General features: G+C 72.0%; 57 protein-coding genes (2 of these 57 cut by a window edge). 19 read left to right on the top strand and 38 right to left on the bottom strand.

Annotation, left to right across the window (positions count from 1 at the left end):
* The 5 genes in view from pcaC to pcaH are tightly spaced (each overlapping or abutting the next) and all read right to left on the bottom strand, a layout consistent with a single transcriptional unit that may run on beyond the window.
* On the bottom strand, positions 1-101 hold the start of the coding sequence (gene pcaC / locus QI633_RS16960; protein WP_141798130.1) for a 4-carboxymuconolactone decarboxylase. It extends 280 nt beyond the left edge of the window; the window shows 101 of its 381 coding nt (coding positions 1-101); its start codon is at positions 99-101; the stop codon falls past the left edge of the window.
* Positions 98-850: an alpha/beta hydrolase gene (locus tag QI633_RS16965; RefSeq protein WP_282426415.1), complete on the bottom strand. Its 753-nt coding sequence runs from the start codon at positions 848-850 to the stop codon at positions 98-100. Before QI633_RS16965 ends, pcaC begins: the two co-directional genes overlap by 4 nt.
* A complete protein-coding gene (locus QI633_RS16970) occupies positions 843-1,988 on the bottom strand; it encodes a lyase family protein (protein WP_282426416.1) in 1,146 nt (381 codons plus the stop codon). The genes QI633_RS16965 and QI633_RS16970 overlap by 8 nt, the downstream gene beginning before the upstream one ends.
* Positions 1,985-2,533 (bottom strand): protocatechuate 3,4-dioxygenase subunit alpha, encoded by a 549-nt coding sequence (pcaG, locus tag QI633_RS16975; protein WP_282426417.1) that lies wholly within the window; start codon positions 2,531-2,533, stop codon positions 1,985-1,987. Before pcaG ends, QI633_RS16970 begins: the two co-directional genes overlap by 4 nt.
* Positions 2,526-3,269, bottom strand: a complete 744-nt coding sequence (gene pcaH / locus QI633_RS16980; protein WP_141798126.1) for a protocatechuate 3,4-dioxygenase subunit beta — start codon at positions 3,267-3,269, stop codon at positions 2,526-2,528. The genes pcaG and pcaH overlap by 8 nt, the downstream gene beginning before the upstream one ends.
* A 68-nt stretch (positions 3,270-3,337) precedes the next feature.
* On the opposite strand from pcaH, the gene QI633_RS16985 reads away from it, so the two are divergent.
* Complete coding sequence (locus QI633_RS16985) at positions 3,338-4,084, top strand: IclR family transcriptional regulator (protein ID WP_282426418.1); 747 nt, start codon at positions 3,338-3,340, stop codon at positions 4,082-4,084.
* 12 nt (positions 4,085-4,096) lie between these two features.
* Here the strand turns inward: QI633_RS16985 and QI633_RS16990 are convergent, their stop codons facing one another.
* Both QI633_RS16990 and QI633_RS16995 read right to left on the bottom strand, forming a co-directional pair.
* Positions 4,097-4,561: an RDD family protein gene (locus QI633_RS16990; RefSeq protein WP_282426419.1), complete on the bottom strand. Its 465-nt coding sequence runs from the start codon at positions 4,559-4,561 to the stop codon at positions 4,097-4,099.
* 35 nt (positions 4,562-4,596) lie between these two features.
* The gene (locus QI633_RS16995) at positions 4,597-5,001 is read right to left on the bottom strand and encodes a hypothetical protein (protein WP_141798113.1); all 405 of its coding nucleotides are present in this window, start codon (positions 4,999-5,001) and stop codon (positions 4,597-4,599) included.
* 27 nt (positions 5,002-5,028) lie between these two features.
* On the opposite strand from QI633_RS16995, the gene cls reads away from it, so the two are divergent.
* The 3 genes from cls to QI633_RS17010 all read left to right on the top strand — a co-directional run bounded on the left by cls (position 5,029) and on the right by QI633_RS17010 (position 7,105).
* On the top strand, positions 5,029-6,501 hold the full coding sequence (gene cls / locus QI633_RS17000; protein ID WP_282426420.1) for a cardiolipin synthase: 1,473 nt from the start codon (positions 5,029-5,031) through the stop codon (positions 6,499-6,501).
* A gap of 144 nt (positions 6,502-6,645) precedes the next feature.
* The gene (locus QI633_RS17005) at positions 6,646-6,855 is read left to right on the top strand and encodes a hypothetical protein (RefSeq protein ID WP_282426421.1); all 210 of its coding nucleotides are present in this window, start codon (positions 6,646-6,648) and stop codon (positions 6,853-6,855) included.
* Between the two features lie 37 nt (positions 6,856-6,892).
* Positions 6,893-7,105 (top strand): DUF6458 family protein, encoded by a 213-nt coding sequence (locus QI633_RS17010; protein ID WP_282426422.1) that lies wholly within the window; start codon positions 6,893-6,895, stop codon positions 7,103-7,105.
* 11 nt (positions 7,106-7,116) lie between these two features.
* Here the strand turns inward: QI633_RS17010 and QI633_RS17015 are convergent, their stop codons facing one another.
* The 9 genes from QI633_RS17015 to QI633_RS17055 all read right to left on the bottom strand — a co-directional run bounded on the left by QI633_RS17015 (position 7,117) and on the right by QI633_RS17055 (position 17,857).
* Positions 7,117-8,358 (bottom strand): HNH endonuclease signature motif containing protein, encoded by a 1,242-nt coding sequence (locus tag QI633_RS17015; protein WP_282426423.1) that lies wholly within the window; start codon positions 8,356-8,358, stop codon positions 7,117-7,119.
* Positions 8,359-8,586: 228 nt separating this feature from the next.
* A complete protein-coding gene (locus QI633_RS17020; protein ID WP_282426424.1) occupies positions 8,587-9,372 on the bottom strand; it encodes an A24 family peptidase in 786 nt (261 codons plus the stop codon).
* 5 nt (positions 9,373-9,377) lie between these two features.
* Positions 9,378-12,167, bottom strand: coding sequence for a hypothetical protein (locus QI633_RS17025; RefSeq protein WP_282426425.1), 2,790 nt, complete (start codon positions 12,165-12,167; stop codon positions 9,378-9,380).
* Positions 12,164-12,880, bottom strand: a complete 717-nt coding sequence (locus QI633_RS17030) for a prepilin-type N-terminal cleavage/methylation domain-containing protein (protein WP_349016733.1) — start codon at positions 12,878-12,880, stop codon at positions 12,164-12,166. Before QI633_RS17030 ends, QI633_RS17025 begins: the two co-directional genes overlap by 4 nt.
* Positions 12,877-13,344 (bottom strand): type II secretion system protein, encoded by a 468-nt coding sequence (locus QI633_RS17035; RefSeq protein ID WP_282426426.1) that lies wholly within the window; start codon positions 13,342-13,344, stop codon positions 12,877-12,879. Before QI633_RS17035 ends, QI633_RS17030 begins: the two co-directional genes overlap by 4 nt.
* Positions 13,344-14,549 (bottom strand): type II secretion system F family protein, encoded by a 1,206-nt coding sequence (locus QI633_RS17040; RefSeq protein ID WP_282426427.1) that lies wholly within the window; start codon positions 14,547-14,549, stop codon positions 13,344-13,346. The genes QI633_RS17035 and QI633_RS17040 overlap by 1 nt, the downstream gene beginning before the upstream one ends.
* A gap of 2 nt (positions 14,550-14,551) precedes the next feature.
* Positions 14,552-16,285, bottom strand: coding sequence for a GspE/PulE family protein (locus QI633_RS17045; protein WP_282426428.1), 1,734 nt, complete (start codon positions 16,283-16,285; stop codon positions 14,552-14,554).
* A gap of 16 nt (positions 16,286-16,301) precedes the next feature.
* Positions 16,302-17,408, bottom strand: coding sequence for a type IV pilus twitching motility protein PilT (locus QI633_RS17050; protein ID WP_282426429.1), 1,107 nt, complete (start codon positions 17,406-17,408; stop codon positions 16,302-16,304).
* An 83-nt stretch (positions 17,409-17,491) separates the two neighbouring features.
* Entirely contained in the window at positions 17,492-17,857 is a 366-nt protein-coding gene (locus tag QI633_RS17055) for a prepilin-type N-terminal cleavage/methylation domain-containing protein (RefSeq protein ID WP_282426430.1), read from the bottom strand.
* 198 nt (positions 17,858-18,055) lie between these two features.
* Between QI633_RS17055 and QI633_RS17060 the strand changes: the two genes are divergently transcribed.
* Positions 18,056-19,129 (top strand): alpha/beta fold hydrolase, encoded by a 1,074-nt coding sequence (locus tag QI633_RS17060; protein ID WP_282426431.1) that lies wholly within the window; start codon positions 18,056-18,058, stop codon positions 19,127-19,129.
* Here QI633_RS17060 and QI633_RS17065 read toward each other — a convergent pair.
* Together QI633_RS17065 and QI633_RS17070 are read right to left on the bottom strand one after the other, a co-directional pair.
* Positions 19,121-19,903, bottom strand: a complete 783-nt coding sequence (locus QI633_RS17065) for an SDR family oxidoreductase (protein WP_282426432.1) — start codon at positions 19,901-19,903, stop codon at positions 19,121-19,123. The genes QI633_RS17060 and QI633_RS17065 overlap by 9 nt on opposite strands.
* Before the next feature lie 17 nt (positions 19,904-19,920).
* On the bottom strand, positions 19,921-20,349 hold the full coding sequence (locus tag QI633_RS17070) for an Lrp/AsnC family transcriptional regulator (RefSeq protein ID WP_282426433.1): 429 nt from the start codon (positions 20,347-20,349) through the stop codon (positions 19,921-19,923).
* A 90-nt stretch (positions 20,350-20,439) separates the two neighbouring features.
* Between QI633_RS17070 and QI633_RS17075 the strand changes: the two genes are divergently transcribed.
* Together QI633_RS17075 and QI633_RS17080 are read left to right on the top strand one after the other, a co-directional pair.
* Complete coding sequence (locus tag QI633_RS17075; RefSeq protein ID WP_282426434.1) at positions 20,440-21,336, top strand: phenylalanine 4-monooxygenase; 897 nt, start codon at positions 20,440-20,442, stop codon at positions 21,334-21,336.
* 140 nt (positions 21,337-21,476) lie between these two features.
* Positions 21,477-22,499 (top strand): hypothetical protein, encoded by a 1,023-nt coding sequence (locus QI633_RS17080; RefSeq protein ID WP_141798097.1) that lies wholly within the window; start codon positions 21,477-21,479, stop codon positions 22,497-22,499.
* 39 nt (positions 22,500-22,538) lie between these two features.
* On the opposite strand, the gene QI633_RS17085 is transcribed toward QI633_RS17080, so the two are convergent.
* Both QI633_RS17085 and QI633_RS17090 read right to left on the bottom strand, forming a co-directional pair.
* The gene (locus QI633_RS17085; RefSeq protein WP_141798096.1) at positions 22,539-23,465 is read right to left on the bottom strand and encodes a LysR family transcriptional regulator; all 927 of its coding nucleotides are present in this window, start codon (positions 23,463-23,465) and stop codon (positions 22,539-22,541) included.
* Positions 23,466-23,467: 2 nt separating this feature from the next.
* Positions 23,468-24,769: a HAMP domain-containing sensor histidine kinase gene (locus QI633_RS17090; RefSeq protein ID WP_282426435.1), complete on the bottom strand. Its 1,302-nt coding sequence runs from the start codon at positions 24,767-24,769 to the stop codon at positions 23,468-23,470.
* A gap of 26 nt (positions 24,770-24,795) precedes the next feature.
* Between QI633_RS17090 and QI633_RS17095 the strand changes: the two genes are divergently transcribed.
* The 4 genes from QI633_RS17095 (at position 24,796) to QI633_RS17110 (ending at position 29,386) form a co-directional block, all read left to right on the top strand.
* Positions 24,796-25,470, top strand: a complete 675-nt coding sequence (locus QI633_RS17095) for a response regulator transcription factor (protein WP_141798093.1) — start codon at positions 24,796-24,798, stop codon at positions 25,468-25,470.
* A 26-nt stretch (positions 25,471-25,496) separates the two neighbouring features.
* Positions 25,497-26,768, top strand: coding sequence for a hypothetical protein (locus tag QI633_RS17100; protein ID WP_282426436.1), 1,272 nt, complete (start codon positions 25,497-25,499; stop codon positions 26,766-26,768).
* Positions 26,769-26,868: 100 nt separating this feature from the next.
* Positions 26,869-28,203 (top strand): FAD-dependent oxidoreductase, encoded by a 1,335-nt coding sequence (locus tag QI633_RS17105; protein ID WP_141798091.1) that lies wholly within the window; start codon positions 26,869-26,871, stop codon positions 28,201-28,203.
* 70 nt (positions 28,204-28,273) lie between these two features.
* Positions 28,274-29,386, top strand: coding sequence for a trypsin-like peptidase domain-containing protein (locus QI633_RS17110; RefSeq protein WP_282426437.1), 1,113 nt, complete (start codon positions 28,274-28,276; stop codon positions 29,384-29,386).
* A 16-nt stretch (positions 29,387-29,402) separates the two neighbouring features.
* Here the strand turns inward: QI633_RS17110 and QI633_RS17115 are convergent, their stop codons facing one another.
* Genes QI633_RS17115 through QI633_RS17150 form a run of 8 tightly spaced genes read right to left on the bottom strand, consistent with a single transcriptional unit; the run spans position 29,403 to position 37,618 of the window.
* Positions 29,403-30,533, bottom strand: coding sequence for an FAD-dependent monooxygenase (locus tag QI633_RS17115; protein WP_282426438.1), 1,131 nt, complete (start codon positions 30,531-30,533; stop codon positions 29,403-29,405).
* A 17-nt stretch (positions 30,534-30,550) separates the two neighbouring features.
* Positions 30,551-32,053 carry an aldehyde dehydrogenase gene (locus QI633_RS17120; RefSeq protein WP_282426439.1) on the bottom strand — a complete coding sequence of 501 codons (1,503 nt, stop codon included), beginning with the start codon at positions 32,051-32,053 and terminating at the stop codon, positions 30,551-30,553.
* On the bottom strand, positions 32,050-33,705 hold the full coding sequence (locus QI633_RS17125; protein ID WP_282426440.1) for a thiamine pyrophosphate-binding protein: 1,656 nt from the start codon (positions 33,703-33,705) through the stop codon (positions 32,050-32,052). Before QI633_RS17125 ends, QI633_RS17120 begins: the two co-directional genes overlap by 4 nt.
* 38 nt (positions 33,706-33,743) lie before the next feature.
* Positions 33,744-34,550: an SDR family oxidoreductase gene (locus tag QI633_RS17130; RefSeq protein ID WP_282426441.1), complete on the bottom strand. Its 807-nt coding sequence runs from the start codon at positions 34,548-34,550 to the stop codon at positions 33,744-33,746.
* Between the two features lie 4 nt (positions 34,551-34,554).
* Entirely contained in the window at positions 34,555-35,064 is a 510-nt protein-coding gene (locus QI633_RS17135; RefSeq protein ID WP_141798085.1) for a cupin domain-containing protein, read from the bottom strand.
* Entirely contained in the window at positions 35,061-35,876 is an 816-nt protein-coding gene (locus QI633_RS17140) for an alpha/beta fold hydrolase (protein ID WP_222117788.1), read from the bottom strand. The genes QI633_RS17135 and QI633_RS17140 overlap by 4 nt, the downstream gene beginning before the upstream one ends.
* Positions 35,877-36,683 carry an aspartate dehydrogenase domain-containing protein gene (locus tag QI633_RS17145; protein ID WP_282426442.1) on the bottom strand — a complete coding sequence of 269 codons (807 nt, stop codon included), beginning with the start codon at positions 36,681-36,683 and terminating at the stop codon, positions 35,877-35,879.
* Positions 36,680-37,618: a VOC family protein gene (locus QI633_RS17150; RefSeq protein ID WP_282426443.1), complete on the bottom strand. Its 939-nt coding sequence runs from the start codon at positions 37,616-37,618 to the stop codon at positions 36,680-36,682. Before QI633_RS17150 ends, QI633_RS17145 begins: the two co-directional genes overlap by 4 nt.
* Before the next feature lie 101 nt (positions 37,619-37,719).
* Between QI633_RS17150 and QI633_RS17155 the strand changes: the two genes are divergently transcribed.
* Positions 37,720-38,247, top strand: a complete 528-nt coding sequence (locus tag QI633_RS17155; RefSeq protein ID WP_141798082.1) for a MarR family transcriptional regulator — start codon at positions 37,720-37,722, stop codon at positions 38,245-38,247.
* Between the two features lie 14 nt (positions 38,248-38,261).
* On the opposite strand, the gene QI633_RS17160 is transcribed toward QI633_RS17155, so the two are convergent.
* From QI633_RS17160 to QI633_RS17195, 8 genes are read right to left on the bottom strand one after another with little or no spacing between them, the layout of a single operon-like run.
* Positions 38,262-39,326: a TIM barrel protein gene (locus QI633_RS17160; protein ID WP_282426444.1), complete on the bottom strand. Its 1,065-nt coding sequence runs from the start codon at positions 39,324-39,326 to the stop codon at positions 38,262-38,264.
* The gene (locus QI633_RS17165; protein WP_282426445.1) at positions 39,316-40,779 is read right to left on the bottom strand and encodes an FAD-binding oxidoreductase; all 1,464 of its coding nucleotides are present in this window, start codon (positions 40,777-40,779) and stop codon (positions 39,316-39,318) included. The genes QI633_RS17160 and QI633_RS17165 overlap by 11 nt, the downstream gene beginning before the upstream one ends.
* Entirely contained in the window at positions 40,776-41,864 is a 1,089-nt protein-coding gene (locus tag QI633_RS17170) for a sugar phosphate isomerase/epimerase family protein (protein ID WP_282426446.1), read from the bottom strand. Before QI633_RS17170 ends, QI633_RS17165 begins: the two co-directional genes overlap by 4 nt.
* Positions 41,861-42,703, bottom strand: coding sequence for an ATP-binding cassette domain-containing protein (locus QI633_RS17175; protein ID WP_282426447.1), 843 nt, complete (start codon positions 42,701-42,703; stop codon positions 41,861-41,863). Before QI633_RS17175 ends, QI633_RS17170 begins: the two co-directional genes overlap by 4 nt.
* Positions 42,700-43,722 (bottom strand): ABC transporter ATP-binding protein, encoded by a 1,023-nt coding sequence (locus QI633_RS17180; protein ID WP_282426448.1) that lies wholly within the window; start codon positions 43,720-43,722, stop codon positions 42,700-42,702. Before QI633_RS17180 ends, QI633_RS17175 begins: the two co-directional genes overlap by 4 nt.
* Positions 43,723-43,736: 14 nt before the next feature.
* Positions 43,737-44,600, bottom strand: a complete 864-nt coding sequence (locus tag QI633_RS17185) for an ABC transporter permease (RefSeq protein ID WP_282426449.1) — start codon at positions 44,598-44,600, stop codon at positions 43,737-43,739.
* The gene (locus QI633_RS17190; RefSeq protein ID WP_141798075.1) at positions 44,597-45,637 is read right to left on the bottom strand and encodes an ABC transporter permease; all 1,041 of its coding nucleotides are present in this window, start codon (positions 45,635-45,637) and stop codon (positions 44,597-44,599) included. The genes QI633_RS17185 and QI633_RS17190 overlap by 4 nt, the downstream gene beginning before the upstream one ends.
* A gap of 8 nt (positions 45,638-45,645) precedes the next feature.
* The gene (locus QI633_RS17195) at positions 45,646-47,214 is read right to left on the bottom strand and encodes an ABC transporter substrate-binding protein (RefSeq protein WP_282426450.1); all 1,569 of its coding nucleotides are present in this window, start codon (positions 47,212-47,214) and stop codon (positions 45,646-45,648) included.
* Positions 47,215-47,437: 223 nt separating this feature from the next.
* Between QI633_RS17195 and QI633_RS17200 the strand changes: the two genes are divergently transcribed.
* From QI633_RS17200 to QI633_RS17215, 4 genes are read left to right on the top strand one after another with little or no spacing between them, the layout of a single operon-like run.
* Positions 47,438-48,655 carry an aminopeptidase P family protein gene (locus QI633_RS17200; RefSeq protein WP_141798073.1) on the top strand — a complete coding sequence of 406 codons (1,218 nt, stop codon included), beginning with the start codon at positions 47,438-47,440 and terminating at the stop codon, positions 48,653-48,655.
* 3 nt (positions 48,656-48,658) lie between these two features.
* Positions 48,659-49,342: a GntR family transcriptional regulator gene (locus QI633_RS17205; RefSeq protein ID WP_141798072.1), complete on the top strand. Its 684-nt coding sequence runs from the start codon at positions 48,659-48,661 to the stop codon at positions 49,340-49,342.
* A complete protein-coding gene (locus QI633_RS17210; protein ID WP_282426451.1) occupies positions 49,339-50,271 on the top strand; it encodes a 2-hydroxyacid dehydrogenase in 933 nt (310 codons plus the stop codon). Before QI633_RS17205 ends, QI633_RS17210 begins: the two co-directional genes overlap by 4 nt.
* On the top strand, positions 50,271-51,014 hold the full coding sequence (locus tag QI633_RS17215) for an SDR family oxidoreductase (RefSeq protein WP_282426452.1): 744 nt from the start codon (positions 50,271-50,273) through the stop codon (positions 51,012-51,014). Before QI633_RS17210 ends, QI633_RS17215 begins: the two co-directional genes overlap by 1 nt.
* A 12-nt stretch (positions 51,015-51,026) precedes the next feature.
* On the opposite strand, the gene QI633_RS17220 is transcribed toward QI633_RS17215, so the two are convergent.
* Both QI633_RS17220 and QI633_RS17225 read right to left on the bottom strand, forming a co-directional pair.
* Complete coding sequence (locus tag QI633_RS17220; protein WP_141798070.1) at positions 51,027-51,392, bottom strand: DsrE family protein; 366 nt, start codon at positions 51,390-51,392, stop codon at positions 51,027-51,029.
* A gap of 125 nt (positions 51,393-51,517) precedes the next feature.
* On the bottom strand, positions 51,518-52,576 hold the full coding sequence (locus tag QI633_RS17225; RefSeq protein WP_282426453.1) for an alpha/beta fold hydrolase: 1,059 nt from the start codon (positions 52,574-52,576) through the stop codon (positions 51,518-51,520).
* Positions 52,577-52,683: 107 nt separating this feature from the next.
* Here QI633_RS17225 and QI633_RS17230 point away from each other — a divergent pair, with 107 nt between their 5' ends.
* The 3 genes in view from QI633_RS17230 to menC are tightly spaced (each overlapping or abutting the next) and all read left to right on the top strand, a layout consistent with a single transcriptional unit that may run on beyond the window.
* Positions 52,684-53,814 (top strand): M20 family metallopeptidase, encoded by a 1,131-nt coding sequence (locus QI633_RS17230; protein ID WP_282426454.1) that lies wholly within the window; start codon positions 52,684-52,686, stop codon positions 53,812-53,814.
* The gene (locus QI633_RS17235) at positions 53,811-54,656 is read left to right on the top strand and encodes a GNAT family N-acetyltransferase (RefSeq protein WP_141798068.1); all 846 of its coding nucleotides are present in this window, start codon (positions 53,811-53,813) and stop codon (positions 54,654-54,656) included. The genes QI633_RS17230 and QI633_RS17235 overlap by 4 nt, the downstream gene beginning before the upstream one ends.
* On the top strand, positions 54,653-55,523 hold the 5' portion of the coding sequence (gene menC, locus QI633_RS17240; protein ID WP_282426455.1) for an o-succinylbenzoate synthase. It continues 233 nt past the right edge of the window; the window shows 871 of its 1,104 coding nt (coding positions 1-871); its start codon is at positions 54,653-54,655; its stop codon lies off the right edge, out of view. The genes QI633_RS17235 and menC overlap by 4 nt, the downstream gene beginning before the upstream one ends.

Consider the following 55,523-nt stretch of genomic DNA (forward strand, 5'->3'; position numbering starts at 1 on the left):
GTGAACGGGGTCTTCGCGGCCTCGGCGCGGTCGACGTGCGCGTCGCCGAGCACCTCGCGCCGGACGGTCATGCCTGCGTCGAACGGGTCGTCGTACGTCATCGGGTGGCCTCCAGGAACTCACGGATCAGGGCGGCGGTCGCGGCCGGGTCCTCGGCGGTGGGCTGGTGCGCGACGCCGGGGATCACCACCGCGACCTGGTCGGGCGTGACGACGACGTCGTGCTCGCCGCCGGCGGAGAGCAACGGCACGGGCGCGAACGAGACCCGGTCACGGACGTCGAAGGCCGCCAGCGCCTCGCAGGCCAGCGCGTACGACTCGTCGTCGACCGACTGCAGGGCCAGCAGCAGCGCGCTGCCGGTCGCGGGGTCTCGTTCGAGGAAGCCGGGTGCGAACCAACGGGCCGCGGAGCCCTCCACCATGGCGGCGGTGCCGGCCTTGCGGACGTACGCCGCCCGGTCGTGCCATCCCTCCGGCGTACCGATCCTCGGCGCCGCGGCCAGCGTGACGACCGCGTCGAACGGCCCCGGCTCGACGGCGATCGCGAAGCCGACGGCGCCGCCGAAGGACACGCCCGCGTAGGAGACGGGACGGCCGGCCGCGATCCCGGCCGCCCGGTCGCGTACGGCGGCCGCCAGCTCCTCCACGGTGAACACCGTCGTCGCGGGGGCTCCTGCCCCGTGACCGGGCAGGTCCCAGCCGACGACCTGCCAGGTCGCGGGCAGCAGCGCGGCGCAGCGGGACCAGAGGTCGGCGACGCCGGTGCCGAGGGACGGGCCGACGACGAGGACGCGCTCGGCGTCCGTGCGTGGCTGGTCCCCGGACAGCTGCGTGAAGGTCAGGTCAGGCACGGGTCTCCTCCCAGCGGGTGATCGCGAGGTCGACGAGGCGCCCGGCCTCGCCGGTCCCGCCCCGGGTGTCGAGGCTGCCGGTCGCGGTGGCCGCGTCGACCCGGGCGGCCATCGCGGAGGTGTCGACGTGCAGGCCGGCGACGAGCTCGGCGGCCTGGCTCGCCGCGGTGACGGCGAGCTCCAGGAGCCGCGTCAGGACAGGCCATTCGGCGTGCCAGGCACCGTCGGGCCGCTCGTCGACGGCGCCGGCCGCGGACAGGTGGAGCTGGGCGGCGAGGCCCGGCGCCTGCTGCGCAGCCGCGTGCACGAGGACGGACAGGACCGGGTTCTGCTTGTGCGGCATCGTCGAGGAGCCACCGCGCCCGGCGACGGCGCCCTCGCGCACCTCGGCGACCTCGGGGCGGCCGAGCAGCAGCACGTCGGCCGCGACGACACCGAGGACGTCGGTGGCGGTGGTGAGCGCGTCACCGATCGCCGTGACCGTCGCGCGCCGGGTGTGCCACGGCAGCGCGGCCGCGTCGAGACCGAGGGCGGCGGCGAACGCGGGCAGCGCCTCGGGCTCGGCCAGCAGTGCGCGGGTGCCCGCCGCGCCGCCGTACTGGACCGGGAAGGCGAGCCCGTCGAGCCGCCTGACGGCGTCGTCGACGCCGGCCAGCCACTGGGCCGCGCGCAGGCCGAAGGTGGTCGGCACCGCCCACTGGGTGAGGGTCCTGGCGACGGCGGCGTCGTCACGGTGGGCGCGCGCCAGCACGGCGACGGCGTCGCCGGTGGTCACCAGGTCGGCCCGGACCCGGGCGACCGCGTCGCGGGCGAGCAGGACCAGCGCGGTGTCGACCACGTCCTGGCTGGTGAGGCCCCGGTGCACGGCGCCGGACGCGTCGCCGGCGGCGGTGCGGAGCAGCTCGACCAGCGGTACGACGGGATTGCCGGCCGCCTCCGCCGCGACCACCAGCGCAGGCAGGTCGACGTCGAGCCCGGCCGCCGCCTCGGCGACCGCTGCCGCATCGGCGTCGGTCGCGCTCCCGGCGGCGACCAGGGCCCGCGCCCAGGCCACCTCCACGCGCAGCATGGCCGCGAGGACCGCCGTGTCGTCGGCGGTCCCGGCGGCCCGGTGCGCGCCGGGACGAAGGATGCTCATGACCGGTGCCGCGGGTAGCTGAGGAAGACCGTCTCGCGGTCGCCCTGCAGGTGGACGTCGAACCGGAGGCTGCCGTCGGCCTCGGGCTCGACCCGTAGTGTCTGCGCCTCGTCCGCGGGGAGTCCGGCGAGGAAGTCGTCGGACTCACCCGGCAGGTAGGCACGGGTGAAGAGCCGGTCGAGCAGGCCGCGCGCGAACACGACGACCGAGAAGAAGGCCGCTCCCCCCTCGACACCGCCCGGGAGGACGGTCGTGAAGGCGTAGCGCCCGGACGCGTCGGTGGCCGCCCGCCCCCAGCCGGTGAACCGGCCGTCGCGGTGCAGCGAGCCCTCGACCCGCGGCGCCGCGCCGGCCGGGTCGGCCTGCCGGATCTCGAGGAGCGCGTCGGGGACGGGAGCGCCGCTGCCGTCGTAGACGGTGCCGTGCAGGCGGACCGCGCCGGCCGAGCCCGCGGGGACCAGGAATGCGCCGCCGTCGTACGGCAGGACGTCGTGGAAGAACGGCCCGATCGTCTGCCCGGGGGTGGGCGCGAGGGTCTCACTCATGGTCGTCACGCTCCAGGGGCGTCGCGTGGGTGCCGGTCAGCACGATGTCCCAGCGGTAGCCGGTCGCCCACTCGTGGGTGGTCAGGTCGTGGTCGTAGGTCGCCACGAGGCGCTCGCGCACGGCCTGGTCGGTGATCGACTGGTAGATCGGGTCGAGCGCGAACAGCGGGTCGCCCGGGAAGTACATCTGGGTGATCAGCCGCTGGGTGAACTCGGTGCCGAACAGCGAGAAGTGGATGTGCGCGGGGCGCCAGGCGTTGAGGTGGTTGCGCCAGGGGTACGGGCCCGGCTTGATCGTGGTGAAGCGGTACGTCCCGTCGCCGTCGGTCAGGCAGCGCCCGACGCCGGTGAAGTTGGGGTCGATCGGCGCCGGGTGCTGGTCGCGCTTGTGGATGTAGCGCCCGCCCGCGTTGGCCTGCCAGATCTCGACCAGCTGGTGACGGACCGGGCGCCCGTCGCCGTCGAGGACGCGGCCGGTGAGCAGCATCCGCTCCCCGATCGGCTCGCCGCCGTGCTGGATGGTCAAGTCAGCCTCGACCGGGTCGATGTCGGAGTGCCCGAACACCGGTGCCACCAGCTCGATCCCCTCGGGGTCGGCGTGGCGCAGGTCCTTGGTGGGGTGGCGCAGCGCGGAGCTGCGGTACGGCGGGAAGTCGATCCGCGGCTGCGCGGCGCCCGGTGGGGTCGCGGCGTGCGCCTCGGCGATCTCGGCGGTGATCCGCGCTTGCGAGTCCATGCCCCCACGCTAGGGGCCACGGGTCGTGCGGCGCGATAGCATTCTTCCACTCAGCGAAAGGGTGGGCGATGGCCGGCAACACCTCCGTCCCAGGCGCGACCGTGGTCTCGCGCAGCCTCGCGCTGCTCTTCGCCTTCGACGAGTCGCACCGTCGGCTGACCCTGTCCGAGCTGGCCCGCCGCGCCGACCTGCCGCTGCCCACGGCCCACCGACTGGTCGGTGAGCTGGCCGCCGGCGGCGCGCTGGTGCGCCGCGCCAACGGCGAGTACGTCGTCGCCAGGCGGCTGTGGCAGGTCGGGCTGCTCGCACCGGTCGAGACCGGCCTGCGCGAGGTCGCCCGCCCGTTCATGAACGACCTGCACGCCACCACCCGCGCCACCGTGCACCTCGCCGTGCGCGAGGGAACCGAGGTGCTCTACCTCGAGCGCCTCTCCGGGCGTGCGTCCGTCCCGGTCGTCAGCACCGTCGGCTCCCGGCTCCCCCTGCACGCGACCGGCGTCGGCAAGGTGCTCCTCGCCCACGCGCCCGACGACGTGGTGGCCGATGCGCTCGCGCGGCCGGCCCGGGTCACGCCGTACACGATCACCCAGCCGGCCCGCATGCGCGAACAGCTCGAGCAGGTCCGTCGCGACGGCTACGCGACCACCGTCGAGGAGATGACGCTCGGCGCCTGCTCGGTCGCCGTACCGATCACCGCCGGTGAGCGGGTGGTCGCCGCGCTCGGCGTCGTCGTACCGTCGCTCAAGCGCGACCGGGCCCGCCTCGTCGCGGCGCTCCAGGTCGCCGCGCAGGGCATCGGGCGGACGGTGGGCTGACTTCCGGCTCACTCACGCGACGTCGCGGGCGCGCAGGTACGCGGTCAGCGGACCCGGGAGCTGCGCCTGGCGGTCGCCCCAGTCGTAGACCACCGCGGTCCGCGCGATCAGGTCGTGCAGCGCACGGTGGTCGCGCCGCAGCACGACGAGCAGCAGCCCCAGCCCGAACAGCGACGTGCTCAGCGGGAAGGCGACGACCCGGACCACCGCGGCCGCCGGCCCGACCGGGCGGCCGTCACGGGTCACGACCTTGAGGCCGACGATCGCCTTGCCGACGGTGCGGCCCGCGATCGCGGTGCCGACGGCGACGTACAGCGCCGCCCAGCCGAGCAGGACGACCGACGCGATCGTCCCGGTGCCCTCCTCCAGCGAGGCATCGAAGATCGCGTCCAGCAGGAAGCCGGTCAGCGCCACACCGACGGAGTACGACGCCAGCACCACCCCGACGTCGATGGCGACCGCTCCCGCGCGACTCACCGGGCCGGCGTACCGACCCGTGACGCTGGCGCGGCTCACCGCTCCACCAGCAGCGCCGGCCCGAGCGGTGCGGGCCCGCGGCGCCGCAGGATCCGGTCGACGATGCCGGTGACCACGGTGTCCAGGCCGGCGACCTGGCTGCGCGCGACGTCGAGGGTCCGCCCGGCCAGGTGGCCCGTGGTCTCGGCCACGATGTCGGGGATCCCGGCGCGCTGCACGAGTGCCTCCACGTCCGCGCGGGCCAGGAGCCGGTCGACGTCGACCCGGTCGAGGAGCCGGTTGACGTCGACCCGCTCGAGCAGGTGGTTGACGTCGATCTGGTCGAGCACGGCGTCGAGGTCGACGTGCTCGAGGATCTCCTCGACCGGCACCGCGTCGACGACCTTGCCGGTGACCGCGCCGGCGACACGGCTGAACAGGCTGTCGTCTGGCGGTGTCATGGACCGAGGATTCCATAGGCTGCGCCCATGAATCTGCTGGTTCCGACGTCGACACTCGGGTGGATCGTCTTCGGTCTCGACATGGTGCTGCGCCTCGTCGCCCTCGGGATCATTCCCGGCAACCGGAAGCCGTCGACCGGCATGGCCTGGCTGCTGCTCATCCTGATCGAGCCGATCGTCGGGTTCTCGGTCTTCCTGCTGCTCGGCCGCACCCGGCTCGGCAACCGCCGGATCACCCGCCAGCGCACGGCGATCGCCGCCATCCGGGAGCGCAGCGCCGAGCTGCCGCTGTCGTTCGACGCGGGCCGGCTGCCCGCCGCGATGGCCGGCGTGGCGAGGCTCAACCAGAACCTCGGCGCGCTGCCGATCACCGGCGGCAACGAGGTCGAGCTGTGGTCCGACTACCGGGCGCTGATGGCCGAGATGGCCCGCGAGATCGACCGGGCACGCAGCCACGTGCACGTGCAGTTCTACATCACCGCCTGGGACGACGTGACCGACCCGGTGTTCCAGGCGATGATCCGCGCGAGCGGGCGCGGCGTCGACGTACGCCTGCTGTTCGACCACATCGGCTCCCGCCGGATCCCGGGCTACCGGAGGATGGTCAAGCGGCTGCGCGGCACCGAGATCGCCTGGCACCCGATGCTGCCGATCAAGCCGCTGCGGGGCCGGTTCCGCCGCCCCGACCTGCGCAACCACCGCAAGATCCTGGTCGTCGACGGCAGCGTCGGCTTCACCGGCTCGCTCAACCTCACCGAGCCCTGTTACAACAAGCCCGCCAACCAGAAGCTCGGCCGCGAGTGGGTCGAGCTGATGGTGCGGTTGGAGGGGCCGGTCGTCGGCGCGCTCAACGCGGTCTTCGCCTCCGACTGGTACGTCGAGACCGGTCGCGTCGTCGACCTGGTCGCGGTCCACGGCGAGCAGGACCGCCGGCCCGAGGAGGTCTTCGACGTCCCCTGCCAAGTGGTGCCGAGCGGCCCCGGCATCGTCGCGGAGAACAACCTGCGCATGTTCACCACGCTGATCTACGCGGCCACGGAGCGGATCTCGCTCACCTCGCCGTACTTCGTCCCCGACGAGTCGCTCCTGTACGCCGTCACGACCGCTGCCGAGCGCGGCATCGACGTCGAGCTGTTCGTCAGTGAGGTGTCCGACCAGTTCCTCGTGGGGCACGCGCAGGCGTCGTACTACAAGGCACTGCTCGAGGCGGGCGTGCGGATCTACCAGTACCCCGCGCCGTACATCCTCCACTCGAAGCACTTCACGATCGACGACCAGGTCGCCGTGGTGGGGTCGAGCAACATGGACCTGCGCTCGTTCGCGCTCAACTACGAGGTGTCGCTGATGATGCCGGACCCCGCCGTGGTGGCGAAGATGCGCCGCGTCGAGGACACCTACCGCGCGCTGTCCAAGGAGCTCACCCTCGAGGCGTGGGAGGAGCGCTCCCCCGGCGCGAAGTACGTCGACAACGTGGCCCGGCTGACCGCCGCCCTGCAGTAGGGGACCCCCGGTCCCGGTCCGCTGGCCCCATCGGGCCACCCGTGGAACGCGACCGTCCTGACCTTCCCTCGAACCATTGCCCTTCCCGGCCGAACTGCCGATCCTCGACATGAGGGTCTCGGTCATCAATTTTGGGGAGGGACCATGAGCGCACTCGAGGCGACCTATGCCGAGCCGGACGTCCGGACCGCGGAGCCCGGTCCGCGCCTGTCCCCCGAGCTCGAGGAGACGATCCTCGAGATCGCCGCGTCCGAGCGCGCCCTGGACGACCTGCTCCTGCGGGCCTCGCGGCTGCACGAGAGCCACCTGCAGCACGACCCGCGCTCCTGCCTGGTCTGCTTCACCGACCGCTGAGAGGTCTGCCCCGGCCGTTTCCGGGCACTGCTGGTCCATGTACATCGGACTCGGCATCGTCCTGCTCGTCGCGGGCCTCGTGCTCGCGCTCGACGTGATCACCGTCGACATCAGCTACGTGAACGACGACGCGCTCGGCACGATCCTGATCGTCGCCGGCGCCCTGGCGATCGTGCTGTCCCTGGTCGTCGCGCCGCCGTGGCGCCGCGACCGCGACCGCGTGGTGCACCACTACGACGACCGGGCCTGATCGACCCACGGCTACGTCCGCCGCGAGAACCGGACGTCCCCGTTGGTCAGCAACTCGGGACGGTAGGTGCGGTCGTGGATGCGATGGTGGTGGTGCGAGCACAGGCTGACGGCGTTCGCCAGGTCGGTGGGCCCGCCTGCTGACCACGGCTTCCAGTGATGCGCCTCGGTCCAGGCTGCCGGGATCGTGCACCCCTCCGCCCGACACCGCCTGTCCCGCAGACGCAACGCACGCCGCTGCGCCTTCGAGAACAACCTCATCCGCCGTCCGAGGTCGAGCACCTCCCCCTTCCCGCCCAGCACGGCCGGGATGATCTGCGCCTGGCACGCCAGCCGCCGCGCCTCGGTCCCCGAGATCGCCTCCTCCCCGTCCCCCGCGATCACTCCTGCGGCCCCCAGATCACTGCACAGCTGGGCAACTCCGATCGTCACGATCACCGTGGTCGCATCCCCACCGTGCTCCGGCAGCCGCGCGGGATCAAGCAGCTCCAGCAACGCCGCGAACGCCTCCGCGTACGCCCGATGCTGCGGCACTCGTTCGCCGCGGACCGCGTCGCCCCCGCGCTGTCGCGGCGAGGTGAAGGCCTGCAGGTAGTGCTTCCACCGCTCCGCCACCGAGGTCGGCAACACACCCGTGATCCGGGTCCGCCCCTCCCCCAGGTCGCGGAACCGCAACGACGCCTTCTCCCGCGCCCGCCCCTCCTCCTCCAGCCGCCGCCCCTCCTCGGCCTGCGCGACCTCCGGCGCCACGACCTCCAAGATCCGGCGCCCCAGCCGCTTCAGCTCCCGGGGCGGGTGCTGGGCGGCGTAGCCGACCAGCGTCTGCTCGGCCTGAGCAGCCAGCCCCGCCCCGAGCTCGGCCGGCAGCCCCTCGACCGCCTCCACGATCACCCGCGCCTGGACCGACGACACCGCCCCGGACCGCATCCCTCCCGCCACCACCGCGCGCCGCTCCAACGCCATCGCGAGATGCAGCTCCGCCCGCGCAGCACGAGGATCGGCCTGCGTCGCATGCGCCAGCCACGCCACGTCCCGCGCACCATGCTCGACCGCGACATCGTCGGACACCGCCAGCACACGCGCCTTCAGCTCGGCAAGCTGCGCCTCCGCCCGCGTGAGCTCGACCAGCGCGACCTCCTTCTCCGCGACCGACATGAACACCGGCTGCACGTCCGCGACGTCCTGCAACACCGCACGAAGCGCGTCCGCACAGCCCGCGATCGGGTGCGGCCGGGCGAGGAGGGCGGTGGACATCCGGGGCTTCCTTCCTGAGGGCGCGACAACTCGGTCTCGCCTTCCAGGAGGAGCCTCCGCGGCTCAGCGGTCGTGACGCACCTGGTGGGTGCGCGCCCTGTCCTGCAACGCTGGGCCTCAGGTCCCCGGGACCACTAGGAGCATCCCGCCGTACGGCCTGCGGCCACCCTACACCTGTTCGAACACATGTTCTACCCCTTGTTCGAACAGGCTCGCCCCGCGGGTCGTTCAGAACCCGATCGAGCGCAGGTAGCTGTCCCCCAGGTTCCCCGCTCCGAGGATGGCGCTCCACGCCCCGAGCACCATGAACGGCCCGAAGGGCACCGCCGTCTTGCGGCCTGCTCTACCACCCGCCATGAGCAGCACCCCGGCCACCGCCCCGAGCAGGAACCCGAGGAACGCACCCACCAGGAAGGTGCCCCACGTCAGGTACGCCGTCATCGCACCCACCAGCCCGGACAGCTTCACGTCCCCGAACCCCATCCCGCCGGGTGCGACGTACCAGACCACGAAGAAGAACGCCCCGAGGATCGCGCCACCCTCGAGCGCCCGCAGCAGCGCGTGCCCGTCCCCGCCGATCACCAGCAGCACTGCCAGCACCGGGTACGACGGCAGCACGATCGCGTCCGGCAGCCGGTGCACGTCGAGGTCGATCAGCGCCAGCACGATCGCCACCGCCGCGAACGTCAGGTACGCCGGCAGCAGCCGCAGCCCGTCCCCGTCGGTGCCGAACCTCAACGCCACCAGCGCGAACACCAGCCCCGTTCCGGCCTCCACCAGCGGGTACCGCGCACTGATCGGCTCCCCGCAGTCGAAGCACCGCCCCCTCAGCACGACCCAGCCCAGCACCGGGACGTTGTGCCGGTTCCGGATCTGGTGCCCGCACCGCGGGCACGCCGACGGCGGGCTCACCACCGACTCCCCCGCCGGCACCCGGTGGGCCACGACGTTGAGGAAGGACCCGATCGCCAGCCCGAGGAGGCCGGCGACGGTGACGACGGCGACCGTGTCCAAGGTGGTCAGCTGCTCCGACTCCAGCTCAGGATCCTCATCTCGCGGTCGGCGATGACGGGTTGCCCTGACTCGTCCCAGATCTGGACCCGCGACCGCAGCACCGGATTGCTTGCCTTGCACGCCGCAGTCACGGTGGTCTCGCCCATGCACACCCGGACGATGAGCTCGACGACGTTGTTCTGGAACCCGAGGACGTAGGTGTTGTCCGGGATCTCGAAGACCGGTCCGGTGTAGCGCGGGTTGCCGTTGTTGATGTCGAACTCGACCTGGCGGGCGATCAGGCCGAACCTCATCACCTGAGCGCCGAAGTTGCTGAGGGTCAGGTTGATGTCCGCCTTGGGGGCATATGTCGTCCCCTGGAGGTACATCCAGACCTTGTTGTTGCCGTGGTCGGGATCGGTCGACAGGAACGAGCAGCCACCGCTGGCGATGGGCGTGGTGACGCAGCCGCTCTGGGCGCGCAGCACCGGCACCCAATAGGTCAGGTCGAGCGTGATCGGCCCGACTGTCGTGGTGACGGCCGAGCCCTTGGCGGTCGCCGTGTAGGCGGCGGTCATGCCGGTGTACCCACCGGCGTGGACGGCCTTCTGCAGGGCGTTGAGCTGAGCAGCGGGGATGGGAATGTTCGCAGTCTGCGACGACGTGCTCGGCGTCTGCGCCGCGCCACTCGGTCCGACGACAGCGAGACTGGAGGACCAGCTCCCGACATTCAGCGTCAGCGAACCGGTCGAGTTGGCAGTCGTGTCCGGCTCCTTGTGGGTGACGTGGACGGTCGCCCCGGTCAGGATCGCACCGGACGGCACGGATGCCGTCGGCGAGAAGCCGTTGATCCTCAGTGTCGACGACTCCTGGGTAGTGCCACCCGTCGGCGGGATGCCGGTGTCGAGGAGAACTTGGATCGGCCCGACCCCGAAGACCTGGTTCTTGTCGTTCGGGGTTCCCGTCCAGGCGATCTTGGCCCCGGTGTACCCGTTGCTCAGCACGTAGGCCTTGAGCGAGGCCAGCTCGGCGGGAGTGAGGCTGAGGGTGTCGGTCGTGAACACCGTCGACCGGGTCAGCGTCCAGGTCTTCGACCAAGCGTTGGCGCCCAGCGTCAGGGTGACGGTGACGTTGTTGGAGAGGGTCGGCTCCTTGTGCCGCACCTTGACCTGCAGGTTGTTCAAGGCGGTTCCCGCCGGGACCGCCGTGGTCGGCACGAAACCGGTCGCGGTGAGCGTCCCCTGCTGACCGCCCTGGTTGTTGGCGGAGGTCCACGTTGCGCCGCTGCCCCCGGTGCTGATGTTGGCTGCCGTGGCGGTGGTCCCCCACGATCCCGATCCGGAGGTCTGGACCGAGTTCGGGCCGTTGCCGACGTCGAGTGGGGTGGCACAGCAACTGGTTCCGGCGGTGCCGCCGGTGGTCCATGTCGCCCCGCTCCCACCGGCCTTCAGGTTCGCCACCGTGGCACCCGTGAACCCACCCGCGTCGACCACGCTTCCGCCGTTGCTGATGTCGACGGTCTCGCTCTTCGCAGTCGGGGTCGACCCGGTGTCGAGTCCGTACAGGTCGATGGGCGGCCGGTTGCTGTGGTAGCTGCCGCAGATCTCGAACATCGCCGTCTTCTGCAGGTAGAGCCGGCTGTCACCGCCGAAGACGAACTGCACGCCGACCGCGTTCGGGTTGTCGATCGGACTGACACAGCTCGACGTTCTAGGGGTCGCGGGATTGTCGATCCCGGGCGGGTTCGGCAGCGTGCAAGACCCGCCCGGCGCGGCAGCCGCCGCTGAATAGGCACCACAACTGGGCGGCCAGCCGCCCACGACCGAGCCTTTGTCGATCGACCACCTGTTCGTGGCGTTCGAGCCATAGACGTTTGCCGGACAGTAGGCAGCCGACCCGACGCACCCGTTGTGGAAATCGAAATAGTACGTGCCTGGCTTGAACCAGGTCGCCGCGCACATGTTCGTCGCTGCGTTCAGTGCTGTGACGTCGTCGTAGTAGCCCGGCTCGAACTCGGCGACACCGCCCGGCGTACAGCTGGTCGGCGGCTTCTGCAGCGCTGGCACCGACGTGAGGTCCGGGTCGTACGCCTGACAGCTCGTCGTCTGCCCAGGAGCGGAGCAGTCGTGCGGGTCGGCGATCTTCTTGGCGCTGTTGCAGTCCTTCACGAACGGGGGAACGACGGTCGTAGCCGTGCAGGAGCCGAAGGCGTGCGCATCGCCCATGGAGAGGTCGACCGGTCCGTTCACCGAGCTGTTGGAGTAGATGCCGCCGTGCACGTTGAGCGGCTCCGTCGTCGTGATCGAGCCGTCCAGAGTGATGATGGCGTAGGCCGCCTTGTTGTCCTTGTTGATCACGACCACCGCGCCCTCCTGGCCGGTGCCACTGTTGGGTGAGCACTCGACGTATGCGGAGCTCGTCCCGACTGATCCGAGTGCCGGGTAGAAGCCATTCAGGCTCAGGCTCGCGGTGTCTCCGGTGAGGTTGCCGTTGTCCTCGCCGTTGTGCCCGAAGCAGCCGAGGCCGTCCGCGGGGTTGTTGTTGAAGGCGGGCTCAGCATCGGGATTCGGGTCGGACGGCCCGCGGAAGCCGTACCCGGTCCGCAGGTCGTTGATGGCGACGTTGGCAGCAGCATCAGCGGCGTACGCCGTGCTGGCGACGGTGCGCAGCTGGACCGCGGCCCGGAGACTTCCGTCGCCCCGCGTCAACAGGGTGCCGACGACCAGCGCGATCGTGGTCACGATGATCAGGGCGAAGATCAGGATCGCGCCCTCGTCAGCGCGGCGCAGCCGCAGCTTCTTCAACCGACGGATCATGTCTGTCTCCGTTCACCGGTGAGGGTGACCTTGTAGATGCTGCCGTCATTGTTGTCGGGATCGCTCGACTCGATCGTCATGCTGATCGTGCTGGGCGGGCTTGCCGCATCGCAGGTCGTGCTGCACGCAACGACCGGGCGGGATGCGGTCGTCAGGTTCCGGGTGATGACCTGCGACGAGTCGACCACCCAGCCGCCGCTGCTCTTCGTGCAACGCGTGCGGACGAGGTCATAGCGTCGGTCGGCGCCGGATCCTCGATCCTGGACCGAGTAGGTCACGGCAATCGGCGTAGGAGTGTTTCGGACCACGATGTCGTTGGAGCTGCCCGATTCGTACTGTCCCCATACCAGGGCGATCACGCCGGTCCCGGGGATCGTGCACCCGGCTCCCGTCAGAGAACCGGTGTACGGGTAGTCGACGGACTTCTGCAGCTTGAAGGTCTTGTCGGTGGCATCGAAAGTGGCCGAGCGAAGGCCCGTGCTCGAGACGTCGCGCTGCCAGTAGGCGGCGGCGAGCTGGACGGAGTTCGACTCGGTGTACCGCGCCGCGGTCGCGGTCTCCGTCTTGAGGTACTCCAGCACCACACCGGTGAGGGCGACCATGATGGTTCCGACGATCGCGACGGTGATGACGAGCTCGATCAGGGTGAACCCCTGGTCGGCCCGGTCCTCGACGGACTCGACCGTCGGTGCTTCGGCGTTCACGTCACTCACGGCTTCCGTACGACGATCGTGAGCTTCTCGTCCGCGCGACCGTCCGCGCTCGCCACGTGCAGCGTCAGCAGGTTGATCCCCGGGTCGTTGGCAGCGGTGCAACTCGTCGCAGTGCCGGTGGGACCGACGCCCTTGGCCTGCTCCTGCGCGAAGTTCGTGGCGATGTCGAAGTTCGACGGCAGGTCCTTGATCTGGCTCGTCACGGCCGTGATCCGGTAGGCGTTGGGGCCGGCGCAGGGGATGTAGTTCCCGTCCTGCACGTAGTCCTGGATCGCCTCGGCGAAGCTGCGCACGTAGGCGCCGCCCGTCGTCTCCTTGCGGTGGATGTCAGAGGTCTTCACCGCCAGCATCAGGCCGGTCATGACCGCGACCCCCGCGATGCCCAGGATCACCACGGCAGCGAGGACCTCGACCAGGGTCTCGCCCCGGTCGAGGTCCCGACGCTCGTTGGTGATCTGCTGCATCAGACCTGCACCTGGTTGAAGATGCCGTACATCGCCGACACCAGTGCCACAGCGACGAATCCGACGATGCCGCCCATGACGACGATGACGATCGGCTCGAACAGTGCGGTCAGCTTGGCGATCTTGTAGTCGAGCTCGGACTCGTAGTACTCCGCGGTGACCTCGAGCTGGGTGTCCATCGACCCGGTCTCCTCACCGACCCGCAGCATCGACGTGGCCGTGCCGGGGAACAGCTGGGTCCGAGCGAGGGGGCCCGCGAGGCCCTGCCCTTCGAGCATCTGCTCGGTCACCCCGTTGAGTCGCGTGATGAACACCCGGTTGCGCAGGGAGTCGGTCGCGACCCGGATCGCCTCGGGGAGGTTGACGCCTGCAGAGACCATCGAGGCCATCACGCGGCAGAAGCGCTCCACCAGTGCGTACTGGATGGTCTCGCCCAGGACCGGGACCTTCAGCAGGAAGGCGTGCCAGACGTACTTGCCCCTCTCGAAACGCTGGGTGATCACGAACAGGACAGCCACCGCCCCGATCACGGCGAGGATGACCCACCACCAGCTGGCGAGGAAGTCGGTGAAGCCCATCAGCATGCGGGTGGGCAGCGGCAGCTTCGCATCGAGGTCGGCGAAGAAGTCGCGGAACTTGGGCAGCACGTAGATCGACAGCACCAGGACGGTGACCACCGACATCACCGCGACGGCGATCGGGTAGATGAGTGCGGACTTGATCTTGCGCCGCGCTTCGAGATCCCGCTCGATGTAGACGGCCAGGCGGGACAGCACAGTGTCGAGCTCGCCCGTGAGCTCCGCGGAACGCACGATGCCGCGGTAGAACTCGGGGAACACCTTGGGATAGCGCTCCAGGGTGTCGGAGAATCGCTCGCCGGCGCGGAGCCTGTCCTCGACGTCGTGCATCATCCGGCGTACCGAGGAGTTCTCGCTCTCCGCGCCGATCGAGTGCACCGCGTCGAGGATCGGCAGGCCGGCACGGAGGAAGGCTGCGATCTGCCGGGACAGGTGCATGACGTGTTCGCGCTTGATGCGCGGGCCGGAGATCTCGTACTGGAGGACGCTCTTCTTCTCGGTGACGCGCAGGTCGCGCAGGTCGCGCTGGTAGAGCGCGACCTCGGCGTCACCGCGGCTGGCCGCCTTCTCGGTGCCCTTGACCCGGTTGCCTTCGAGATCGACTCCGGCGAATGCGTACTTCGGCATCTTCAGACCCCCGCGACGTAGATCGAGCGCATGACTTCGGCGGCGGTCGTGGTGCCGTCGGTGACCAGGCGGACCGCCTGCTCCTGGAGGGTGCGCATGCCCTGGCTCCGGGCGAGCTTGCGCATCTGGTCGTGCGGCGCCCGGTCGACGATCAGCTCCCGGACTTCGTCGGTGATCACGAGCATCTCGTAGACGCCGATCCGCTCCAGGTAGCCGGTGTGGGCGCAGAAGTGGCAGCCGGTGCCGTGCCGCCAGCCGCCGATCGGCTCCTGACCGCCGAACTGCTGCACGAAGGCGAGCTCGTCGGGCGAGGGCCGGTACGGCTCGAGGCAGGAGGTGCAGGTACGACGGACCAGGCGCTGCGCGACCACCGCGGTCACAGAGGACGCGATGAGGAAGGCCTCGATGCCCATGTCGAGCAGGCGGTAGAGGGCGGAGACCGCCTCGGTGGCGTGCAGGGACGAGAGCACGAAGTGACCGGTGAGTGCGGACTGGACGGCGATCCGGGCGGTGTCGACGTCACGGATCTCGCCCACGAGGATGACGTCGGGGTCCTGGCGCAGGATGGACTTCAGACCACCAGCGAAGGTGATGCCAGCCGCCTCGTTGATCTGGATCTGGTTGATCGAGTCGAAGGTGTACTCGACCGGGTCCTCGATCGTCATCAGGTTCTTCTCGGGGCTGTTCAGCTCGCCGAGCGACGCGTAGAGCGTGGTGGTCTTGCCACCCCCAGTGGGGCCCGCGCAGATGACCATGCCGAACGGCGAGTGGATCAGCTGGGAGTAGCGCTCGGCGGTGTCGGCGGGCATGCCGAGCTGTTCGAGCTTGAACAAGGGTCGACTCTTGTCGAGGACCCGCATCACGATCTTCTCGCCACCGACGACCGCCGTGGTCGAGACCCGGATGTCGACCGCACGGCCGTCGATCTCCATCGAGATCTGGCCGTCCTGCGGCCGCCGCCGCTCGACGATGTTCATGCCGCCGAGGATCTTCACCCGGCTGACGATTGCCGGGCCGATGGATGCCGGCAGGTCGAGGACTTCGGTGAGGGCACCGTCGATGCGGTAGCGCACCCGGACCCGGTCGCCGGTCGGCTCGACGTGGATGTCGGAAGCCCGGTCCCGCAGCGCCTGGGTGATGACGGACTGGACGACCCGGACGACGGGTGCCTCCTCGTTGACACTCACCGCCTCCAGCTCGGACGCCTCTCGGCGCAGCAGGTCCCGCGCCTCGAAGGCCTGGACCTGCCCGCCGACCTCGTGCGTGGCGCGGTACGACGTCGCGAGGCCCCGCTCGAGATCGCGACGCGTGATGACGAGAGGACACACTGGTCGTTCCAGCACCGCCGAGAGCAACTGGACCCGCTCGGGCGCAGGGTCCAGGACCGCGACCAGCACTCCGGACTCGTCGATCGTCAGCGGCAGGGCATCGAGGGCGAGTGCCTGGTCGCGCGTCAGGAGGGCCAGCGCCTCGGCGGCCGGGTCGAGCTGGCGGAAGTCCGCGACGCCGACACCATGGTGCTCAGCCAAGGCTCGTGCCAGGGCCTCGTCACTGATCGCACCGCTGGCGACGAGTCGCTCCCCCAGCCCGCCGTCCTGATCGCGGACCGCGTCCAGTTGGTACGGCTGCACCCGGCCAGCCGCGACCAGGATGCGGCCGAGCCGCTCGTCGTCCTCGTCGGTGCGAGGGACGGCGACCGGAGCGTCGACCTTGCTGTGCTTGCCCTTCAGCCTCATCGGACCTCGTCCCGCCTCACTGGCCCGCGCCGACGCCCGCGGTGTACCGCGGCCGGGCGTCGATGTCCTTGGGGTAGAGGCTGCGGGCGACCGCCTCCTCCTCCGTCACGACGCCGTGCTGGATCAGGTGTGAGAGCGACTTCTCCAATGTGACCATGCCGTCCTGGGCCCCGGTCACGAGGGAGTTGCGCAGCTGGTGCGTCTTGCCCTCCTTGATCAGGTTGCGCACGGCCGGCGTGGCGGTGAGCACCTCGTAGGCGGCGATCATGCCGCCGCCGATCCGTGGGATCAGCCGCTGGTAGACGACACAGGACAGGGCGGCCGCGAGCTGGACCCGGATCTGGGCCTGCTGCTCAGCCGGGAAGACATCGATCATGCGGCCCAGCGACTGGGCGGTGTCGTTGGTGTGCAGGGTCGCGAAGACGAGGTGCCCGGTCTCGGCGACGGTGAGGGCGAACTGGATCGACTCCAGGTCGCGCATCTCGCCCACGAGAAGGACGTCAGGGTCTTCACGCAGGACCGAGCGCAGCGCGTTGTGGAAGCTCTCCGTGTCGGTCCCGACCTCGCGCTGGTTGACGGCGGCCATCTTGTGGTCGTGGACGTACTCGATCGGGTCCTCGACGGTGATGATGTGGCAGCCGCGGTTGGTGTTGATCAGGTCGATCAGCGACGCGAGGGTGGTCGACTTGCCCGAGCCGGTCGGGCCGGTCATCAGGATCAGGCCCTGGTGCTTCATCGCGAGGTCGCGGAGCACCGGCGGCAGGCCCAGCTCGTCGGGCGTCGGAACCGTGCGCGGGATCATCCGCAGCGCGACGGCGGTCAGGCCGCGCTGGGTGAAGGCGTTGCCGCGGATCCGGGCGTGCTCGCGCCAGGAGAAGGAGAAGTCGTACTCGTGGCTGCCGTCCCAGGCGTCGCGCTGCTCGGGCGTGAGCACCTCGGCCAGCAAGGAGTCCGTGTCCTCGTGGGTCAGCGCGGGCTGGCCGGGGACGGGCAGCAGGGTGCCGTCGACCCGGACCATCGGCGGCAGGCCGACAGTGAGCATGAGGTCGGTGCCCTGGGCGTCCCAGAGGGCCGACAGCAGCCGGTCGACGTTGTCGCCGACACGGTGGAGGTGGTGGAACACGAGGTGCCTCTCAGTTCGCTGCTGACAGATGCCCGTGGAGGGCCGCCGAAACCGCGACGGCCCTCCTCGACAATCGGTGCGGACTAGCAGGTCGCCTTGTCGACGTCGTCGACCGTGGTGGTGTTGCTGATGGTCACGCTGCCGATCGAGTCGCCGTCGAGGTTGGAGTGCAACCAATCCGGGTAGAGCGACTCGACCGTCTTGACGGTGGCTGCAGGGGCAACGTTGGGGTTGGGCTCGGAGGCCACGAAGGCCTCGTAGGCGGTCGCAACGGTCGCCTTCGACGTCTTGCAGGCCGAGGTCTCGCCCTTGTCCGTGATGCCCCGGACGGAGAAGACCACGATCGCGGCGAGGACGCCGAGGATGATGATGACGATCAGGAGCTCGATGAGTGTGAAGCCGCCGTCGTTGCGGCGTGCCGCCGAAAGGCGGTCAGAGAGTCGGCGCATGCCAAAGCCTCCGGTAGGAGAGAGGGTTGATGAGAAAGGAGCAGCCCCCGAGCGCTGACGACAAGGAAACGCCCAGTGCGACGCGCCGTCATGGCTTTTCCATTTTCTTTACCGCCGTTTGGGTACTGCTCCGGAATCTCGGGAAATTCGCTTCGGGTCGTGCTACACCGCCCCCGTGACGTGGGCCACACTGACTCCGTGGCTACGCCGAAGGCTCCCTCGAAGCAGTCCGTCCTCAACCTGTGGGACTTCCTCGTCAAGGGCGGGATCGCCGACCTGACCCGCACCCCGTCGGAGGTGATCGACACCGGGCGGACCCGCGAGCTGCACCGCTACGACAGGGCGAGGGGCGTGCGCAGCAAGGGGATCCCCGTGCTCCTCGTCCCGCCGCTCGGCTCGCAGGCGAAGTGCTTCGACCTGCGCCAGGGGCTCTCGCTCGCGCAGGCGTTCGTCGATCGGGGGCGGCCGACGTACCTCGTCGACTACGGCCCGCTCAGGGGCGAGGACCGGCTGGTCGGGATCGAGCACTTCGTCAACGACGTGCTGCCGCCGGCGATCCGCAAGGTGTCCGAGGACGCGGGCGGCAAGGACGTGCACCTGGTCGGGTGGTGCATGGGCGGCTTGCTCTCCCTCGGTACGACGGCCGTCCACCGCGACCTGCCCATCCGCTCCGTGGCCATGGTGGCCAGCCCGTTCGACCTGTCCAAGCAGCCACTGCTGCGCCCGGTCCAGGTGGCCTCGAAGGTCACCCGCGGCAAGGTGGTGGGCTCCGCGCTCAAGGCGGCGGGCTCGGTACCGGCGCCGGTGGTGAGCATCGGGTGCAAGGCGACCGCGCTGCCGACGTACCTCAAGAAGCCGCGGACCCTGTGGAACAAGCGCGAGGACCGCGAGTTCCTCGGTCAGGTGCAGGCGGTCGACCACATCATGAACAACATGCTCGCCTACCCCGGGCGGGCGACACTGCAGGTCTACCAGCGCCTCGCGCTGCGCAACGAGCTCGCCACCGGCCGGATCCAGGGCCCCAACCACCTCATCGACCTGGCGACCGTGACCGTGCCGGTCATGAACGTGGCGGGCAGGACCGACGTCCTCGTCCCGCCGGCCGCCGCGCACCACGTCGGCGAGCTGCTGACCGGCTCACCCGACGTGCGGCTGCCGCTCGCGCCGGGCGGGCACCTCGGCGTACTGACCGGCACTAAGGCCCCGGAGACGACGTGGGTGCACCTCCACGAGTTCCTCGAGGCCCACGACCGCAGGCGGCGCTCAGCCTGAGGAGGCCTCCGGGCGCCGCAGGGCCCGGTCGACCACGAACGGCAGGTGTCGGATGGCGACGGCGGCGAGCCGGCTGTCCCGACCGGGTACGACGAGGAACCCGCGCCGCCGGGCCAGCGCGCGCACGAGTGTGTCGGCCACCGCCTCCGGCGCGAGCGTCGCGACGCTCTCCTCCGCAGCGAGCACCTCGGCCGGCTTGTGCCGGTTCTCCTCGTCGAAGCCGGGGGTCAGCGTGTTCGGCGGGCACAGGACCAGCACCCGCAGCCCGTAGGGCCGGACCTCGCGACGCAGCGCCTCGGAGAACCCGATCACGCCGAACTTCGTCGCGCTGTAGACCGTGTAGCCGAACACCCCGGCGAGCCCGGCCATCGAGGAGGTCGTGACGATGGTGCCGCGGCCGGAGGCACGCAGGTGTGGCAGCACCGCGCGGCAGACGTTGATGGTGCCGAGCAGGTTGGTCGTGACCATGCCGGTCACGTCCTCGGCCGGCAGGTCCTCGAGGTAGCCGGGCCGCGCATAGCCCGCGGTCGTCACCACCAGGTCGGGTACGCCGAGCTCGGCGACCAGCGCGTCGACCACGGCCCGGGTCGCCACCGGGTCCGTCACGTCAACCGCCCGAGCGAGTGCACCGGCCCCCAGCCGGACCAGTGCCGCGTCCAGCTTGGCCGCCGACCGCGACAGCACCACCACCCGCCGCCCGGAGGCGACCAGCCGCTCCGCGACCGCCAGGCCGATCCCCTCCGAACCACCGAACACGAACGCGAGCCCAGCCATGGGCACAGGCTCGCAGATCAGTGGCCGACGTGCTCCTCGAACACCAGCACGGTCTGGGTCGCGACGACCTCGGGCAGCGACTGGATCCGCTCGAGGACCAGCTCGCGCAGGTGCTCGGCGTCGCGGGCGCGGACCAGGATCACGCAGTCGAAGTCACCGGCGACCAGCGCGACGTGCGCGGCCTCCTCCATCGCCCACACCTTCGAGCGGAACGTCTTCCAGGTGTTCTGCTTGATCCGGACGTGGATGTACGCCGGCAGGCCCAGCCCCAGCGCTGCGGGGTCGACGTCGACGGTGAACCCGCGGATCACGCCCGTGTCGACGAGCCGCTTGACCCGCGCGTAGGCGCTGGCCCGGCTGATCCCCACGCGCTCGGCGACCTCCCGGATCGAGGTCCGGGAGTCGGCCCGCAGGACGTCCAGGATCTCGCTGTCGACACCATCCATACGAGACAGATTGCCACCGATCACGCGTCACGGATAGCCATTCGTCCGACCCGACTCGCATTTGGGTGGACCGCGTCACAGACTGCTGCCATGTTCGAGGAAGGTCAGTACTTCGCGCCCGTGACCGCCGACGAGGACGGTTCGCTCAAGGTCCATCTCGGTGCCGACCACCCCGGGTTCGCCGACCCGGCGTACCGCGCCCGTCGCGACGCCCTCGCCACCCTCGCCAGCAACTGGCGTCCGGGCCAGCCCTGCCCGACGGCGGAGTACACCGCCGACGAGCACGAGGTGTGGCGGGTCGTCAGCGAGGCGCTGGTGACCAAGCACCGCGCCTACGGCTGCCGCGAGTTCCTCGACGGCAAGGAGTCCCTCGGCCTCCCGATCGACCGGATCCCGCAGCTCGCCGAGGTCAGCGAGTGGCTCGCGCCGCTGACCGGCTTCAGCTACCGGCCCGCCGCCGGCCTGGTCCCGCTGCGCGAGTTCTACGGCACGCTCGCCGACAAGGGGTTCTGGTCCACCCAGTACGTCCGCCACCACTCGGTGCCGCTCTACACGCCCGAGCCCGACGTGCTGCACGAGGTCGTCGGCCACGGCAACACCCTCGCGAACCCGCGCTTCACCGCGCTCTACGAGCTCGCCGGGCAGGCCTCCCGCCGGGTCCGCACCACCGAGGCGCTGGAGTTCGTCAGCAAGGTCTTCTGGTTCACCCTCGAGTTCGGCGTGCTGTGGGAGTCCGGCGAGCTCAAGGCGTACGGCGCCGGCATCCTCTCCTCCCCCGGCGAGATCGAGGCGTTCCGCGGCATGAACATCCGCCCGCTCGACATCGCCGCGATGGGCACCCAGCTCTACGACATCACCGACTACCAGGACGTGCTGTACGTCGCGGACTCGTTCACCCAGCTCGAGGACGTCGTCGGCGGCTTCTGGGCCGACTGCACCGACGACTCGATCGCCGAGATCCTGGCCCGCACCCCGGCCCACGCCTGACCCGGGCTCGCGTCGTACCTGACGTATCTGCTCTCTCGACGGGCAGATCGCGACAGATCCGTCAGGTACGACGGGCCAGGCTCCGCGCGGCTTGTGGATGAGCCTCACGGCCGCTCCCGATCTCACCCATGCTCGCCGGCATGGGACTCGACATCACCCGCTCCGGTCTGGTCGTGCCGGTGCGCATCGATCCGTCCGGCCGTGCCGGGCCGACCCCAGGGCAGGTCCGTGGACGGCGCTGGCGCACTGCCGGGCCGTACCACTTCGTGCCCGCCGACGTCGCCCTCACGACGCAGCAACGCATCCTCGAAGCCGTCGCCTGCCTCCCACCCGGCTCGGCAGCGACCGGCTGGGCCGCACTGAGCTGGCTCGAAGCACGGTGGTTCGACGGTGTCGCCGCCGACGGGTCGGCGCTGCCGGTGCCGGTGGCGCTGGGCGACCGACGGGTCGCCCGCAAGCGGCCGGGGGTGACCCTCTCGGAGGACTGGCTCTTCGCCGACGACGTCGTCGTCATCGACGGGCTCCCCGTCACGATCCCGTTGCGCTCGGTCACCTTCGAAGCCCGCACCGCCTCCGACGACATCGCCGCCGTCCGCGCGATCGACATGGCCGCGTACGACGACCTGGTCGACCTCGCCTCCCTGCACGCCTACACCGCACGCCTGATCAGCCGCCGCGGCAAGCGCCGCCTCGAACGCGCCCTCGCCGTGGCCGACGAGAACGCCTGGTCGCCGATGGAGGTCGTGATGCGGCGGATCTGGCACCAGCACCGCAGCGGCATCCTGCTCTGCAATGCCCCGATCTTCGACCTGCAGGGCCGCCACCTGTTCACCCCCGACCTTCTCGACCCCGTAGCGGGCGTCGCCGGCGACTACGACGGCGTCGATCACCTGGAGGGCGGTCGGCACAGTCGCGACCTGATGCGTGAGGAGCTCACTCGCCGGGCGGGCATCGAGGTGGTCACGATGATGGCGGGACGCGGCGAAGCGGCGCGCTTCCGGTACCGGCTCGACGGAGCGCTGGCCCGCGCCGCCGGGCCGACCGTGCCACGCACCTGGACACTCGCACAGCCCGACTGGTGGGTCGACACCTCGACCGTGGCGCGTCGGCGCGCGCTCACACCCGCGCAGCGCGAGATCTGGCTCCGGCACCGTCGTACCTGACGGATCTGCTCCTTCCGTGGCCGGTCCACGACAGATTCGTCAGGTACGAGGACTGCGAGCGGCCCAGGCGACCAGCTCGCGCGCCGGTCCCTCGGGCGGGTGCGGCCCGCCCTTCCAGACCGCGTGCAGGCGGCGGGTGAGGTCGAGGCCGGTGACGGTGATCCGGACCAGCCGACCGGTGGCGAGGTCGTCGCGTACGGCGTGCGCGCCGACCGCGGCCGGACCGGCACCGGCGGCGACGGCGGCTCGCACGGCAGCGGTGCTGGAGAGCTCGAGGACGGGCGTCGCGCGGGGCAGGTCGGCGAGGGCCCGCTCGAGGACGGTGCGGGTGCCCGACCCCGCCTCCCGTACGACGAGCGGCGTGGCCGCGAGGGTCTCGGCGCTCACCCGGCGACGGGACCTCAGCGACCACGGGTGCTGGGGTCCGACGACGACGAGCAGCTCGTCGGTGCCGACCAGGCGGCGACGCAGGCCGCGCGGGGCCTCGGGACCCTCGACGAACCCGAGCGCCACGTCGCCGCCCTCGACCAGCTCGGCCACCCGGACGCTGTTGGTCGCGGTCATCCTGACCTCGGTCGGCTGCTGGCCGCGCTGCACCTGCTGCGCGCGCAGGCCGACCAGCCAGCCGGGCAGCAGATGCTCGGCGATGGTGAGGCTGGCGGCGATGTCGAGGTGGCCGCGACGATCGGCCCGCAGGGCGGCGATGCCGGCGTCCAGCTCCTGTGCGGCGTCGAGCACCCGGTCGGCCCACTGCACGACCAGCTCGCCGGTCGGCGTCAGCTCCGAGCCGCGCTTGCTGCGGGCCACGAGCGGCTCCCCGACGAGCGCCTCCATGGTCCGCACCCGGGAGGACGCGGCCTGCTGGCTGATGCCCAGCTCGGTGGCGGCAGCCCCCAGCGAACCGGTCCGGGCGACGACGACGAGCAGCTCCAGCGCACGCAGGTCGGGGACGTGGGGGCCGAGCATGCTCACAACGATACGTTGTGAGCACGGTCGGGCGCCGCAGGAAGGGCGACCCGGAACCGCGCGCCGCTCCCCCGCGCGTCCACCGCCTCGACCGAACCACCCACCGTGGCGGCGATCCGGCGACTCAGCGGGAGCCCCAGGCCGGTGCCGCCGCGGCCCGAGAAGCCGGGCTCGAACGCGCGCTCCCGCACCCCCGCGGCCATGCCCGGTCCGTCGTCCTCCACCTCGATGACGACGGAGCCGCCCTCGCGGCGTGCCTCCACGTCGACCCTGGACTCAGCGAACCGCGCGGCGTTGTCCACCACCGGCGCCAGCACCCGCACCAGCACCGCAGCGGGGACGATGACCGCGGCGTCGGAGGCCACGTCGGCGACGAGCTCGACCGTCTCGCCGGCCACGTCACGCAGCTCGTCGATCACGTCGTCGACATGGGTCGGGTCTCCGTGGGATGCGCGCTCGCGCGCCATCGCCAGCAGGGTCGTGATCGTCTCGCTCATGGAGCGGGCCAGGCCGAGGACCCGGGCCAGGTCGGCCCGATCCTCCGGCGCACCGCCTCCTCGCAGCTCCAGCAGCTCGACCGTCCCGACGATGCCGGTGAGCGGGGTCCGCAGCTCGTGGGCAAGCTCGGAGGTCAGCCGCTGCTCGGACTCCAGGGCCCGCGCGACCCGGTCGAGCAGCCCGTCGAGGGTGGTCGCGAGGTGCGCGAGCTCCGGGCCGTCAGGGACCTCCCCGAAGCGGCGGCCGACGTCGCGGGCGCTCCAGTCCGCTGCCCGGTCGGCCATCGTCGCCACCGGCCGCAGCGCCTGCGAGGTGATCCGGCTCGCGAGCAGGCCACTGGCCAGCAGGACGACGGCGCCGGCCACGACGGTCGCGAGGAGGGCGTACCGCTCCGCCCGCTCGTAGGGCCCGGTCGGCTCCGCGACCACCACCACGCCGTGCCACCCGGCGGGCGTGCGGAACGGCGTCGCCCGCAGCCGCACGCTCTCGTTCGGCGCGAGGTCACGCACCGACCTCACGCGCGCGAGCCGGTCGGCTCCTGCACGCTCGGAGGAGGCGAGGGTGTCCACCACGACCGATCCCGCGGCGTCGTACACCCGCACCCCGGGCTCGACCCGGCCGGCCAGTGCAACGGCAGCCGAGCCGTCGGAGCGTGCGACCGCGATCACCGTGTCGGTGCGCGCCTCGAGGACGCGGCCGATGTCGCGCTCGGCCGTCAGCGCGAGCACGATCTGGATACCGCAGCCGACCGCGACCATGACCGCGAGCATCAGCAGCACCGTCGAGACCACGATCCGCCTGCGCACGCGGCCAGCATGGCAGGCTGGTCGGCATGGCGCGGGTCGGAGTGTGCGAGGACGATCCCGAGATCCGCCGCGTCGTGGCCGACGCGCTGCGACTGGCCGGCCACGAGCCGGTGGTCGCGCACGACGCCGGCGAGGCGATGCGGCTGCTGGCCGCCCCGACCCAGATTGGCGCCCTGATCCTCGACGTCGGCCTGCCCGACGGCGACGGTCGCGACCTGTGCCAGGCGCTGCGGGCAGGAGGCCAGGAGGCGCCGGTGCTCTTCCTGACCGCGCTCGACGCCCTCCACGACCGGCTTGCCGGTTTCGGCGCCGGCGCTGACGACTACCTGGTCAAGCCCTTCGCGGTGAAGGAGCTGCTCGCCAGGGTCGAGGTGCTGGTACGCCGTAGTGCGCCAGCCACGGCGACCACGAACGGGGTCCGGCTCGACCCGACGCGGCACGCACTGGTCGACGGGTCCGGCGAGGTGGCACTCAGCCCTACGGAGTTCCGGATCCTGGCCACCTTGATGGCCCGTCCCGGCGAGGTGGTCCGCCGCGCCACGCTCGTCGCGGCCGCCTGGCCCGACGGCGCGATGGTCAGCGAGAACACCCTCGACTCCTACCTGCGCCGGGTGCGACGCAAGATCTCCGAGGTCGACATGGCGGCCGAGATCACCACCGCCCGGGGCGTCGGCTACCGATTCGAGCAGTCAGGTTCCTGACAGGTCGGGTCGGCCACCCTCGGCCCATGTCCACGACAGCCTCGACAACTCCCTCCCGCTCCACACGGGCCCTGCTGCTGAACAAGGTCCCGGAGGTCACCGCCTGGTTCTGGATCATCAAGGTCCTGTGCACAACAGTGGGCGAGAGCTTCGCCGACTGGATCAACGTGAACCTCGGTGTCGGACTGGTCCGCACCGCCATCATCTTCACCGCCGTCTTCGCGGTGGCCCTCGCCGTCCAGATGCGTGCCCGGCGCTATGTCACGGCCCTCTACTGGCTCACCGTCGTCGTCGTCAGCGTCACCGGCACCCTCTACACCGACATCCTCACCGACCAGCTCGGCGTCCCCCTGTGGATCAGCACCACCGTGTTCTCGGTCGCGCTCGCCGCGGTGTTCGGGATCTGGTGGGCCCGCGAGCGCACCCTGTCGATCCACAGCATCGTCACCACCCCGCGCGAGGCCTTCTACTGGCTGGCCGTCCTGGTCACCTTCGCCCTGGGCACCGCCACCGGCGACTGGACCCTCGAGCTCACCGGCTGGGGCCCCGGCCGCTCGGTGCTCCTGCCGCTCGGCCTGATCGCCGCGGTGACCGCCCTGTGGCGCTTCGGCGCCAACCCGGTGCTGTCGTTCTGGGTCGCCTACATCCTCACCCGCCCGCTCGGCGCCAACATCGGCGACTGGCTCGCCTCGCCCAAGTCGGAGCAGGGTCTGGGCCTGGGCACCTTCGGCACCAGCGCAGTGTTCCTCGGCACCATCCTGGCCACCGTCGTGCTTCTCACGATCACCCGCAGTGACGTCACCGAGCGGCGCACGAACGACGAGCCGTCGTACGACGTCGCCCCGACCCGCGAACGCGTCGCCCTGGCCGGGTTCGGCGCCCTCGCGGCGCTCACGGTCGGTCTGCTCGCCTACGCCAACAGCCAGCCGCACGTCAGCGCGCTCGATGCGGAGGAGGGCAAGGCCCCGTCCTGCGCGGCCGGCCCGATCAGCGCCGGAGAGGCCCACACCCGAGCGGGTACGGCGTTCCCGGGAGCGACGACGTCGAGCTACCGCACCATCGTGGAGGACACCCGTCAGCTCGTGGCAAGCGGGGACCAGGGCGGCGCCGCCAAGCGGATCACCGACCTGGAGACCGCGTGGGACAACGACCAGGCCGACCTCCAGCCGGCCGACTGCGCGGCGTGGAACGTCCTCGACCACCAGATCGACGACGTCCTCACCTCGGTCCGGGCCAGCCAACCCAAGGCGAGCGCCGAGGAGTCGACGATGGACACCCTGCTGACGACCCTGCCGTGACCCGGCGGTGACTCACGTCACGGGACTCCCAAGACGACCTTGTGAGCACCCAACCACAACCTCGTTCTGTGAGCCGGTGCGAACGCCCAGACTCGTTGACATGACTCTCCGTGTTGCGATCGTCGGCGGTGGCCCGGCCGGCATCTACGCCGCCGACATCCTCACCAAGGCGGACACGGACGTGTCCGTCGACATCCTCGAGCGGCTTCCCGCTCCCTTCGGCCTGGTCCGGTACGGCGTCGCACCGGACCACCCGCGGATCAAGGAGATCATCAAGGCGCTGCAGCGGGTGATCGCCAAGCCGGAGGTCCGCTTCCTCGGCAACGTGGAGTACGGCGTCGACGTGAAGCTCGAGGACCTGCGCGAGTTCTACGACGCGGTGGTCGTCTCGACCGGCGCGATGGGCGACCGCGACCTCGGCATCCCCGGCGAGGAGCACTCGTACGGCGCCGCCGACTTCGTCTCCTGGTACGACGCCCACCCGGACGTGCCGCAGACGTGGCCGCTCGAGGCGACCAGCGTCGCGGTCCTCGGTGTCGGCAACGTGGCGCTCGACGTGGCCCGGGTGCTCGCCAAGACCGGCGACGAGATGCTCGTCACCGACATCCCGGCCCACGTCCACGCGGGCCTGAAGGCCAAGACCATCACCGACGTGCACGTGTTCGCGCGCCGTGGGCCGGCGTACGCGAAGTTCTCGCCGCTGGAGCTGCGCGAGCTCAACCACTCGCCCGACGTCGAGGTGATCGTGCACCCCGAGGGCTTCGACGTGGACGAGCACGGGATGGCGCACATCGCCGAGCACAAGTCGCAGAAGATGGTGCTCAACACGCTCACCAGCTGGGTCGGGGCCGACCCGGTCGGCAAGCCGCACCGGATCCACCTGCACTTCGCCGAGGCGCCCATCGAGATCGTCGCCGACGCCGACGGCAGGGTCACCACGCTGCGCACCGAGCGCACCCACTCCCCCAACGCCGACGGCAACGTCGAGGGCACCGGCGAGGTGACCGACTGGGACGTGCAGCAGGTCTACCGCGCCATCGGCTACCGCAGCAGCGCGCTGCCCGGCCTGCCGTTCGACGACCGCGCCGCGGTCATCCCGAACGACGGCGGCCGGGTCCTCGACCTGGACGGCACCCCGATCCCCGGTACGTACGTGACCGGCTGGATCAAGCGCGGACCCGTGGGCCTGATCGGGCACACCAAGTCCGACGCGGCCGAGACCGTCGCGCACCTGCTCGCCGAGACCCGGGAGACGGCGACCGCCCGGCGCACCGAGGACGTCGACGCGTACTTCGCCGAGCGCGAGGTGGACGTCGTCACCCACACCGCGTGGGAGCGGCTGGACGCGCACGAGGTCGCGCTGGGCGAGGCCGAGGGCCGCGCCCGGGTGAAGGTGGCGACCCGCGAGGAGATGCTGGCCGCCGGGCGCGGCTGAGCGCGGACCTCGTGGCCCGCGCTGGGCCGGGACACAGCCACCGCACAGGCAGGGTGCGCAGCATCGGGGCATGACCCGTCACCCCCTCGCCCTCGGTACCGCCGCCCTGCTGCTCGTCGCCACCGGTGCGGGCGGCGCCGCCGTCGCCACGCACCTGCTGGCGGACGAGGCCGCCCCGACGTCGAGCGCGGCAACGACCCAGGTCCCGACGACGCCGGAGGTGCCGTCGACGCCGTACGTCCGGCGCCAGTCGTACGTCCCCGGCGCCACGGGCCGGGACACGGCCGACGCGACGGACGAGCAGTCGACCGGAGTCGTCGAGATCTCCTCGACGCTCACCAACGGGACCAGTGCCGGCACCGGGCTGGTCCTCGACTCCGACGGCACGATCGTCACCAACCACCACGTCGTCGAGGGCGCGACGGCCATCGCGGTGACGGTCGTGACGACGGCGCGCACCTACACCGCGCGGTACGTCGGCGCGAACGCCACCACCGACGTCGCCGTCCTGCAGCTGGAGGACGCGAGCGGACTGACCCCGGTCGACCTGTCCGACACCGCGGCCGCCGTCGGCGACGAGATCACCTCGGTCGGTGACGCGGGCGGCGACGGCGGCTCGTTGACCGCCTCCCCCGGCACGGTCGCCGCGTTGCACGACGACATCACCGTCGAGAGCACCGACGGGTCCCCCGGCGGCACTGCACTGACCGACCTGATCCGGATGGACGCCTACGTCGTCCCCGGCGACTCCGGCGGCGCCGTGCTGGACGCCGACGGCGAGGTCGTCGGCATGAACGTCGCCGCGTCGAGCGGCACCAGCGACGTCACCGGCTACGCGATCCCGGTCGCCACCGTGGAGCGGGTCGTCGCGCAGATCGAGTCGGGCGACACCGGCAGCGGCGTCGAGCTCGGGTACGACGGCTACCTCGGCGTCGCCCTCGACCCCTCGGCCGGCGCACCCCTGGTCGCCGAGGTCACCCACGGCAGTGCCGCCGCCTCCGCAGGCATCGCCGCCGGCGACACGATCACCCGCGTCGACGGCACCGCGGTGGGCACGACCGACGAGCTGCGCGCCGCGATCAGCGCCCACGCGGCCGGCGACCGGGTCACCGTCACCTGGACCACCGCCACCGGTTCGAACGAGTCGGCCACCGTCACGCTGGGCGAGGCACCGGTCTCGTGACCGGCGCGCCGGGCCGTCAGGCCAGCGCGACCTGCCAGGCGTCGTAGGCATAGACCCAGTCGGCGTCGCCCGACGACTTCAGCCAGGTGTTGCCGCGCGAGCCGACCTGGATCCGGCTGGTGCGGGGCAGGCGTGCGGCCTCGTAGCCCTTCAGCGCCTGCCCGACATCGGCGGTGCCGTCTGCGATCGCCCGGGTCAGCACGACCGCGTCCTCGATCGACATGGCAGCGCCCTGCGCCATGAACGGCATCATCGGGTGCGCGGCGTCGCCGAGCAGGGTGGCCCGGCCCAGGGACCACTGCGGCAGCGGGTCGCGGACGTAGAGCGCGGACTTGAGGACCGACTCGCAGGCGTCGAGCAGGGCCCGCGCCTCGGGGTGGAAGTGCGCGTACATCGCGCGCAGCTCGACGACGTCGCCCGGCGTCGTCCAGGACTCCTCGGTCCAGGACTCCTGCGGGGTCGTCGCGAAGATGAACGTGTCCCGCCCGCGGTTGAGCGGGAACGTGACGATCTGGGTCTCGGGGTCCGGCCCCCACCACTTGGTGAAGGCATCGAGGTTCGGCACGTCGAGACGGTCCGAGGGGACCACCGCGCGGAACGCCACGACCCCCGTGAACTCGGGGCTCTCCTTGCCGAACAGCGCGGACCGCACGCTGGAGTGGATGCCGTCGGCGCCGATCACGACGTCGACCTCCGCGGTCGCGCCACCGTCGAAGTCCAGTCGCACCGGGCCGTCCGGCCCCTGGTCGAGGGCAACCAGCCGGTGGCCGAGGCGGATCACCTCGGGCGGCAGCTCCCGCTCGAGCGCGGAGAGCAGGTCGGCCCGGTGGATGGTGAGCTGCGGGGCGTCGTACTTCCGCTCCGCGGCGTCGCCCATCTCCAGGCGCGAGGTCTCCTCGCCGGTGTCCCACGTCCTGCTGATGCGGTACGTCGGCCGCGCGGCCGAGTCCCGGATCGCGACCCCGACACCACCACCGAGGCCGTCGAGCGCGCGGACCGCGTTGGGGGTCAGGTTGATGTCCGCGCCGACCCGGCCGAACTCGGGCGCCTGCTCGAAGACGGTGACCGCGATCCCTCGCGCGCGCAGGCCGATGGCAGCGGCCAGGCCGCCGATCCCGCCCCCGACGATGCCGACGTGCATGCTCATGTCGTGCCCTGCCCTTCCTAGAAACCCGGGCGGTCCGCCCAGGCGATCGGCCCGGACGTGCCCAGATAGATGCTCTTCTGCCGCTGGTACGCGCGGATCGCGCCCAGCCCCTTCTCGCGGGTGGAACCGCTGTCCTTGACGCCGCCGAACGGGGTGGCGATCGACAGCTGCTTGTAGGTGTTGACCCAGACCGTGCCCGCGTCGACGGCGCGCGCGATGCGCCAGGCGCGGGCGAAGTCCCGGGTCCAGATGCCGCACGCGAGTCCGTACGCCGAGTCGTTGGCCGCCGCGACCAGCTCCTCCTCGTCGCGCCAGCGCAGCGCCACCAGGACCGGGCCGAAGATCTCCTCGCGCACGACGGACGCGTCGGCACCGAGTCCGTCGATCACCGTGGGCCGCAGGTAGCTGCCCGCCGCGAGCGCAGGGTCGGACGGCCGCACGCCGCCGGCCCGCAGCGTCCCGCCGGCGGCGAGGCCGTTGGCGATGAAGCGCTCGACGGAGTCTCGGTGGGAGGCGGTGATGAGCGGCCCGAGCTGGGTGCCCTCGGCCCGGGGGTGCCCGACCCGCAGCGCGTCGGCGCGCTCGGCGATGCGGGCCACGACCTCGTCGTACACGCTGTCGTGGACGAACAGCCGCGAGCCGGCGATGCAGGACTGCCCCTGGGAGCTGAAGATGCCGTAGAGGATGCCGTTGACCGCGAGGTCGAGGTCCGCGTCGGGCAGCACGATCGTGGGCGACTTCCCGCCGAGCTCGAGCGAGGTCGTCTTGAGCAGCCGGGCCGCGGTGGCGGCCAGCTCCCGACCGGTGTCGGTGCCGCCGGTGAAGGACAGGTGACCGATCCCGGGATGCTCGACGATCGCCTGGCCGACGGTGCGCCCGGGGCCGGGCAGCACGCTGACCAGGCCCTCGGGGATCCCGGCCTCGAGCAGCAGCGCGCCGAGCTCGAGGGCGAGCAGCGGCGTCCACGCGGCCGGCTTGAGGACGACGGCGTTGCCGGCGGCGAGCGCGGGGGCGACCTTCTGGGCCTCGGAGGCGATCGGGCTGTTCCACGGGGTGATCGCACCGACCACTCCGATCGGCTCGTGCACCGAGAAGGTCAGGTAGCCGCCGCGCGAGGGCGGGATCGCGCCCTCCTCGGTCTCGAGGAGCGCCGCGACGTACCGGAAGGTCCCGGCCGCACTCGCGACCAGCGCCCGGGTCTCGGCGAGCGGCTTGCCGTTGTCGCGGCTCTGCAGCAGGGCGAGCTCCTCGCTGCGCGCCTCGATCAGGTCGGCGGTGCGGGCGAGGTAGCGGGCCCGCTGGTGCGGCAGCATCGTGCGCCACGCCGCGGCCGAGCGCGCGGCCTCGCCACGGCGCACGGCGCTGTCGACGTCGGCCGGCGCCGCCCCGGCCAGGGTGGCGATGGTGCTGCCGTCGGCCGGGTCGGTCGTGACGATCTCGGCTCCGGTCCCCTCGACCCACTCGCCGCCGACGAGGATCCGCCCCTCCGGGGCCAGGCGATCAGTGATGACGGCGCTCATGAGGGTGCTCCCGGGACGTGGACGGGCGGGGTGAAGGGGCGCGGCATCGGCGGGTACGCCGCCAGGTCGACCTCGACGACGACCGGGCCGCCGAGCGCGACGGCCTGCTCGAGCGTGGCCGCGACCGCACCGGGGTCCGCGATGCGCAGGTGCGCCAGCCCCATCGAACGGCACAGGGTCGCGTAGTCGGGGGTGAGCAGGTCGACGCCGGAGCGTGGGCTGCCCAGCGACTCCTGCATGTTGCGCAGCACGCCGTAGCCGCCGTCGTTGAAGACCAGCAGCACCAGCCAGGGCCTCTCCTGGGCGAGGGTGGTGAGCTCGCCGAGGTGGACCGCGAGGCCGCCGTCGCCGACGATGCCGACGCTGGGCCGGTCCGGCCGGGCGATCGCGGCGCCGATCGCCATGCCGAGGCCCTGGCCGATGCCGCCGCCGCGCGGGAAGACGTTGCCGCGGGCGTCGTACATCTCCAGCAGGCGGTTGCCCCACGAGCTCGACGCGATGGTGACGTCGCGGGCGACGACCGCGTCGCGCGGCAGCACCTTGCGCAGGGCGTCGGCGAAGGCCACGTGCTCCCCGAGACCGGCGCGCTGGGCCTCGCGGACCGACGCGCGGGTGACCCGCACCCGCTCCGACCAGGCGGCGCGCGGCGCAACGTCTGCTGCGACGAGGGCGTCGACGACGGCGCCCAGGAAGGCGTTCGCGTCGGCGACGACACCGACGCTCGCCGGGAAGACCCGGCCGAGGGCGGCGGGGTCGAGGTCGACCTGGACGTGCGTCGTGGGTACGACGAGGCCGTAGTCACCGGTCTCGTTGGAGCGGAAGTGGGTGCCGACGCTCAGCAGCAGGTCGGCGTCGGCGAGCAGGCTGCGTCCCCCGGGCGTGGTCGCGTAGTTGCCGACGCACAGCTCGTGGTCCTCGGGCACCGCGCCGCGTCCCGAGTTGCTGGTGAACAGGGCGGCTCCGGTCAGCTCGACCAGCCTGCGCAGCGATGCGCCGGCCCGGGCGACTCCCCCGCCGGCCCAGATCGCCGGCCGCTCGCTGCCCCGCAGCAGGCTGACCACCTCGGCGACCTTGACCGGGTCGACCGGGGCGGCGGGCGCCGGGGTCGCCGGAGCCGGAAGTCCCACGGGGACGGCGTACTGCAGGTCGATCGGCCACTCGACGCTCGCCGGACCGCCGGGAGCGGCGAGCGCCTGCTCGGCCGCCTCCTGCAGCACGGCGCCGGCCGACGCGACGTCCGGCACGGTGACCGCGTGCTTCGAGACCGCCCTGAGCATGCCGAGCTGGTCCTTGGTCTCGTGGATGAAGCCACGCCCCGAGCCGAGGTACGGCGTGTCCACCTGGCCGGTGACGTGCAGCACCGAGGTCCCGGCGCTGAGCGACTCGACGAGCGAGCCGGCGGCGTTGCCGGCGCCCGTGCCGGTGCTGGTCAGCGCGCAGCCCAGTCCGTCCCGGGCCCGGGCGTAGCCGTCGGCGGCGTTGACCGCGCTCGCCTCGTGACGGACCGGCACGAAGCGGAGGTCACGGTCCACGGCCTCCACCAAGGGGAGGTTGTGGACGCTGACGATGCCGAAGACGGTGTCGACGTCGTAGCGGCGCAGCAGGTCGACGAGCAGGTCGCCGCCGGTGCGCTCCGGTGCCGGGCTGGTCATGGGAGTTCTCCTCGGGAGGGTGACGGGAGGGTGAAGGGTCAGAACAGGCCGCGGGAGACGCCGCCGCAGACGTCGAGCGCCGCGCCGGTGACGTACGACGAGCGCGGGGACAGCAGGAAGGCGATCGCCGAGGCGACCTCCTCGGCCCGGCCGAACCGGCCGAGTGCGATGCCGCGGTCGGCGGCGATCTCCCGCTCCCAGTCGGCGTAGTCGCGGGTGTCGCCGGAGTCGTCGTAGCGACGGCGCCACTGGCCGGTGTCGACCAGGCCGAGGCAGACCGAGTTCACCCGCACCCCGCGGGCGGCGTACTCCACCGACATTGACTTGGTCAGGTTGAGCAGGCCGGCGCGGGCCGCGGAGGTGGTGACGAGCCGCGGCTCGGGCTGCTTGGCGAGCACCGCGTTGACGTTGACGACCGAGGCCACCGGCGACTTCTCGAGCCAGGGCAGCGCGTCGCCGAGGACGTTGAGCACGCTGCTGAACTTGAGGTCCAGCTCGTCGAGGAAGTCGGCGGCGCGGACGTCGGCGAGCCCCGCCATCCGGGACTGGCCGGCGTTGTTGACCACCCCGTCGAGGCCGCCGAAGGCCTGCGTCGCGTCGTCCACGAGCGACGCCACGGCCGCGGCGTCGCGAACGTCGCAGACCCGTGTGAGCAGCGCGCCCGACAGCTCAGCGGCACCGAGCGCCGCCGCCAGCTGCGCCGCCGCGGCGTCGAGCGCATCGGCCCGCCGCCCGCACGTGACCACGCGCGCCCCTTCGGCCAGCAACAGCCCGACGGTGGCCAGACCGACCCCCGAGCTGCCGCCGGTGACGAGGTAGGTGCGGTCGCGCAGCTCCAGGTCCACGGGCTCAGTCCCGGGTCACGCCGTGCATGGCCGACGTCTCGGGGTAGGTCGGGACCTGCGGCTTCTGGGCGCCGATGATCACGCAGAAGAGCGCGTCCTCGTCGCCGTTGTTCTTCAGGCTGCGCGGGACGCCCGCGGGCACGACGATCATGTCGCGGTAGCCGAGGGTGCGCTTGACGACCTGCCCGTCGCGGTGGATACCGACCTCGACCTCGCCCTCGAGGACGAAGAAGGCCTCCTCCGCGTCGTGGTGGGTGTGCTCGGGGCCCTCGGCGCCGGGCGGCAGCAGCATGTTGGAGAACGTGAAGCCCTGCGACTTGACGGTCCGGTTGTCGTTCTCGTGGTTGCCGGTCGCGCCCGAGCCCACGTAGCGGATCTGGGCGCGCTTGAACTGGTCGCCGGCCTTGGCCTGGAAGCCCAAGGTGTCCCAGTCCTCGTGGCGGGTGGCCCGGGTGAGGATGAGCGAGTCGGTGAACTCGGCGAGGTCGTCGGCGGTGTCGTACTGCAGGGTCATGGGATCTTCCTTTCGTGGAGGTCGGTCGCGGGCTGGGCCGCGGCCAGGAGGTCGGCCGCGCGGGTGAAGCCGCGCAGCCAGGCGTTGACCAGGGCGGGACGCTCCTGGTTGGCGAGGTGGCCGGCGCCCGGGACGAGCACCAGCGCGGAGCCGGGCACCAGGGCCGCGATCTCGCGGGCCCGCGCCGGGCCGGTCACCCGGTCCTCGACGCCCGCCATCACCAGCGTGGGTGCGGTGATCCGGGCCAGGTCGTCGGTGAGGTCGGCCGCGGCCATGACCTCGGCGGCACAGGCATAGCCCGCAGGACGTATGGCGGCCGCCATCGTCGCGACGACGTGCTCGACGAGCGCGGGGTCGGCGCCGGGGGCCAGCAGCCGCGGCCCGCGCTGCCGGGCGAAGTCGGTGGCGCCGAGGCGGACCAGCTCACCGGACCGCTCGCGCATCTGCGCCGCCCGCACCGGGTCGACGCCGGAGCCGAGGCTGGCGCCGATGACGGTGAGGCTGCGGACCAGGCCGGGCCGGGTCGCGGCGGTGCGCAGGGCGAGCACGCCGCCCCACGAGACCCCGACCAGGTGGACGGGGTCGTCGCCGAACCGGTCGCCGGCGAGGGCGGCCAGCCGGTCGACGTACCCGTCGAGGTCGAGGGCCGTGTCGGGGTCGGTGGACGCGGCGTACCCGGGAGCGTCCCAGGCCACCATCCGCAGCTCGTCGCCGAGCGCCGAGAGCTGGTGGCCGAAGGCGAGCGACGAGGACCCGATGCCGTGCAGCATCAGCGTCGGTGAGCCGCTGCCGCCCTCGCGGAAGGCCAGCACCTAGACCACCCCGCTGGGGCGGCCGACCAGGGCGGCGAGCGAACGGAGCACGGCGTGCGGGACCACACCGCTGGTGCGGGGGTTCTGCGGCGAGGGCAGGTTCTCGATCTCGAAGGAGTAGCGGCCGGCGGCACCCTCGGCGACCACCCGGTGGCAGGTCAGCTCCGCGGCGGGATCGGCGATCAGCCGGACGTCGACCAGGTCGAAGTCGCCGACCACCCAGCCCAGCGTCGCCGCGACGTTGAGCGAGCGCGGGAAGAGCCGCGTCGCCTCCCGGGCGTTGCCGCGGAAGACCTCGATCGGCTCGGTCGCGACCCGCAGCAGGTCGGCGTCGTGGTCGTCCATCCACGGCTGCACCAGGGTCGTGGGGAGCTTGGTCGTGGTCACCTCGACCCGGGTCATCGGGCCCTGGGCGGCGGCCGAGGAGAGGATGTCGAGACCGCCGATGGCGCCGGCCGTCAGCAGGAAGCGACCGGGGCCGGCGGCGCGGACCGCTGCCGCCACCTCGGGGTCGGCCAGGGCGCCGACCGAGGTGATGAGCAGGTCGATCCCCCGCTCGAGGATGCCGACCGCGCTCTGCGCGACGACGGCCTGGCCCGCGCACTCGACGACCACGTCGGCCTGGTCGAGCGCGGCCTCCAGCCGCAGCTGGGGCACCCCCAGGTCACCGACGGGCTGCGGGTCGACGACCGCGACGGGGACCACGTCGGGGACGTCGCCGCGCAGCAGGGCGGCGACGACGCTCGCGCCGATCACCCCGCCACCGATGACGACTGCCCGGATCGGCGTGTCGACCGCGGCGGTCACGAGGCCACCACCGGATCGGCCGCGTCGAGGTCGGCCAGGGCGCCGTGGTCCTCGACGCCGGCCATGTGGGCGCGCACGTCGGTCGACGGCGGGCCCGCCGTTCCCCACAGGTCGGAGAGCTCCGGCACCCGGCGCCACACCCGGCACAGCCACTGGTCCTCGACGACCTGCGCGACGTCGGAGGTGTACTCGCACACCAGGCCGGCGGGGTCGGCAAAGTAGGAGAAGGTGTTGTTGCCCGGACCGTGCCGGCCCGGGCCCCACAGCGGCGTGATGCCGTGGTGCTTGAGCGAGCCGATGCCGCGCATGAAGTGGTCCATCGACGCCATCTCGTAGGCGACGTGGTTGACCGAGGTCCACGCCGCCTGGTTGAACGCGATGCTGTGGTGGTCGGTGTTGCAGCGCAGGAAGGCCATCTGGTGCTCCGACCAGTCCGAGACCCGCATGCCGAGGACCTGCGTGTAGAAGGCGACGGCCCGGTCGATGTCGACGGTGTTGAGCACGACGTGGGTGACGCCGATCGGCACGGGCAGGTCGCGGCTGCGGGGCGTCACCGAGTGGACGTCGCAGCTGAGCTCGATCCGGCGGCCCTCGGGGTCGACCAGGACCAGGCCGTAGCCGGCGCCGGCGTCGGCGAGCGGCCCGGGCTCGCGCAGCAGCGGGACGCCCTGGGCCACCAGCCGGCGGGCGGCCCCGTCGACCTCGGCCGGCGTACGGACCGCGAAGCTGATCCGGCCCAGCGCGTTGCGCTCGGCGCGGCTGAGCTGGAGCACGTGGTGGTCGGGGCCGGAGCCCCGCAGCCAGGTGTCGTCGGTGTCCCTCTCGACGACCGAGAGGCCCCACACCTCGGAGTAGAAGTCGCTGCAGGCGGTCACGTCCGGGACACCGAGCTGGACCGACCGCAGCGAGTGCAGTCGTACGACGGGCTGGTTCATGACTCCTCTTTTCCTTAGGACTTAATCTTTAAGTGTTTACTTACTTACTGTCAAGCATGTTGGGTGGAAGGAGTCGGCCGATCGTGGCTAGCATCCGCGTCATGGCCCACCAGGACGCTGAGGCAACCGACGTGCTGTCCGACGTCGACCGGTTCGTGCAGCAGTGGCGCGAGCAGCGTCCCGATCTCGACCCGTCGCCCATCGCCCTGTTCGGTCGTGTGCACCGCGTCTACCTGCGCTACCAGGCGGTCATCGCCAAGTCCTTCGACGACTACGGCCTCAACCCGGCGTCGTTCGACGTGCTCGCCGCGCTGCGCCGCGCGGGCGAGCCCTACCGGATGTCCGGCACCGAGCTGGCCGCGGAGTCGCTGCTGTCCTCGGCCGGCATCACCTTCCGGCTCGACAAGCTCGAGCAGGCCGGGCTGATCACGCGGATCCGCGACACGCACGACCGCCGGGTCGTGCACTCCCAGCTCACCCCCGAGGGCCTGGCGCTGATCGACCAGGCGATCGCCACGCACCTGGCCAACGAGCACCGGCTGCTGGGCGGCGTCGATGCCGACGACGCCGCCCAGCTCGCCGCGCTCCTGCAGCGGCTCGAGGACTCGATCCTCTCCGCGCAGGAGTAGCGGCACCGGGGTCATCACACCGGCCCTGCCCCGATCTGCGCGGCGACGGCGCGCAGGTGCGCGACGCTGTCGAGCACGAACCGCTCACGCTCGGCGTCGTCGGCCGGCTCGGCCAGCGAGGCGAGCGAGCGCCGCTCCCCGCGGGCGACCGCGTCCTCGTAGCCACGGGCCAGGCGGACCAGCTCGGCCAGCTCGACGGTCGTCATGTCCGGCTGGCCGGCGTGCCACAGCGGGTCGTGGATCGGGATCGGCAGCTGGAAGCGGCGGCCCATGATCCCCTCGATCGACAGCGCCTTGCGGGGCGCGTCGAGCAGCGCGGTCATCAGCGCCGGCCAGTCGATGACCCCCTGGCCACAGGGTGCGAGCACCCGGCACAGGCCCTGCTCGGTGAAGAACAGGGCACCGTCGCGCACGTGGGTCTGCCGGGTGTACGGCGCGACCCGGTGCGCTGCGGCCACCGGGTCCTCCCCACGGATCAGCACGTTGGCCGTGTCGAAGGTGATCCCGAACGCGTCGGGGCCGCCCTCCTCGACCAGCCGCACCAGCTCGAAGGTGGTGATCTCCTCGTGTGTCTCGATGTTGAGGTGCGAACCGTGCTCGCGCAGCACCGGCGCGATCTCGGCCATCACCTTGCCGGTCGCCCGCAGCTGGTCGTTCCAGGTCACGTCGGTGCGGTAGCGGTCGCAGGCCAGCCGGCCGGCCAGGTCGAACTTGTAGTTCGCCGTGGCCGCCCAGATCTCGTGGATCCCCGCGGCGGCGCACGCCGCCACGATCCGCTCGATGCCGGCCAGGTAGTCGCCGTCGCCGAGCGCACGGATCTCCGGCGCCTCCGGGGCCGCGAAGGGGTTGATCTTCGCGGCCCCGACCTCGAGGTAGAGACCGAGCCCGTCGGCCTGCTCCCGCAGTGCCGTCAGCTCGCCGACGTCGAGCGTCGGGCTGAGCTCGAGCGCCGAGCGGAAGAACACGCCCTCCAGGCCGGCCCTCGCGGCCTTCGCCAGCAGCCACGCGGCGTCAGTTCCCGCGGGCGCGGGGAACTTCGAGCTGTCCGTCCCGATCCGGAACCCGAGGTCATTCGTCATCGAGGACGTCCTCGCCCTCACCGGACAGGTCCACGAGACCGCGGCGGAAGACGTTGTGGGGGTCGTACTCCCGCTTCACGGCGACCAGGCGGTCGTACTTGTCGCCGTAGGCGTAGCGCGCCGCGTTCTCGTCACCGGCCACGCTGGTGAAGTTGATGTAGGTCCCGTTCTTGTAGGGGTCCATCTCCGCGTCGAAGCCCGACACCCAGTCCATCAGCTCCGGGGCCTCGGACGGGAACTCCCACTCGGCGCCGGCGCTCGCCATGAACTTCGCCGACGTGCGGTCGCTGGTCGAGGTCGCCATCGGGTCGACCCGCGCCGCCTGCCCGCCACGGGGGTAGAGCTGGTACGGGCAGGCGAAGTGCGGCGCGATGGTCGAACGGGCCTGCAGCGGCCGGCCCGGGTAGGCGTCCGACCACTTGAGGACCGTGTCGATGGCCTCGTCGGGGAACTCGTTGAGCATGCTGTTCTTCCAGTAGCGGCGCACGCCGTAGCGGAAGTCGTCGTCGCACGCGCGCTGCAGCTCGACGTGCGGCACCTGGTACTCGGTCTGCCACACCGGCGAGCCGGCGCCCATCATCGAGTCGGTCAGCGTGCGGCCCTCCTCGGCGTCGCCCCAGTGGACCGTGGCGACCGAGACGACCTGGCTGCCGCGGTACTTCGCGGGCACGACGGTCCAGAAGTCCGGCACCTCGACGGTGCGGGCGTAGGTGACGACGTTGTCGGCGGCGTCGTAGCTCCAGTCGCGGAAGTGCTGGAGGACGCGCTTGCGGTCCTCGCCGACGTAGAACGCCTGGCGCACGTTGGCCTTCATCGTGAAGGGCGTGTAGCGGAAGGTGAACTTCGTCGCGATGCCGTAGTTGTGGCCCGCGCCGCGCACCGCCCAGAACAGCTCGGGGTGCTCGTCCTCGTTGACCGTGAGGATCCGGCCGTCGGCGACGACGAACTCCACCTCTACCACGTGGTCGGTGGTCAGGCCGTACATCCGCGACAGGTAGCCGGTCCCACCGCCGAGGGTGAGGCCCGCGACGCCGGTGTGCGACACCGTGCCGGCAGGCACGACGACGCCGTGCTCGGCGCAGGCCCGGTCCAGGTCACCGAGCCGGCAGCCGGCGCCGGCCGTGACCGTGCCGGCCGCGTGGTCGAAGGTGACCTCCTTCATCGGGCCGGTGTCGAGCAGCACGGCGCCGTCGATGACGGCGGTGCCCGCCAGGTTGTGGCCGCCGCCGCGGACGGTGACCTCGAAGCCGTTCTCGAGGGACCAGGTCAGCGCGCGGGACACGTCCTGGGCGGTGCGGCAGGAGACGATCGCGGCGGGGCTGCGGTCGATGTCGGCGTTCCACACGTGGCGCTCGAGGTCGTAGTGCCGCTCCCCGGGCAGGATCACGGGGCAGTCCACGGCGCTCTTCAGCCCGGCGATGTCCGCCCGGGTCGCGTTCGCGGTCGTGCTCATGGGATGTACTCCTTCGTCGGATGGGTGTGGTCTCCGGCAGCGGTGACGCTGCGGAGGTGCCCGGCACTTCGGCGGAGGAATTCCTCCCGCGTGAACAGCCCGCCCGCCCGCAGCAGCGCTGCGTCGGGACGATCGAATGAGCGGACGTGGTGCTCGTAGGCACCGACGCAGTCGAGGACCGCGCCAAGCTCGAGGGGATCCAGGTCGGGGTGGGCGGCCCGCCAGCGCGGGTCGTCGTGCCAGACCTGCATCGCCGGCTGGTGGGGTCCGGCCGGCTCGATGGAGAGGTGGAGGTCGGGGTTGGCCCCCAGCAGCACGCCGAGGACGTCGGCCCAGTCGATGACGCCGTCCCCGCACGGCAGCAGGTAGCGGTCCGGCGCCTCCGGTCCCTCGACGATCGCGACGTCGCGCAGGTGGCACATCCGGGTGTACGGCGCCACGCGGCGTGCCGCCGCCTCGGCGGTCTCGCCGTGCACGTAGACGTTCGCGGTGTCGAAGGTGACGCCGAGGACGTCGGGGCCCACCGCCTCGACGAGCCGGACCACGTCGTACGTCGTGATCTCCTCGTGGGTCTCCAGGTCGAGGTGCGACCCGCAGGCGCGCAGCACCGGGGCGAGCTGGCGCAGCAGCCCCTCGGTCGCGGCCATCTGGTCGGCCCACGGTGCGTCACGGCGGTAGCGGTCGTTCTTGTGCAACCCCGGGAGCCCGGCCTGGAAGTTGCCGGTCGCGGTCCACAGCTCGTGGCAGCCGATCGCCGCCGCGGCCTCGATCATCCGCTCCATGCCCGTGACGTAGCTGCCGTCGCCGAGGCGGCGGATCTCCGGCAGCTCGGCGGTCATGTAGGGGTTGACCTTGCCGACGCCGAGCTCGAGGTAGAGGCCCAGCCCGGCGGCCGCGTCGGCGACCTCGCGCAGCAGGCCGGGGTCGAGGGTCGGCGAGAGCTCGTAGAGGGTGCGCACCAGGACGCCGTCGAGGCCGAGCCCGGCGGCGTCGGCGAGCACCTGGGGCCAGGGCACGTCGACGGCCCCCTTGAGGGCGCGGTGCGGCGACGGCAGCTTGACGTCGGCGCCGATGCGCAGGCTCATGCACTCCTCCGCTCGGCGGCCGCGGTCGCGCGTCGGGCGCGGTCGCGGTCCGGGTCGGGGATCGGGATCGCCGCCAGCAGGCTCTTCGTGTAGTCGTGCTGCGGCCGGTCGAACACGTCGGCGCAAGGACCGCTCTCGACGACGACGCCGCGCTGCATGACCATCACCTCGTGGCACAGGTGGCGCACCAGGGCGAGGTCGTGGGCGACGAACACGACGGCGAGGCCGAGCTGCTGCTGCATGTCGAGCAGCAGGTTGACCACCTGGGCCTGGACGGAGACGTCGAGGGCGGACACCGGCTCGTCGCACACCAGCACCCGCGGGCCGACGGCCAGCGCGCGGGCGATCGCGATCCGCTGCCGCTGGCCTCCGGAGAACGAGCGCGGGAAGCGGTCCAGCACCGTGGCGTCGAGGCCGACCAGATCGAGCACCTCGACGACGCGGGCGCGACGCGCCTCGCGGGTGCCGGCCATCCGGTGGATGTCGAGGCCCTCGCCGACGATCGTCTCGACGGTCATCCGCGGGTTGAGGCTGGAGTAGGGGTCCTGGAAGACCATCTGCACATCGCGCCGGAAGCGGCGCCGCGTGGCGCGGTCGGCACCGGCGAGCGGCACGCCGTCGAAGAGGACCTGGCCGGTGTCGGCGCGCTCGAGGCCGACGACGCAGCGCAGGGTGGTCGACTTGCCGCTGCCGGACTCACCGACGATGCCCAGGATCGCGCCGGGTCCGACGCTGAAGCCGACGTCGTCGACCGCACGCGTGGCGTCGCGGCGCGAGCCGAAGGAGCGGGTCAGGCCGCGGGCCTCCAGGATCGGCGTGCCCCCGGTGGTGGTGCTCATCGGTTCCCCTCCCCCGCGAGTGCGAGCGGGTGGTGGCAGGCGACGTCGGCCGTGCCGAGGCGTCGTAGGTCGGGTCGGGTCTCGGTGCAGTCGGCCTCGGCGCGGGCGCAGCGCGGGTGGAACGCGCAGCCGCCGGGCCGCGAGGAGGGCTGGGCGGGGCTGCCGGCGATCGGCGCGAGGGCGCCGTCGCGGTCCACCCGGGGCACGGAGGCGAGCAGGCCGGAGGTGTAGGGGTGCCGCGGGGTCCGGTACAGCTCACGGACAGGTCCGGTCTCGACCCCGCGGCCGGCGTACATGACCGCGACCCGGTCGGCGAAGCCCGCGACCAGGCCGAGGTCGTGGGTGATCAGGACGACGCCCATGCCGAGGTCGGCGACCAGTGAGTCGATCAGCGTGAGCACCTGCTCCTGCACCCGGACGTCGAGTGCGGTCGTCGGCTCGTCGGCGATGAGCAGGTCGGGGTGCGCGACGATCGCCATCGCGAGGCAGACCCGCTGGCGCATGCCGCCGGAGAACTCGTGCGGGTAGGCCCGCATCCGCCGCTCGGCGTTGGGGATGCCGAGCCGGTCGAGGGTCTCGACAGCGCGCTTGCGGGCCTCGGACTTGCCGACGCCGTGGACCCGCAGGGACTCCATCACCTGGCTGCCGATCGAGCGGACCGGGTTGAGCGTGGTCATCGGGTCCTGCAGCATCAGGCCGATCCGGCGCCCGCGCTGGGCGCGCATCTCGCGGTCGCTGAGGGCGAGCAGGTCGGTGCCGTCGAGGCGCACGCGGCCGCTGACGGACGCGCGGTGGTCGAGCCGGAGCAGCGCCCGGGCGGTGACCGACTTGCCCGAGCCGGACTCGCCCACCAGGGCCACCCGCTCCCCGCGAGCGACGGTGAGGCCGAACCCGGAGACGATCTCCACGGCGCCCGCCGCGCTCGGGTAGCTGACCGTCAGGTCGCTCACCTCGAGCAGTGGACGGGGCGCGAGGTCCTCGCCCGGGGCCGGGACGGGTACCTCCACGTTGAGGCTCACGATGTCGAGACCTTTCATGCCAGCGTCGCGTCGGGGTGGTTGCGGTTGCGCAGCGAGTCGCCGCTGAGGGCGAACGCGAGCGCCGTGATCGTGATGAGCAGGCCGGGGACCACCGAGATCCACCAGGCGCTGGTCAGGTAGCGCGAGCCGGTCTCGACCATGGCGCCCCACTCGGCGCTGGGCGGTTGGGCGCCGGCACCGACGAACGACAGACCGGCCATGATCAGCGTCGCGCCGCCGATCTCGAGGGTGGCCTGCACGTAGACGCCGTCGAGCGAGTTCGGCAGGACGTGGCGCAGCATCAGCCGCCACCGGCCGGCGCCGAGGACGCGGGCCGCCTCGACGTACGGCGAGGTGATCACCGTGCGCATCTCGGCGCGCGCGATCCGGGCGAAGCCGGGCCACCAGGCCACGACCATCGCGATCACCGCCGAGCGCAGGCTCGGGCCGAGCGCGACGGCGACGCCGAGCGCCATCACCATCACCGGCAGCGAGAGAGTGATGTCGCAGAACCTCATCACGACGTCGTCGACCCAGCGCCCGCCGATCGTGGCGATCGAGGCCACCAGGATGCCGATCAGGGCAGCGCCGGCGACCGCCAGCAACGCTCCGAGGATGGACGCGCGGGCACCCGCGAGGGCCCGGCTCAGCACGTCGCGGCCCAGGCCGTCGGTGCCGAGGAGGTGATCGCCCGAAGGCGCCTGCAGGGCCCGGCCGAGGTCGACCGAGTAGGGGTCGTGCGGCGTGAGCAGGGGTCCCAGGACCGCCAGCAGGAGCAGGGCGACGACCGTGCCGTAGGCGATCCGGTCGAGCCACGGCACCCGGCGACGGGTACGGCGTACGCGTGGCACGGCGTGGGTGGCGGCTGCGGTGGTCATGCGGAGGCCCTCCGGGTCTCGAGGAGGCGGACGCGCGGGTCCGCGGCGAGCTGGACGAGGTCGACGAGGAGGCCGACGAAGGTGACGATCACGCCGACGACCAGCACCATGCCGATCACCGCGAAGGTGTCCTTCTGCGCGACGGCCTGGGTCAGGTAGCTGCCGAAGCCGGGGCGGCTGAAGACCGTCTCGACCATGACGGCGCCGCCCATCATCCAGCCGACCTGCAGGCCGACCAGGGTGCTGACCGGCGCGATCGCGTTGCGCAGGCCGTGCTGCAGCAGCACCGTGCGCTCCCTGGCCCCCTTGGCCCGGGCCGCGGTCACGTGGTCGGCCTCGAGCGCGGTGATCATCGAGCCGCGGACGACTCGGATCACGAACGACATGAACGGGATGGCCAGCACCGCGGCCGGCAGCACCAGGTGGGCCAGCGCGTCGGAGAAGGCGGTCAGGTCGCCGGCGAGCAGGCTGTCGACGGTGAGGAAGCCGGTGCGCCGCGGCACCTCGACGCCGAGGGTCGAGACACCCGAGATCGGCACCACGCCGAGCTTCCGGCCGATCAGCGTCTGGGCGATCATCGCCAGCCAGAAGGTCGGCAGCGCGCCGCAGAAGATCGCGGCGAGCCGGACGGAGTTGTCGGTCCGGGTGCGGTGCCGCGCGGCGGCCAGCACGCCGAGGGGCACCCCACAGGTCAGGTTGATGACCATGGCCAGGCCGACCAGCTCGACCGTGTAGGGGATCAGCTGCTGCAGGTCGCCGAGCACCGGCTGGAAGGTGAAGATCGACGTCCCGAGGTCGCCGTGCAGCAGCCGGCCGAGGTAGTTGAGGTACTGCTGGAGGACGGACTCGTCCAGGCCCAGCCGCTGGCGCACGACCTCCACCTGCTCGGGGGTGGCCGTGACGCCGGCGGCTGCCTGCGCTTCGTCGCCCGGGATCGCCTTGATCAGCAGGAAGACGATGGTGACGACTCCCCACAGCGTCGTGACCAGCAGCGCGAGCCGCCGCGCGAGGTACCGGGCGAGAAGCGAAGGTGCCATCGGTCGACTCAGTCCTCGATCTGGTAGGTCTGCGGCATGTAGCCGGTGTGCGCGGGATAGAGCTCGACACCCGTGACCGTCGTCGGTACGACGACCGTGGTCACCTCGTCCGCGACCGGCATCGACGCCGAGTCGTCGACCAGGTCCTGCTCGACCTGCTTGTAGAGGTCGCACCGCGCGGCCGCGTCGCCGGTGGCGTTGGCCTGGTCGAGCAGCTTGTCGATCGCCGGGTTGCCGTACTGCCCGAAGTTGGTCGAGGTCTCGCGGAACTTCGAGTGGTAGCGGGTGGTCAGCAGGCTGCCCACGTCGGGGGTCGGCGGGTTGTCCCAGATGACCGCCATGTCCGGGGTCGTGCCCACCGAGCCGAGGGACTCGATGTAGGTCGGGTAGTCGACGGTCTTGAGCTTCACCTTGACCCCGAGGTCGCGCAGCGTGGACTGCAGCGCGGTCGCGGCGTCGGCCTGCTCGGCGAAGATCGCCTGGTAGGCGAGGGTGAGCTCCTGGCCGCTCGCGGCCAGCCCCTTGAGGAGCTCGCGGGCCTGGTCGAGGTCCTGCTCGAAGGGCGCGATCTCGGGCCGGCAGTCCATCACCGCCGGTGCGACGCCGGTCGCCACGGCGCCGTGGCCGCCGAGGATCGTCTTGACGTGGGCCTGGTAGTCGTAGGCGAGGCGGATGCCGAGGCGCACCGACGGGTCGTCGAACGGCGCCCGCTGGGTGTTGAAGTAGACGTAGAGACCCTGCGCCTTGGCCAGCTCGACCGAGGTGAAGTGGTCCTGCTCGAGCACCGTGGCGAGGTCCTGCGGCTCGATGCCGTCGGCCACGTCGATGTTGCCGGCGAGCATCTCCTCGCGCTGGGTCGAGCTCTCCGGGATCAGCCGGTAGACGATCTTGTCGGGGGCGGCGGCGTTGGCGTCGCCGGTGAAGTCGTCGTACTTCTCGAAGATGATCTGCCGGTTCGGCTTGAAGTCCTCGAGCGTGTAGGGACCACTGCCGGCCTCGTGGGAGGCGAGCCACGACTGGCCCTGGTCGGAGCCGGCGTTCTTCTCGACGAGGGCGGAGTTGACGACGTAGACCTTCGCGAGCCCGCCCAGGAACAGCGAGGACGGCGCGGCGAGGTTGATCTTCACCTCGGTCGGGCTGACCACCTCGGCCGACGCGTAGTCGGAGAGGAACTGCGCGACACCGACACCGAGCGCCTTGGCCCGGTCGAAGGTGTACTTCACGTCGTCGGCGGTCACCGGGGCGCCGTCGTGGAACTTCGCGCCGTCGCGCAGCGTGAAGGTCACCGAGCGGGCGTCGTCCGCGACGGTCCAGGCCGTGGCCAGGCGCCCCTGGAGGGTGCCGTCGGGGTCGTAGTCGACGAGCGACTCGTACATCGGCACCACCGACTGGTCGACCGTGCTGTTGTCGGCCAGCACCGGATCGATGTTCGGCACCGTGCCGTCGACGCCGAAGGTGAGGGTCGTGTCGCCGGCAGCACCCGAGCCGCTGGGATCGGCAGCACAGGCGGTGGCGGTCCCCAGCGCGAGGGCCACCAGGCCGAGGCCGAGCGCCCTCTTCGTCCGAAAGGTTCTCACTCCGTGCTCCTTTGTGTCCGTGTCCGCCTGTGAGCCAACTCACCCGGCGTGTATACATAGAACAGCACATACGCCGGGATGGAAACAAGGCTTTCATCTAACTTTCTAAGCACTTAAATATTGATTCCCGCCTTGCTACGGTGATTCTGGCTCGCCGACGGGCAGCACACCGGCTCAGAGCCCGCGATCACCAACAGATGATTTGGTATACGAGGAGACCGATATGACCGAGTTCCCCACCCTGACGACCACCGAGCGCGACCGGCGCTACGCAGCGGTCCGCGCCCTCATGGACCAAGCCGGCCTCGACGCCGTCCTGGTGTCGGGACAGGGCCGCGACCAGCTCGACCGATACCTCACCAACGAGGGCACCCGCAGCTACTGCGTGCTCCCCCGCCACGGCGAGCCGGTGTCCGTCGTGCCGACCGGCAACATCACGCTCGGCCGGTACGACGAGCCCGGGAGCCGCTACGAGCGCTGGGTCACCGACCAGCGCCTGACCCGACCAGGCCACCAGCTGGGCGACGTGCTCGCCGACCTCGGCCTCACCGCCGCGACGATCGGCGTCGTCGGGCTGCGCAGCCGCGCCCCGGCCAGCGTCGCCGGCACCATCCCGTTCGGGACCTGGCAGCGTGTCCTGGACCGGCTGCCCGAGGCGAGCTTCGTCGACCTGCACGCCGAGTTCGAGCAGCTGATGCTCGTCCACAGCGAGGCCGAGCTGGCGATGATCCGGCACTCCGCGGCGATCGGCGAGGCCGCCTGCGCGGCGATGATCGAGGTCGCCGGAGCCGGTGTCCGCGAGTCCGAGATCTCCGCTGCCGGCATGCAGTCGGTCACCGCCGCCGGCGGGCTCTGGCTCAACGGCCCCCAGCGCAGCGGCGCGGAACGCCTCGGCTGGGCCGGCCCCGACTGGCCGTGGATGGGCGGTGGGTCCCGGGTCCTGGAGAAGGGCGACGTCTACGGCGCCGAGCTGTTCACCCTCTACGGTGGTTTCGAGTCACAGCAGCAGGTGGAGATCTCGGTCGGGCAGCCGGACGACGTCCACCGCCGGCTCGAGGAGGTCGCGGTCGAGGCCTATCGGCGCGGGGTCGACTACCTCCACGTCGGCGGGACCTTCGCCGAGCTGTGCGAGGTCATGGAGCAGCCGCTGCGCGAGGCAGGAGCGTGGAACATGGGACCGGTCGTGCAGACCGTCTCGCCCGTCATCTACAACGGCGCGACGCACGTGGGGATGGACCAGCAGGCCGGACTGGCCGGCGTCCCCCTGCCTCACACCACACCCCGCGACGGCGACTTCGTGATCGAGCCCGGTGTCGCCTTCGCGTTCGAGCCGAACGCCTGCCTGGACCGGGCACGGGTGAGCATCGGCGGCACGGTGATCGTCACCGAGCAGGGTGTCGAGGAGCTCAACTCACTGTGCCTCCGGGTGAACGTGGTCTAGGCGATGCTCGACATCCACCACCCCGAGGGCGACGACGACCTCACCGAGGACCTCCTCGTCGACCGCATCTACGCCGACCTCGTCGAGCGCATCGTGTCCGGCGCCGTCGCGCCCGGTGAGCGGCTCCGCGAGACCCACGTGGCCGACATGCTCGACGTCTCCCGGGTCCCGGTCCGCGAGGCGCTGCGGCGTCTCGAGTTCGACGGCCTGGTCGAGATCCGGCCGCGCCGGGGTGCCACCGTGCGGCAGCTGACGATCGCGGACGTCGAGGAGCTGTTCGACGTCCGCGAGGCGCTGGAGGTGCTCGTCGCCCGGCTGGCGGCACGGCACATCAACGAGCACGGCATCGCCCTGCTCGAGGAGGCGCTCGAGCGGTCCGGCGGCGCCCACCGCACCGGCGACGAGCGGCACATCGCGGCCGCCACCTCCCAGTTCCACGAGGTCATGCTCGAGCTGACGGGCAGCAGCCTGCTCAAGGCGCTGATGCGGGTCGTCTCGGGTCGCGTGCACTGGTTGTTCCGGCTCACCACCTTCCGCGGCGACCACGGCCACGGGGCCGAGCACGAGGCGCTGCTCGACGCGATCCGCAACGGCGACGAGGAGATCGCCGCCGCCCTCGCCTACGCCCACGTCGCCCGCGGACGGCGTCCGACCCTCGAGGCGCTGGCCTCTATGTTGGACGGGTGAGCCGACCGACGATCCTCCGAGTCCCCCCGCTCAGCCCGCAGCTGCACGAGGCCGTCGGCGAGCGGTACGACGCCGTTGACCCGGCCGACCTCCCGGCCCGCGCGGGCGACGTGGTCGGCATCGTGTGCACCAACACCGGCCGGGTCGGCAGCGAACTGATCGCGTCGCTGCCGAACCTGGGCGTGATCGCCAACCACGGCGTCGGCTACGACAACATCGACGTCCCGGTCGCACTGGCGCGCCGGATCGCGGTCAGCAACACCCCGGAGGTGCTCGACGACGCGGTCGCCGAGACCGCGATCGCGCTGCTGCTCGCCGTACGACGGGAGGTGGTCGCCGCCGACCGCTTCGTGCGGGACGGGAGCTGGCCGGCTGGCGCGTACCCCCTCACCGCGCAGGTCGCCGGCAGCCGGGTCGGCATCATCGGGCTGGGCCGGATCGGGCGAGCGGTCGCCACCCGGCTCGAGGCCCTCGGCTGCACGGTGAGCTACCACAACCGCCACCAGGTACCCGACGTCTCCTACGCGTACGCCGCCTCGCCGGTCGAGCTGGCGGCCTCCGTCGACAGCCTCGTCGTGGTCGTCCCGGGCGGCTCCGCGACCGACGCGCTCGTCGACCGGAAGGTGCTCGACGCCCTCGGCTCGGACGGGGTGCTGGTCAACATCGCCCGCGGATCGGTCGTCGACCAGCCCGCGCTCGTCGCCGCGCTGCAGGACGGAAGGCTCGGTGGTGCGGGCCTCGACGTCTACGCCGACGAACCGAACGTGCCGGCCGAGCTGATCGCCCTCGACAACGTCGTGCTGCTCCCCCACGTCGCATCCGGCACCCACGTGACCCGGGCCGCGATGCGCGAGCTGACGCTCGCCAACCTCGACTCCTGGCTGGCGGACAGCACCCTGCGCACGCCGATCCCCGAGATGGAGGCGTGATGGACCTCGGCCTGGCTGGCTCCGCGGCCCTGGTCACGGGCGGCAACCGCGGCATCGGCCGCGCCGTCGCGACTGCGCTGGCGCGCGAGGGCGCTCGCGTCGTCCTGCTCGGGCGCGACCCCGACACCCTCGCCACGACGGCCGGCGAGATCGGTGCGGCCGGGCACGTCGTCGCCGACACCACCGACGACCCGGCCGTGGTCGCCGCGGTCGACGAGGCGGCCCGCCTGCTCGGCGGCCTCGACGTCCTGGTCAACTGCGCTGCGCCCCGGGCGACGACCGCCGCCGTCCCGGGCCTGCCCGGCCTCGACGAGGCCGACTTCCTGCGCAACCTCGACACCAAGGCGCTGGGCTACCTCCGCACGGCGCGCGCCGCGGCGCCGTACCTGCGGCGTCGGGGCGGCGCGATCGTCAACGTGAGCGGCATGAACGCCCGCGCGACCGGCAACATCACCGGCTCGGTGCGCAACATCGCGGTCGTCGCGCTCAGCAAGAACCTCGCCGACGACCTCGGCCCGGCGGGCATCGCAGTGACCTGCGTGCATCCCGGCCTGACCGTCACCGAGCGCACCGAGGGCGATCCGCAGTACGCCACCGCGGCCTCCGCGAACGCCCTGGGCCGGCCCGTGACCGCCGCCGAGGTCGCCGACGTCGTCACCTTCCTCGCCTCGCCGCGCGGCCGGGTTGCCAACGGCGCGGTCGTCACCGTCGACGGCGGGCGGCCGGGTGCGATCTGGGCCTGAGCACGGAGTCGCTCAGTAGCTGAACGACGTCGCGCCCTCCTCGCCGATCCACTCCCACATCGGGACGGTGCCGCCGATCTCCGCGCCCTTGACCAGGTTCTCGGGGTCGAGCGCCTTCGCGTTGAAGCACAGCGGGCAGACCAGGTAGGTCCCGCCGGCCGCGAGGTAGCGCTCGAGCAGCTCGGGCAGCGACGGGCAGCCCTCGCAGGCCCGGCCCACCGCGACGCCCGGTACGGCGAGCCGCACGGCCTCCTTGGTCAGGAACATCAGCGTCGGGCGTCCGTGCTCGGCCGCGCCGAGCGCGACCAGGAACGCCACGGTGACCCGCTCGGGGTCCTCCATCCCGGTGGCCAGGCTGACCACTGCCTTGTTCGACATCGTCGTCTCCTTCGTCGGTGCGGCGGGTGTTCGCCGATGCGTCCGACGCTAGGAATCCGGGGCGCCTGCGGGCATCGGTGCCGACGCGCAACCGCGGCGACGCGGTGGCTGCCGACGCGTACGCGTCAGGCCCGTGCGTCGATCCCGAGGACCCGGCAGACCGCGGCGGCACGCGCCGTACGCCCGGACAGGCCGAGCTTGAGGTAGACGTTCTGGAAGTGCCGCTCGACGGTGCGCACGCTCAGCGTCAGCCGCTCGGCGATCGCAGTGTTGTCGAGGCCCTCGGCGGCCAGCAGCAGGATCTCGCGCTCGCGCGCGGACAGGTGGTCGACGGGTACGACGACCCGGTCTGCGGCGAGGAAGCCGGCCACCTCGTGGCGGAACACCGGCCAGGCCGGCTCGTCCGCGAGCAGCACGTGGTTGCGCGAGTCGAGCATGACCAGCCGCGCGTCGGGGATCGCGGCCGCGAGCCGCGGTCCCCAGCCGGGTGCGACCCGGTCGCCCTCGGCGTGCAGGACCAGCGTGGGTGCGCTGATCCCGGGCAGCAGCTCCCGCACGTCGACGGCGTGGCGGGCGATCCGGCTGCACACGGCGTTCTCGGTGTTGGTCGAGGTGCGCTGCAGCTCGTCCATCCACGCCATCTGCTGCTCGGTGGCGTCAGGGATGAAGGCGTTGGTGAACACCCGGCGGAACAGCGGGTCCGGCCGCGCCCAGCCGGCCCGGATCATCGCGCGGAACGCCTCCTCGGCGGCCTCGTCCTCCTGCTGGATGCCGCCGCCGGCCATGCCGCCGTAGAGCACCAGCCGGCTGACCCGCTCGGGATGCGCGTGCGCGTAGGCGACCGCGACCGGTGCCCCGCCGGACATGCCGAGCACCGCGAACCGGTCGAGCCCGGCGGCGTCGACCAGCGTCTCGAGGTCGGCCAGGCGGCGCGCCAGGGAGAAGTCGGTGACGTCCCACTCGGAGAGGCCGAACCCGCGCTCGTCGTACCTGACGACGGTGGCGACGTCCCCCAGGTCGTCGAGGAAGTGCCGCCACACCGGGCTCTGCCAGTCGTGCTGCAGGTGGCTGAGCCAGCACGACACGATGAGCAGCGGCGGGCCGGATCCGTGGCGCGCCCACGCGATCCGCACGCCGTCGTCGGTGCGGCAGAAGCGGACCTCCTGGGTCCCGGCGCTCGCCACGATCGAAGCGTACGCTCGTCGGACTCGGGCTGCCCGACGAACGCGGACCCGGAATCTTGGCCGGGCCGACAGCCCGCGGCGTCGCCGCGTTCCCGATGCTGGGCAGCATGCACCAGCAGGCACCCGACCGCGCCCTCCCGTCGCTCGACGCGATGGTCGCCGACCTCGAGGCGCTGGTGACCTGCGAGTCCCCGTCGGAGGACCTGGCGGCGGTCGCGCGCAGCGCCGAGGTGGTGGCGGCCCTGGGCACCCGCCTGCTGGGCGTGGGGCCCGAGCGGATCGTGCTCGACGGCTGGACCCACCTGCGCTGGCGGTTCGGCACCGGGCGCAGGGTGCTGGTGCTCGGCCACCATGACACCGTCTGGCCGCTCGGCTCCCTCGAGACGCACCCCTTCGGCGTGAGCGACGGCGTGCTGCGCGGGCCCGGCTGCTTCGACATGAAGGCCGGCGTCGTGATGGCGCTGCACGCCCTCGCCGCGCTCGACGACCGCGACGGCGTCACCCTCCTCGTCACCGGTGACGAGGAGATCGGCTCCCCCTCCTCGCGCGCGCTGATCGAGCACGAGGCTCGAGGTTGCGCCGGCGCGCTGGTCCTCGAGGCGGCAGGCCCCGGTGGCGCGCTGAAGACCGAGCGCAAGGGCGTCTCCCGGTACGACGTGCTCGTCACCGGCCGCGCCGCGCACGCCGGCCTGGAGCCCGAGCGCGGCGTGAACGCGACCATCGAGGTCGCCCACCAGGTGCACGCGGTCGCCGCGATCGCCGACCCCGAGCGCGGTACGACGGTCACTCCGACCCGCCTCGACGCCGGTACCACGATCAACACGGTGCCCGCCGCCGCCGGGTTCGGGGTCGACGTACGAGTGCGCGACGAGGGCGAGCAGGACCGCGTGCATGCGGCGATGCACGCGCTCCGGCCGGTTCTCGACGGTGCCGACGTCGAGGTCGTCGGCGGGCCGAACCGGCCCCCACTGACCCCCACCGCGACTCGCGACCTCTACGACCGTGCGGCCCTGCTCGCCCACGACCTCGGGCTGGACCCGGTCACCTCGATCTCCGTCGGCGGCGCCTCGGACGGCAACTACACCGCCGGCGTCGGCACCCCGACCCTCGACGGACTCGGTGCCGTGGGCGGCGGCGCGCACGCAGACGACGAGCACGTGCTGGTCGCCGAGCTGCCCGGCCGGACCCGGCTGCTGACCGCTCTGGTCACGGACCTCCTGGCCGTGGACCGCCCATGACCGCCTGGACCGACGCCGACAAGGCCGCCGCCGGCGCGGGGATCACGATCCGCACCCTCGACGACATCGCGTCGCTGGAGGACGTCCGCCGCCTCTACGAGCGGATCTGGCGCACCGGCGCGACCAACCCGCCGGTCACCGCGGACCTGCTCCGCGCGATGGCGAAGGCGGGCAGCTATGTCAGCGGCGCCTACGACGGCGACGAGCTCGTCGGCGCCTGCTTCGGCTTCTTCTCCGCGCCCGCGCGCGACGCGCTGCACAGCCACATCGCCGGTGTCGCGCCGCGGATGGCCGGCCGGCACGTCGGCCTGGCCCTCAAGCTGCACCAGCGCGCGTGGACGCTCGACCAGGGCGCCGGTGCCATCACCTGGACCTACGACCCGCTGATCCGGCGCAACTCGTGGTTCAACCTGGGCAAGCTCGCCGCCGACGTCACCGAGTACCTCCCCGACTTCTACGGGCCGATGGACGACGACATCAACCGCGCCGACCCGACCGACCGGGTCCTCGTGCGGTGGTCGCTCGACGCACCCGCCGTCGTCGCCGCGTGCGCCGGGACCCCCCGCGCCGTCGACGTCGAGCAGCTGCGCGCGGACGGCGCGGTCGTCGCGCTGGAGGTGTCCGCCGCGGGCGGCCCGATCCTGCGGCCGGCGTACGGGCGCACGGTGCTGGTCGGCGTACCCGTTGACGTCGAGGGCCTGCGCGAGCAGGACCCGGCGCTCGCCGCCACGTGGCGCGAGGCGCTGCGCGAGGTGCTCGGCGGGCTGCTCGCCGGAGGCGCGCGGGTGCGGGAGTTCGACCGATCGGGTTGGTACGTCGTGGAGAGGAAGGAAGCGCAATGAAGCTGACCGGGGTGGAGATCCGGACCGTCGAGGTGCCGCTGGTGGCGCCGTTCCGGACGTCCTTCGGGACCGAGACGGTACGCCGGGCGCTGCTCGTGCGCGCCGTCACCGACGACGCCGAGGGCTGGGGCGAGTGCGGCGCCGGGACCGGGCCGTTCTACTCCTCCGAGTACACCGAGGCCGCGGCAGACGTGCTGGAGCGCGTGCTGGTGCCGATGGTCGCGCAGGTCGAGCATCTCGACGCCCACCGGGTCGCGCCGGCGCTGCAGTCGGTCCGCGGTCACCGGATGGCCAAGGCAGCACTGGAGACGGCGATCCTGGACGCCGACCTGCGCGGCCGGGGCGTCTCGTTCGCCCACGCGCTCGGTGCGGTCCGCGACCGGGTGCCCTGCGGGGTCTCGGTGGGCATCACCGAGTCGATCCCCGCGCTGCTGGACGTGGTCGAGGGGTACCTGGCCGACGGCTACCTGCGGATCAAGCTCAAGATCGAGCCCGGGTGGGACGTCGAGCCGGTGCGCGCCGTACGGGAGCGGTTCGGAGACGTCCTGCTGCAGGTCGACGCCAACACGGCGTACCGTCGGGGCCACACCCGGCATCTCGCCCAGCTCGACGACTTCGACCTGCTGCTGCTGGAGCAGCCGCTGCCCGAGGACGACCTGCTCGGCCACGCCGAGCTCGCCAGGTCCGTCCGTACGCCGATCTGTCTCGACGAGTCGATCGTCTCCGCCCGGGCCGCGGCGGACGCGATCACGTTGGGCGCCTGCTCGATCGTCAACATCAAGCCCGGCCGGGTCGGCGGCTACCTGGAGGCGCGCCGGATCCACGACGTCGCGTCCGCGCACGGGATTCCGGTCTGGTGCGGCGGCA

This window comes from Nocardioides sp. QY071, from assembly GCF_029961765.1.
Taxonomy (GTDB): Bacteria; Actinomycetota; Actinomycetes; order Propionibacteriales; family Nocardioidaceae; genus Nocardioides.

Bases quoted from the DNA above. Each gene is read 5' to 3' on its own strand.
- QI633_RS16970 (WP_282426416.1), bottom strand. From the start codon at position 1,988: ATGAGCATCCTTCGTCCCGGCGCGCACCGGGCCGCCGGGACCGCCGAC.
- pcaG (WP_282426417.1), bottom strand. From the start codon at position 2,533: ATGAGTGAGACCCTCGCGCCCACCCCCGGGCAGACGATCGGGCCGTTC.
- pcaH (WP_141798126.1), bottom strand. From the start codon at position 3,269: ATGGACTCGCAAGCGCGGATCACCGCCGAGATCGCCGAGGCGCACGCC.
- QI633_RS16985 (WP_282426418.1), top strand. From the start codon at position 3,338: ATGGCCGGCAACACCTCCGTCCCAGGCGCGACCGTGGTCTCGCGCAGC.
- QI633_RS16995 (WP_141798113.1), bottom strand. From the start codon at position 5,001: ATGACACCGCCAGACGACAGCCTGTTCAGCCGTGTCGCCGGCGCGGTC.
- cls (WP_282426420.1), top strand. From the start codon at position 5,029: ATGAATCTGCTGGTTCCGACGTCGACACTCGGGTGGATCGTCTTCGGT.
- QI633_RS17005 (WP_282426421.1), top strand. From the start codon at position 6,646: ATGAGCGCACTCGAGGCGACCTATGCCGAGCCGGACGTCCGGACCGCG.
- QI633_RS17010 (WP_282426422.1), top strand. From the start codon at position 6,893: ATGTACATCGGACTCGGCATCGTCCTGCTCGTCGCGGGCCTCGTGCTC.
- QI633_RS17015 (WP_282426423.1), bottom strand. From the start codon at position 8,358: ATGTCCACCGCCCTCCTCGCCCGGCCGCACCCGATCGCGGGCTGTGCG.
- QI633_RS17025 (WP_282426425.1), bottom strand. From the start codon at position 12,167: ATGATCCGTCGGTTGAAGAAGCTGCGGCTGCGCCGCGCTGACGAGGGC.
- QI633_RS17035 (WP_282426426.1), bottom strand. From the start codon at position 13,344: ATGCAGCAGATCACCAACGAGCGTCGGGACCTCGACCGGGGCGAGACC.
- QI633_RS17040 (WP_282426427.1), bottom strand. From the start codon at position 14,549: ATGCCGAAGTACGCATTCGCCGGAGTCGATCTCGAAGGCAACCGGGTC.
- QI633_RS17045 (WP_282426428.1), bottom strand. From the start codon at position 16,285: ATGAGGCTGAAGGGCAAGCACAGCAAGGTCGACGCTCCGGTCGCCGTC.
- QI633_RS17055 (WP_282426430.1), bottom strand. From the start codon at position 17,857: ATGCGCCGACTCTCTGACCGCCTTTCGGCGGCACGCCGCAACGACGGC.
- QI633_RS17065 (WP_282426432.1), bottom strand. From the start codon at position 19,903: ATGGCTGGGCTCGCGTTCGTGTTCGGTGGTTCGGAGGGGATCGGCCTG.
- QI633_RS17070 (WP_282426433.1), bottom strand. From the start codon at position 20,349: ATGGATGGTGTCGACAGCGAGATCCTGGACGTCCTGCGGGCCGACTCC.
- QI633_RS17075 (WP_282426434.1), top strand. From the start codon at position 20,440: ATGTTCGAGGAAGGTCAGTACTTCGCGCCCGTGACCGCCGACGAGGAC.
- QI633_RS17080 (WP_141798097.1), top strand. From the start codon at position 21,477: ATGGGACTCGACATCACCCGCTCCGGTCTGGTCGTGCCGGTGCGCATC.
- QI633_RS17085 (WP_141798096.1), bottom strand. From the start codon at position 23,465: ATGCTCGGCCCCCACGTCCCCGACCTGCGTGCGCTGGAGCTGCTCGTC.
- QI633_RS17095 (WP_141798093.1), top strand. From the start codon at position 24,796: ATGGCGCGGGTCGGAGTGTGCGAGGACGATCCCGAGATCCGCCGCGTC.
- QI633_RS17100 (WP_282426436.1), top strand. From the start codon at position 25,497: ATGTCCACGACAGCCTCGACAACTCCCTCCCGCTCCACACGGGCCCTG.
- QI633_RS17105 (WP_141798091.1), top strand. From the start codon at position 26,869: ATGACTCTCCGTGTTGCGATCGTCGGCGGTGGCCCGGCCGGCATCTAC.
- QI633_RS17110 (WP_282426437.1), top strand. From the start codon at position 28,274: ATGACCCGTCACCCCCTCGCCCTCGGTACCGCCGCCCTGCTGCTCGTC.
- QI633_RS17115 (WP_282426438.1), bottom strand. From the start codon at position 30,533: ATGAGCATGCACGTCGGCATCGTCGGGGGCGGGATCGGCGGCCTGGCC.
- QI633_RS17120 (WP_282426439.1), bottom strand. From the start codon at position 32,053: ATGAGCGCCGTCATCACTGATCGCCTGGCCCCGGAGGGGCGGATCCTC.
- QI633_RS17125 (WP_282426440.1), bottom strand. From the start codon at position 33,705: ATGACCAGCCCGGCACCGGAGCGCACCGGCGGCGACCTGCTCGTCGAC.
- QI633_RS17135 (WP_141798085.1), bottom strand. From the start codon at position 35,064: ATGACCCTGCAGTACGACACCGCCGACGACCTCGCCGAGTTCACCGAC.
- QI633_RS17150 (WP_282426443.1), bottom strand. From the start codon at position 37,618: ATGAACCAGCCCGTCGTACGACTGCACTCGCTGCGGTCGGTCCAGCTC.
- QI633_RS17155 (WP_141798082.1), top strand. From the start codon at position 37,720: ATGGCCCACCAGGACGCTGAGGCAACCGACGTGCTGTCCGACGTCGAC.
- QI633_RS17160 (WP_282426444.1), bottom strand. From the start codon at position 39,326: ATGACGAATGACCTCGGGTTCCGGATCGGGACGGACAGCTCGAAGTTC.
- QI633_RS17165 (WP_282426445.1), bottom strand. From the start codon at position 40,779: ATGAGCACGACCGCGAACGCGACCCGGGCGGACATCGCCGGGCTGAAG.
- QI633_RS17170 (WP_282426446.1), bottom strand. From the start codon at position 41,864: ATGAGCCTGCGCATCGGCGCCGACGTCAAGCTGCCGTCGCCGCACCGC.
- QI633_RS17175 (WP_282426447.1), bottom strand. From the start codon at position 42,703: ATGAGCACCACCACCGGGGGCACGCCGATCCTGGAGGCCCGCGGCCTG.
- QI633_RS17185 (WP_282426449.1), bottom strand. From the start codon at position 44,600: ATGACCACCGCAGCCGCCACCCACGCCGTGCCACGCGTACGCCGTACC.
- QI633_RS17190 (WP_141798075.1), bottom strand. From the start codon at position 45,637: ATGGCACCTTCGCTTCTCGCCCGGTACCTCGCGCGGCGGCTCGCGCTG.
- QI633_RS17200 (WP_141798073.1), top strand. From the start codon at position 47,438: ATGACCGAGTTCCCCACCCTGACGACCACCGAGCGCGACCGGCGCTAC.
- QI633_RS17205 (WP_141798072.1), top strand. From the start codon at position 48,659: ATGCTCGACATCCACCACCCCGAGGGCGACGACGACCTCACCGAGGAC.
- QI633_RS17215 (WP_282426452.1), top strand. From the start codon at position 50,271: ATGGACCTCGGCCTGGCTGGCTCCGCGGCCCTGGTCACGGGCGGCAAC.
- QI633_RS17220 (WP_141798070.1), bottom strand. From the start codon at position 51,392: ATGTCGAACAAGGCAGTGGTCAGCCTGGCCACCGGGATGGAGGACCCC.
- QI633_RS17230 (WP_282426454.1), top strand. From the start codon at position 52,684: ATGCACCAGCAGGCACCCGACCGCGCCCTCCCGTCGCTCGACGCGATG.
- QI633_RS17235 (WP_141798068.1), top strand. From the start codon at position 53,811: ATGACCGCCTGGACCGACGCCGACAAGGCCGCCGCCGGCGCGGGGATC.